This window comes from Aminobacter sp. Piv2-1, from assembly GCF_037625995.1.
Classification (GTDB): domain Bacteria; phylum Pseudomonadota; class Alphaproteobacteria; order Rhizobiales; family Rhizobiaceae; genus Aminobacter.
This window is the reverse complement of the sequence record NZ_JARKMU010000012.1, coordinates 1-57,671: the sequence shown is the minus strand read 5'-3', so window position 1 is coordinate 57,671 and position 57,671 is coordinate 1. Positions and strand designations below refer to the sequence as shown.

General features: G+C 64.4%; 46 protein-coding genes and 4 pseudogenes (1 of these 50 running past the window's edge). 32 read left to right on the top strand and 18 right to left on the bottom strand.

Annotation, left to right across the window (positions count from 1 at the left end):
- The 6 genes from AmiPiv_RS20280 to AmiPiv_RS20255 form a co-directional block, all read right to left on the bottom strand.
- Positions 1-1,675: the 5' end (the start) of a DEAD/DEAH box helicase family protein gene (locus AmiPiv_RS20280; RefSeq protein WP_340040291.1), read on the bottom strand. The gene continues 2,666 nt to the left of window position 1, outside the view; only the first 1,675 of its 4,341 coding nucleotides appear in the window; the start codon lies at positions 1,673-1,675; the stop codon falls past the left edge of the window.
- Positions 1,672-4,047, bottom strand: coding sequence for a hypothetical protein (locus AmiPiv_RS20275; RefSeq protein ID WP_340040289.1), 2,376 nt, complete (start codon positions 4,045-4,047; stop codon positions 1,672-1,674). Before AmiPiv_RS20275 ends, AmiPiv_RS20280 begins: the two co-directional genes overlap by 4 nt.
- A gap of 374 nt (positions 4,048-4,421) precedes the next feature.
- The gene (locus AmiPiv_RS20270) at positions 4,422-6,026 is read right to left on the bottom strand and encodes an N-6 DNA methylase (RefSeq protein WP_340040287.1); all 1,605 of its coding nucleotides are present in this window, start codon (positions 6,024-6,026) and stop codon (positions 4,422-4,424) included.
- A 184-nt stretch (positions 6,027-6,210) separates the two neighbouring features.
- On the bottom strand, positions 6,211-7,653 hold the full coding sequence (locus AmiPiv_RS20265) for an AlbA family DNA-binding domain-containing protein (protein ID WP_340040285.1): 1,443 nt from the start codon (positions 7,651-7,653) through the stop codon (positions 6,211-6,213).
- A 3-nt stretch (positions 7,654-7,656) separates the two neighbouring features.
- Positions 7,657-8,526 (bottom strand): nucleotidyl transferase AbiEii/AbiGii toxin family protein, encoded by an 870-nt coding sequence (locus AmiPiv_RS20260; protein WP_340040283.1) that lies wholly within the window; start codon positions 8,524-8,526, stop codon positions 7,657-7,659.
- On the bottom strand, positions 8,514-9,599 hold the full coding sequence (locus AmiPiv_RS20255; protein ID WP_340040281.1) for a type IV toxin-antitoxin system AbiEi family antitoxin: 1,086 nt from the start codon (positions 9,597-9,599) through the stop codon (positions 8,514-8,516). The genes AmiPiv_RS20260 and AmiPiv_RS20255 overlap by 13 nt, the downstream gene beginning before the upstream one ends.
- Positions 9,600-9,775: 176 nt before the next feature.
- Between AmiPiv_RS20255 and AmiPiv_RS20250 the strand changes: the two genes are divergently transcribed.
- Entirely contained in the window at positions 9,776-10,342 is a 567-nt protein-coding gene (locus AmiPiv_RS20250) for a T4SS efffector SepA family protein (RefSeq protein WP_340040279.1), read from the top strand.
- Between the two features lie 25 nt (positions 10,343-10,367).
- On the opposite strand, the gene AmiPiv_RS20245 is transcribed toward AmiPiv_RS20250, so the two are convergent.
- Positions 10,368-11,411, bottom strand: a complete 1,044-nt coding sequence (locus AmiPiv_RS20245; protein WP_340040277.1) for a nucleotidyl transferase AbiEii/AbiGii toxin family protein — start codon at positions 11,409-11,411, stop codon at positions 10,368-10,370.
- Positions 11,408-12,076: a DUF6088 family protein gene (locus tag AmiPiv_RS20240; protein WP_340040275.1), complete on the bottom strand. Its 669-nt coding sequence runs from the start codon at positions 12,074-12,076 to the stop codon at positions 11,408-11,410. Before AmiPiv_RS20240 ends, AmiPiv_RS20245 begins: the two co-directional genes overlap by 4 nt.
- 159 nt (positions 12,077-12,235) lie before the next feature.
- Here AmiPiv_RS20240 and AmiPiv_RS20235 point away from each other — a divergent pair, with 159 nt between their 5' ends.
- The 7 genes from AmiPiv_RS20235 (at position 12,236) to AmiPiv_RS20205 (ending at position 20,068) form a co-directional block, all read left to right on the top strand.
- A complete protein-coding gene (locus AmiPiv_RS20235; protein ID WP_340040273.1) occupies positions 12,236-12,997 on the top strand; it encodes an ImuA family protein in 762 nt (253 codons plus the stop codon).
- Positions 12,912-14,432 (top strand): DUF6504 family protein, encoded by a 1,521-nt coding sequence (locus AmiPiv_RS20230; RefSeq protein ID WP_340040271.1) that lies wholly within the window; start codon positions 12,912-12,914, stop codon positions 14,430-14,432. Before AmiPiv_RS20235 ends, AmiPiv_RS20230 begins: the two co-directional genes overlap by 86 nt.
- Positions 14,429-17,695, top strand: a complete 3,267-nt coding sequence (locus AmiPiv_RS20225; RefSeq protein ID WP_340040269.1) for an error-prone DNA polymerase — start codon at positions 14,429-14,431, stop codon at positions 17,693-17,695. Before AmiPiv_RS20230 ends, AmiPiv_RS20225 begins: the two co-directional genes overlap by 4 nt.
- A gap of 61 nt (positions 17,696-17,756) precedes the next feature.
- Positions 17,757-18,098 (top strand): hypothetical protein, encoded by a 342-nt coding sequence (locus AmiPiv_RS20220; protein ID WP_340040267.1) that lies wholly within the window; start codon positions 17,757-17,759, stop codon positions 18,096-18,098.
- Positions 18,099-18,100: 2 nt separating this feature from the next.
- Positions 18,101-18,601 (top strand): hypothetical protein, encoded by a 501-nt coding sequence (locus AmiPiv_RS20215; protein ID WP_340040265.1) that lies wholly within the window; start codon positions 18,101-18,103, stop codon positions 18,599-18,601.
- A 19-nt stretch (positions 18,602-18,620) separates the two neighbouring features.
- Positions 18,621-19,316 carry a hypothetical protein gene (locus AmiPiv_RS20210; RefSeq protein WP_340040263.1) on the top strand — a complete coding sequence of 232 codons (696 nt, stop codon included), beginning with the start codon at positions 18,621-18,623 and terminating at the stop codon, positions 19,314-19,316.
- Entirely contained in the window at positions 19,313-20,068 is a 756-nt protein-coding gene (locus AmiPiv_RS20205; RefSeq protein ID WP_340040261.1) for a hypothetical protein, read from the top strand. The genes AmiPiv_RS20210 and AmiPiv_RS20205 overlap by 4 nt, the downstream gene beginning before the upstream one ends.
- On the opposite strand, the pseudogene AmiPiv_RS20200 reads toward AmiPiv_RS20205, so the two are convergent.
- The 3 genes and pseudogenes from AmiPiv_RS20200 to AmiPiv_RS20190 form a co-directional block, all read right to left on the bottom strand.
- Positions 20,065-20,657 (bottom strand): annotated as a pseudogene (locus tag AmiPiv_RS20200) (SOS response-associated peptidase family protein). The gene AmiPiv_RS20205 and the pseudogene AmiPiv_RS20200 overlap by 4 nt on opposite strands.
- 130 nt (positions 20,658-20,787) lie before the next feature.
- A complete protein-coding gene (locus tag AmiPiv_RS20195) occupies positions 20,788-21,285 on the bottom strand; it encodes a MucR family transcriptional regulator (RefSeq protein ID WP_340040260.1) in 498 nt (165 codons plus the stop codon).
- Between the two features lie 139 nt (positions 21,286-21,424).
- On the bottom strand, positions 21,425-21,856 hold the full coding sequence (locus AmiPiv_RS20190; RefSeq protein ID WP_340040258.1) for a DUF5990 family protein: 432 nt from the start codon (positions 21,854-21,856) through the stop codon (positions 21,425-21,427).
- A 220-nt stretch (positions 21,857-22,076) separates the two neighbouring features.
- Here AmiPiv_RS20190 and AmiPiv_RS20185 point away from each other — a divergent pair, with 220 nt between their 5' ends.
- The 10 genes and pseudogenes from AmiPiv_RS20185 to AmiPiv_RS20140 all read left to right on the top strand — a co-directional run bounded on the left by AmiPiv_RS20185 (position 22,077) and on the right by AmiPiv_RS20140 (position 34,743).
- A complete protein-coding gene (locus AmiPiv_RS20185) occupies positions 22,077-22,349 on the top strand; it encodes a hypothetical protein (protein ID WP_340040256.1) in 273 nt (90 codons plus the stop codon).
- Between the two features lie 200 nt (positions 22,350-22,549).
- Positions 22,550-23,458 carry a DUF3991 and toprim domain-containing protein gene (locus AmiPiv_RS20180; protein ID WP_340040254.1) on the top strand — a complete coding sequence of 303 codons (909 nt, stop codon included), beginning with the start codon at positions 22,550-22,552 and terminating at the stop codon, positions 23,456-23,458.
- A gap of 189 nt (positions 23,459-23,647) precedes the next feature.
- Positions 23,648-24,247: a DUF1419 domain-containing protein gene (locus tag AmiPiv_RS20175; protein WP_340040252.1), complete on the top strand. Its 600-nt coding sequence runs from the start codon at positions 23,648-23,650 to the stop codon at positions 24,245-24,247.
- A 12-nt stretch (positions 24,248-24,259) separates the two neighbouring features.
- A complete protein-coding gene (locus AmiPiv_RS20170) occupies positions 24,260-24,658 on the top strand; it encodes a DUF3085 domain-containing protein (RefSeq protein WP_340040250.1) in 399 nt (132 codons plus the stop codon).
- Positions 24,659-24,742: 84 nt separating this feature from the next.
- Positions 24,743-29,857, top strand: coding sequence for an Eco57I restriction-modification methylase domain-containing protein (locus tag AmiPiv_RS20165; RefSeq protein WP_340040248.1), 5,115 nt, complete (start codon positions 24,743-24,745; stop codon positions 29,855-29,857).
- Positions 29,858-30,223: 366 nt separating this feature from the next.
- Positions 30,224-31,930, top strand: a complete 1,707-nt coding sequence (locus tag AmiPiv_RS20160; RefSeq protein ID WP_340040247.1) for a ParB N-terminal domain-containing protein — start codon at positions 30,224-30,226, stop codon at positions 31,928-31,930.
- 80 nt (positions 31,931-32,010) lie between these two features.
- Positions 32,011-32,488 (top strand): annotated as a pseudogene (locus AmiPiv_RS20155) (hypothetical protein).
- The gene (locus AmiPiv_RS20150) at positions 32,485-33,366 is read left to right on the top strand and encodes a DUF7007 domain-containing protein (RefSeq protein ID WP_340040246.1); all 882 of its coding nucleotides are present in this window, start codon (positions 32,485-32,487) and stop codon (positions 33,364-33,366) included. Before AmiPiv_RS20155 ends, AmiPiv_RS20150 begins: the two are co-directional and overlap by 4 nt.
- Positions 33,363-33,695 carry a hypothetical protein gene (locus AmiPiv_RS20145; RefSeq protein ID WP_340040245.1) on the top strand — a complete coding sequence of 111 codons (333 nt, stop codon included), beginning with the start codon at positions 33,363-33,365 and terminating at the stop codon, positions 33,693-33,695. The genes AmiPiv_RS20150 and AmiPiv_RS20145 overlap by 4 nt, the downstream gene beginning before the upstream one ends.
- A gap of 460 nt (positions 33,696-34,155) precedes the next feature.
- A complete protein-coding gene (locus AmiPiv_RS20140; protein WP_340040243.1) occupies positions 34,156-34,743 on the top strand; it encodes a hypothetical protein in 588 nt (195 codons plus the stop codon).
- Between the two features lie 33 nt (positions 34,744-34,776).
- Here the strand turns inward: AmiPiv_RS20140 and AmiPiv_RS20135 are convergent, their stop codons facing one another.
- Positions 34,777-35,466, bottom strand: coding sequence for a type 1 glutamine amidotransferase domain-containing protein (locus tag AmiPiv_RS20135; RefSeq protein WP_340040241.1), 690 nt, complete (start codon positions 35,464-35,466; stop codon positions 34,777-34,779).
- Between the two features lie 297 nt (positions 35,467-35,763).
- Here AmiPiv_RS20135 and AmiPiv_RS20130 point away from each other — a divergent pair, with 297 nt between their 5' ends.
- Positions 35,764-35,904, top strand: a complete 141-nt coding sequence (locus AmiPiv_RS20130) for a hypothetical protein (protein WP_340040473.1) — start codon at positions 35,764-35,766, stop codon at positions 35,902-35,904.
- Here AmiPiv_RS20130 and AmiPiv_RS20125 read toward each other — a convergent pair.
- Entirely contained in the window at positions 35,887-36,327 is a 441-nt protein-coding gene (locus tag AmiPiv_RS20125) for a MerR family transcriptional regulator (RefSeq protein ID WP_012092599.1), read from the bottom strand. The genes AmiPiv_RS20130 and AmiPiv_RS20125 overlap by 18 nt on opposite strands.
- A gap of 85 nt (positions 36,328-36,412) precedes the next feature.
- On the opposite strand from AmiPiv_RS20125, the gene AmiPiv_RS20120 reads away from it, so the two are divergent.
- Genes AmiPiv_RS20120 through merBA form a run of 4 tightly spaced genes read left to right on the top strand, consistent with a single transcriptional unit; the run spans position 36,413 to position 39,635 of the window.
- Positions 36,413-36,838 carry a mercuric transporter MerT family protein gene (locus AmiPiv_RS20120; protein WP_012092600.1) on the top strand — a complete coding sequence of 142 codons (426 nt, stop codon included), beginning with the start codon at positions 36,413-36,415 and terminating at the stop codon, positions 36,836-36,838.
- Positions 36,839-36,858: 20 nt separating this feature from the next.
- Positions 36,859-37,152 carry a heavy-metal-associated domain-containing protein gene (locus AmiPiv_RS20115; protein ID WP_012092601.1) on the top strand — a complete coding sequence of 98 codons (294 nt, stop codon included), beginning with the start codon at positions 36,859-36,861 and terminating at the stop codon, positions 37,150-37,152.
- Positions 37,153-37,401, top strand: coding sequence for a hypothetical protein (locus AmiPiv_RS20110; RefSeq protein ID WP_012092602.1), 249 nt, complete (start codon positions 37,153-37,155; stop codon positions 37,399-37,401).
- Entirely contained in the window at positions 37,398-39,635 is a 2,238-nt protein-coding gene (merBA, locus tag AmiPiv_RS20105; protein WP_012092603.1) for a bifunctional organomercurial lyase/mercury(II) reductase MerBA, read from the top strand. Before AmiPiv_RS20110 ends, merBA begins: the two co-directional genes overlap by 4 nt.
- Before the next feature lie 12 nt (positions 39,636-39,647).
- Here merBA and AmiPiv_RS20100 read toward each other — a convergent pair whose 3' ends face one another.
- From AmiPiv_RS20100 to AmiPiv_RS20085, 4 genes are read right to left on the bottom strand one after another with little or no spacing between them, the layout of a single operon-like run.
- The gene (locus AmiPiv_RS20100; RefSeq protein ID WP_012092604.1) at positions 39,648-40,022 is read right to left on the bottom strand and encodes a hypothetical protein; all 375 of its coding nucleotides are present in this window, start codon (positions 40,020-40,022) and stop codon (positions 39,648-39,650) included.
- Positions 40,019-42,163 carry a hypothetical protein gene (locus AmiPiv_RS20095; RefSeq protein WP_015647726.1) on the bottom strand — a complete coding sequence of 715 codons (2,145 nt, stop codon included), beginning with the start codon at positions 42,161-42,163 and terminating at the stop codon, positions 40,019-40,021. The genes AmiPiv_RS20100 and AmiPiv_RS20095 overlap by 4 nt, the downstream gene beginning before the upstream one ends.
- Positions 42,160-43,968 (bottom strand): hypothetical protein, encoded by a 1,809-nt coding sequence (locus AmiPiv_RS20090; RefSeq protein ID WP_012092606.1) that lies wholly within the window; start codon positions 43,966-43,968, stop codon positions 42,160-42,162. The genes AmiPiv_RS20095 and AmiPiv_RS20090 overlap by 4 nt, the downstream gene beginning before the upstream one ends.
- The gene (locus AmiPiv_RS20085; RefSeq protein ID WP_012092607.1) at positions 43,968-45,407 is read right to left on the bottom strand and encodes a tyrosine-type recombinase/integrase; all 1,440 of its coding nucleotides are present in this window, start codon (positions 45,405-45,407) and stop codon (positions 43,968-43,970) included. The genes AmiPiv_RS20090 and AmiPiv_RS20085 overlap by 1 nt, the downstream gene beginning before the upstream one ends.
- Positions 45,408-45,896: 489 nt before the next feature.
- Between AmiPiv_RS20085 and AmiPiv_RS20080 the strand changes: the two are divergent.
- The 6 genes and pseudogenes from AmiPiv_RS20080 to nadE form a co-directional block, all read left to right on the top strand.
- Positions 45,897-46,619: pseudogene (locus AmiPiv_RS20080) on the top strand (ArdC family protein); the annotation flags it as partial.
- Positions 46,620-46,784: 165 nt separating this feature from the next.
- Positions 46,785-48,209, top strand: coding sequence for a tyrosine-type recombinase/integrase (locus AmiPiv_RS20075; protein WP_340040457.1), 1,425 nt, complete (start codon positions 46,785-46,787; stop codon positions 48,207-48,209).
- On the top strand, positions 48,206-49,993 hold the full coding sequence (locus tag AmiPiv_RS20070; protein ID WP_340040232.1) for a hypothetical protein: 1,788 nt from the start codon (positions 48,206-48,208) through the stop codon (positions 49,991-49,993). The genes AmiPiv_RS20075 and AmiPiv_RS20070 overlap by 4 nt, the downstream gene beginning before the upstream one ends.
- Complete coding sequence (locus AmiPiv_RS20065) at positions 49,990-52,164, top strand: integrase (protein ID WP_340040230.1); 2,175 nt, start codon at positions 49,990-49,992, stop codon at positions 52,162-52,164. The genes AmiPiv_RS20070 and AmiPiv_RS20065 overlap by 4 nt, the downstream gene beginning before the upstream one ends.
- 320 nt (positions 52,165-52,484) lie before the next feature.
- Positions 52,485-53,384: an ArdC family protein gene (locus AmiPiv_RS20060; RefSeq protein ID WP_340040228.1), complete on the top strand. Its 900-nt coding sequence runs from the start codon at positions 52,485-52,487 to the stop codon at positions 53,382-53,384.
- A 98-nt stretch (positions 53,385-53,482) separates the two neighbouring features.
- On the top strand, positions 53,483-54,322 hold the full coding sequence (gene nadE, locus AmiPiv_RS20055) for an ammonia-dependent NAD(+) synthetase (protein ID WP_340040455.1): 840 nt from the start codon (positions 53,483-53,485) through the stop codon (positions 54,320-54,322).
- Here nadE and AmiPiv_RS20050 read toward each other — a convergent pair.
- On the bottom strand, positions 54,291-54,698 hold the full coding sequence (locus tag AmiPiv_RS20050) for a MerR family transcriptional regulator (RefSeq protein ID WP_340040226.1): 408 nt from the start codon (positions 54,696-54,698) through the stop codon (positions 54,291-54,293). The two genes, nadE and AmiPiv_RS20050, sit on opposite strands and share 32 nt — an antisense overlap.
- A gap of 68 nt (positions 54,699-54,766) precedes the next feature.
- Here AmiPiv_RS20050 and AmiPiv_RS20045 point away from each other — a divergent pair, with 68 nt between their 5' ends.
- From AmiPiv_RS20045 to AmiPiv_RS20035, 3 genes and pseudogenes are all read left to right on the top strand, one after another.
- A complete protein-coding gene (locus AmiPiv_RS20045) occupies positions 54,767-55,621 on the top strand; it encodes a cation diffusion facilitator family transporter (protein ID WP_340040224.1) in 855 nt (284 codons plus the stop codon).
- Positions 55,622-55,761: 140 nt separating this feature from the next.
- Positions 55,762-55,983: pseudogene (locus AmiPiv_RS20040) on the top strand (zincin-like metallopeptidase domain-containing protein); the annotation flags it as partial.
- Positions 55,983-56,924, top strand: a complete 942-nt coding sequence (locus tag AmiPiv_RS20035; RefSeq protein WP_252928195.1) for a hypothetical protein — start codon at positions 55,983-55,985, stop codon at positions 56,922-56,924. The pseudogene AmiPiv_RS20040 and the gene AmiPiv_RS20035, both read left to right, overlap by 1 nt.
- Positions 56,925-57,671 lie beyond the last annotated feature (747 nt).

Sequence of the window (57,671 nt, the reverse complement as noted above, 5' to 3'; positions counted from 1 at the left end):
CGCGCCATGGCGCCGCGCGACGCTCTAGTTCGGCACGGCTGCCCCCCTCGTGACCCGGGAGCGTGTCGAACGCCTGCTTGGAGGCTATCAACAGCTCCACGCCGCGCTCAATGTACCGTGCTTCCGCCCGCTGCGCCGCGAGGTCTTTTCGCAGCCGGGCGGTTTCAATTTCCGCATCGGCGCGGTCGAGCCCTGCTCCTACTGTCGTCTTGAGCCGGACCTCCTGTTCATCGATCCACTTCGCATAGGCGCGGGGCAGTTCGAGGAGCCTCCGCGCGTCGAAGCCCTTATCCTTTAGAACCGCAAACTGAAAGGGCAGATCGATCTGGCGAGCGACGATACGCGGCTGCGTAAAGCGTGGCGCAATCGTGGTGGCGAGCGTCAGTTCGCCGCTTTCCCGGTCAGCGCGAATCCCGCAATTGAGGCCGATCGCCGGATAGTCGAGATGGTCGCGGAACCGATAGGATGGTTCCACACGGTCCAGCCGCAGCGGCCTGTGCGCCGCCCGAGGCAACGTCACCGAAAGCCCCGCCCCGAATACCGTGTTGCATCGTCCCTGCGCGTCTCTGGGCGTCAACTCGGCAGACTGGTTGTCGAGCATCACCCGCAACGACAGGCGCGTGGGGTCGAGGAAGTCCGCTTGGCGCTCGACCTTCAGCACGACCCGCGAAAGGTCCGGCACGACCCGTGCGCGGTCGACTGGACGGGCGGCAAGTGCCGCCATGGCCGCCGTCCACCGCGCTTCGTCCAGTGTATCGTCGGGCTGTATCGTTGCATCGCGCCACGCTTCGCTGACGCCAAGACCGGTCACCCAAGCCTCAAGCTGATCGGCGACTGCTTGCGTCAGGCGGCTGTTATAGCCGCTGATGGTCGTGCTCAACGATTCCTGATCGGCATCGGTCGCAAAGTCCAGGACCGGCAGGTCAAGCTCGATCCGACGCCATTTGCCTGGCACCGGCGCCGGGTCTACCAGGTTTAGCGGGATTGCTCGCCCCTCGCGGATCAAGCGGGCAATTGGTGCGGGCTGCGCCGCGTTGTCCTCAGGTGTGTTGGGATCGGCAATCGCCGCGTCAAGTGCCGCCGGCGAAACCTGTGGCTCCACTTCACCGGACAACAGCTTGATGCCGTGCGCGGCGTAGGCTTTCGTCCGGATCTCGGCGAGGATCTGCGCGCGCTGCGCCCGCACCTTGGAGCGCTTCGCCTCATCCAGGTTTTTCCAGTCCGGCCGGTCAACGCCGGACGCCTGCAGCGCGGGCACGCGCTGTGCGCGTATTGTGTCATCGATTTGCTGCTGGGTGCTCTTGCGCAGCTTGAAGTCGAAGTCGAGTTCGCCTCCCCCCGCGACGAGGTCCGACCACAACGGGATCACGCGCACGTAAATCGAAAAGCGCGGCGCTACCCGGATCGTTGCGCCGCTGCCGGCGCCCACCACCAGATCGATGCCGACAGACGCGATCCGGATGTCGGAGGTTTCGTCTACGACGCCGCCGACGTCAAAACGGGGCAGCAGCTGGCCCGCGAAAAGGCCACGACGAGGTGAGCTGCCCAACATTGCACGTCCGCGCTCGTCGCTGCCGCTGACCCGTCCGACAAGCGCGTTGACCAGAGCATCGCAGACCGCTTCCTTGAGCTCGACGTCGATCTCGCCTAGCTGCTTGTCCGATAGTCCCTTCATTGCGCCTCCAAGCTGCGCGTCTTCGCGACAGTTGCCACGTGCTCCTCGGCCATCAGCCGCAGGGCGCGAATGTCATCACCACGCTCGCGATTCGTGGCGAGCGCAGCGTGCGGGTCGGTCAGAATTCCCCGGAAGGCGTCGTGAAAGACGTTCCCCGAGCGTATCCGGTGCGAGCGCTGCGCCAACACGGCCCAGAGCCAGAAGCTCTCGGCGAGTTTTGTGCCGATGCCGAGCGCGGCGGTGAAGCGCATGAACGTCTCTCGATCGTGCGGCGCATGCGGCACGACGTCGTGAAGCGGTTTGTCGAGTTCTTCCTCGAGGTCGACCCAATAGCGGGCCGTCTCGATCGACGTGCGGGGTTCACCCATCTGAGATACGATAGACCGCAAGCGCTCGTTGACAGAATCGCCCGGCACTTGAGCGAAGCGGCGGGCGACCTGAAGATGGTACTCCCGAATCTCTGCCGCCGCCGTCGCGCGGACATTTACGAGCGTGCGCGCCCGTTCGACGAAACCTGGCCCGATGACGCAGACCTCCTCGCCTTCGCGGACCTGCGCGGCCGGCCGTTCGATGAAGGAAGTCGTCGCGGCCTTGTCGTTGCGCAGGACGATGCCTGTCGACTGGCGTGCGATAATACGCTGGCCGTTATGCATCGAAAGCTCGACCAGGCGCCGCTCGCCTCGACCCCCTCCACTCAGGTCGACAACAGAGCCAGCGGGGAATTCGATGTCATCCGGGGGCATCTCAGTGTCGAGCTTCACTGCGTGACGTCCGATCTCGGCAACGCGGGCGCCAGCGCGCTTCGCAAACACCCGCAGTCGGGCGGCGAGCGGAGCGACATCTATTGCCTCTGCCAAACGCTCGGCGTCCTTGGCTGCGAAGGCCAGCGTGTCGGCATCGGCTAGAATAACGATCTGCTCGGGCAGCCATTGCTCGCTCAGGGTCGCGAGAATTGCCGACCGAGTTGGCGCGACGATGATGGCCCGCTTGAACTGGTTGCGCAGCGCGCTGGGCATTGCCGCGATAATGTTCAGTACGCGCGCACCTCCGAACCGAATGAGGCCGAGGTCCAGCCGTTCCGCGAGCTTCGGATAAGACGGCGCCAGGCGGTCCGCGGCGAATTCCGCAATCATATCCGAACGAAACACGAAGGCTGACCTCGAGCTGGATCGAAGCGCAGGCTGGACGAACTCCTCGAGTAGCGACGACATCGGCGTGGCCCGCTCGAGTAGACGCATGACGCTGGTCGTTTCGGCGGCAACATGCGTATCAGCGTCTGCTTGGCTGGCGAGACTGCGGGGATCGGACAGGGCCGCCACGTCAGCCGCCACGCGGTAGGTCGCCAGCTGGTCGTTTGCCGTCGCGGTCGACGTCTCGTGTTCGAGGAACCTGCTGAGTTCGGTGATAGATCCTGGCAGGCACGCCGACCGCCGCACCGTACCGATCATGTTTCTTACGGTCTCCGCACCGGCGGGGTCGCCCATCTCGGATAGTCTGTGCGCCAGTCCGCGGAGCCGCTCGATATTGCGGTCAACGTCACCAAAAAAGCCATCGACGTCGATACGTTCGGCACCCTCGAAACCGGGCTCTTGCCGCCCGCTGTTTTGGATGATGCCGGCGGTTGGCGAGTAGACAACGTGCCCCAAGGCGGGGATCAGCTTACCTTTGCGTCCGGCCTGCTTGGCTCCCAACAGCTGGAAGCGCGCTGTCTGGTAGGTCCATGGATCATCGGCGAGCACGAGAATGCCTGCCTGCGGATGAACCTCGCGCATGCAGTCGATCATCTCGGTGGTCCGCTTCAGCCAGTTCCAGCCCAACCGGTCCCGCGCGTTGCGCGAGAGGTCAAGGATCAGGAGGTCCGGCGCGGACTTGATGCTTCGCAACTCGACCCCAAGCTGGTCCGCCGCTCGGATCGTAAAGAGATAATACGGGGCGATCGCTGGGTCGTCCGCGGCGCCCGACCGCTTGTGCGTTGCAATGTCGGTCTTGCTTCGCGTGCGCCACAGCAACGCGCTGTTGGAGGGTCTGTCGCCACGAGGCGGACCGTGAGGCACGATCTCATCGAGGATTGGATGCTCGAATTCTGGATAGTCGCGGCCATCCGAGGCTCGCCCTGTCAGCTTGCGGACACGGGCGAGGACCTGATGATAATCCTTGGCCGGATCGTTCTCCCCGCTCAGGTAGCGCTTCAGATGGTCGAAATGCACTTCACCCATACCATGCCGGTCGACCTGCACCGACCGCGCCTGCGCATGGGTGCTTCGCGCATATGGGAAGACGATCGCATGCACCTCGTCGGCCCGCTTGCGGCTAGCGGTGCGTTCACTCGCAATCACCACCTCGTCCTGATCGGCACTGGCGACGGCGCCCATCGCCAGCAAAGCCACGATCGCAGACGGTGACATCCGCATCGGAGGCCATGGCATTACGACCTGTGCGGACCCATCGCTTGCCACCTCGGCAGCAGACCGCACCAACCTCAGATAGGCAGGCGTGAGCGCTGCCGGCTCGCTCGACCCCAACCGATGTAGAGGCTGTGTTGCAAGCGCATCCATGTATCGCTGGACGTTGCGCGTGGGGCGCTTAGCGGGGGCAGCAGCCTCCACGGCCTCGGCGACCCGACGCGAAGCGCGATCCGCTAATTTCGAGGTTAGTCCGGCGCGCTTTTCGAGCTGGATTTGCCGTTGTCGCGTCCGATCCTGCAGCTCAGTTCCTGGCGCGCGATCGAAGGGCCGATGACGCGCCATCAGGCTTCCACCATCTTGGAGTGGACACGATAGGCCGCAAGCGCTGCGGCCTCCGCGTCGCCATCCGCGTCACGAATCGCCTCCCGAAAAACCGTCGGCAACGGCAGGTCGAGTTTGCGCAGCAGCGTGACCGAAACGGCGGCGGTTCCGGACACCCGTCGGTATCGTTGATCAACCGCACTTGTGTTCAGCAGAGCGACGGCGAGGGCAAGCTGCTCGGGGTTCTCGCAGGTGAGAACGATCGTATGGTTCTCGGTGACAAACCCGCCCCAGCGGACAACCACAGCAGGATCGACCATCGCCGCAACCAGCCGCCGCGGCTGCTTGTCGTTGGTGGTGCGCTGCATTACGGCCGCCGACGAGCGGACCACAGCTGCGCTGTCCTCGGCGAACGTCACGAAGTCGGTTTGAATGCCCTTCTTGCCGGACGGCCTGCAGAGTTCTCCCGCACGAACATTCTTCGCCCATATCAACGGATAACCCCGCCGCCGTCCGAGCTTCGGAACGAGCCGGGTTTGCTCGCGATTCCAGACAAAATATCCCGCCTTGGCGGTGACGCCGTAGTCGGCGAGGGTTGCACCGCCGACGGTCTGGGGATCGATCGCTGGAAGTGGCCAAGCGTCGCCCGACTTGCACGGCAGGACCTGCTCGACGATCGGCGTCGCCGAGCATGTCACTCCGACGATCGGAAAGCGCACCTTGGCATCGGCGCGATGCGCCTTTCCCTTGCGCACGATCAACACACTAATGTCCTGAGCGACGTCCAGGAAAACACCATCCCGACCGGCAATCGAACCGATCGTGAGAACTTCGCCACGGGACCGGATGAAACTTCGCATGCGGTCGTAGAGAGGACCGGCGCGAAAGCTCGAGGGAATGACAAGCGCAACGACACCGCCAGGCTTCGCATGCCGAAAGCAAAGCTCTGCAAAGAGCGCGTACTTATTGATGTGACCGCTGTGGGCCACGCGTCGCCACGCTTTCCCGCTTACCTCCTCGATCGACATGCGCCCATAGGGCGGGTTGGCGATCACCAGGCCATAGGCGGCCGGAATCTTTACATTGAGCGCATCGCCTACGAGGATGACGTCACGGGGCAGGGAAGCGCCAAGGCGATCCGCGATCAGCCGGCGCGAAAGCGTTGCCAGGCCCGCGTCGATCTCGATGCCGTTCAGTCGATACGCAACGTCCTTGGCGGCGAGCCCCGCGGTCGCCATTCGGCCCGCTATGGTCGAGAGGAAGGCCGCCCCGCCCGCAGCCGGATCGAGAACGTCGTCGCGCTCCAAATTGAAGCCGGCCTCGATGGCCAAATCCACGACCGCGTCGGCAACTGCCGGTGGCGTAAAGTATGTTGCCTGCGACCGCCGCACCTTGTTCGGCAACATGAGGGTATAGAGCGTGCCGATCCAGTAATGCCGCTCGTCGACTGGCAACGCGTGGAGCGCGCGACGGAAGCCCTCGACCCGGCGATCCGCTCCGAGCTCATCCAGCAAATCGAGGCAAGCGTCGGCCCGCGCCTGTGGCGTGGCTGCGGAAATCGCCAGATCTCTCGCGACAATGCGAGCGCGGGCGAGCAACGTCGTTTTGCTCCCGTTCAGCTCCACGCAGCCCCCGTTTCCACCAGCCGCGGCTCGCCAGCGCACGGATCATCTTGCGGTTTTGCATCGAATAAGACTATGCCCGCGAGCAAACGTCTAGATCGCAAGTGCTTGTTCGCATCTTCTTGCCCGCGGCGAACCGGCGAAAGTCTCCCTCCGAGCGACGAAAACAAATTAAGTCCATCGACGATCAGTCGTCGAACAGTCTCATCGAACGCATCTCCAGCCTCTTGAACTCGTTCTGCACGGCGTCCGACGTGAGCCAGTTCTCGGGTTGAAACCAGCCCTGTGTCGCGAACACGTTCATGAACGGAAGAGCCACCCGACGAAGCGCTCCGAAGTAATCGTCGCGGAGCTCGGCCCATTGCAGCGGTATCGTTCGCGCGAAGCGATCATCGCGATATGGGGTCGAAGCGACGGCGCGGAAATTGTCCCACATCAACATGCGATCGCTGAGCCCGCGCCAATCCATCCGGACGATTACTTGGGCCACTCCTGGCAGTTCCTGACTCATGAGACGGGCATGGGCCAGCAGCGAATGAATGGCGACGAGTATCCACAACGGGGTCAGATGCTTGGGCGGAGGCGGCTGGCCTTCTCTTGACCAGTTGTCGCGCAAGGATTCCACGCTCACCGCGATGCCGCACTCATAAATCCGCCAGTAGTCGAAGGCACTCGAGATCAAGCCCGTGTTTTCCACGCGCATGCCTTCAAGGTACGTGGTTTCCCTCCCGCCCAACGTCGACATGCGGACCTGAGGCGCGCGTTCCGGCACCGAAAGAGGAAGAAACGAACCCCAGCCGTAGTATGCATATTGGTGCATCGCCACCGAGACGCGATCATTCACCGTTCGTGGGTTCTCGATGCTGATTGGATCGCCATCCGCATCGACCAGGGCATACCCCATGGCTGAATAGTTTTCGCCCGCCTGCAATATCTGCGCATGGTATTTTGCGTCTGTCCGCTCCGTCAGGCTGCGAGTCTGTGCGGTGAAATCGGCGGCCGTCTCGGTGACCGCCGCGACTAGCAGTTCGAGAACTCGCGAATCGGGCTGCGACCGCCCGCCGATCGACTGACGGAGGATGCTTCCCAAGAGATCGGCGCGATGCGACAAGCAACGCTCCAGAAGCGTGTTCCAATCATCGGAGCTACGGATCGGCACGCTCTCGGGGCCGGCCGCCCTCACGTAGACCGTGCCCTGCGAGATGCCGACAGGTCTGCCATTGGCGCCCTGTGGCCCATCCGCGATCGCCACGACGGGCCGCGCGCCATGGGAGGGGACAACGACGACCGGATAGGTCACGCCGTCAAACTCGGCGCCCTGCAGGAGAACTTGCAGACGCGGTTCGAGGTACCTCTTCACGATCGCCGCAATCGCATCCTGGCCGAACGAGGAAGGGGGCAGATCGGTGGCGCCGAGGGGTTTGCGCGTCTTGTCGTCGATGCCGAAGACGAGATAACCCCCGCCGTGATTGGCAAGCGCCGCAATATGGCGCGCGAGCTTCGCTCTGTGCTCTGGATCTGTCGTGTCCATCCAGGCCTTGAACTCGACACCGAGATTTTCGTTGGCCCCGGCGATGAGGTCGGACAAATCTGAAACGGTCACCGTGTCGCGCTCACGTGCAGCCGACATTCCTTAGCCCCGAAGCCCGAGTGCGCGCAGCCAGGCGTCGATTTGTCCGAAAGCATCCTGCTGCCATTGGTCGGGCGTGCGATCGCCTAGAATATCGGTCTGTTCGACGAATTGCCTGACGCAAGTCGGCCCATAGCCGTCGGTGGTGTCGAATTTCTCTGCAATGAAGCCGTAGCCTCGCGCGCCGCTGGCGTGTTCCAACAGTGGCCGACAGGCCAGAGCGAGCGCCTCACTGCCCTCGGGATAGTTCCGAACGCAGTAGTAGATGTCGTATGCGTCCTTCTGCTTGTGCCGACCGTTAAGGGCATGCCCTTTCATGGCGAGCAAGGCTGGGATCGAGCAGACGGCGATCTCCACGCGGTTTGTGCCGCCCCCTGGCATCGGACCGGCAATCGCGACCATCTGGTAGAAGCGCAATGCTAGATCGGCGCCGTCGGCCCGCTGCACGGCGAAGTCGCTAATCAGGGGCGGCACGTTCTTGACGATTTCCGCGTCTCGCGGCATCAGAAAATCGACGATGATGTCGATCGGACCGCTGTCATCGGCCGCTGGAACCTGCCGCACAAGCTGAAATCGCCTGAGTTCGGCGCGCTGCTCGTATCCGTGTTCCCTAAGCGCTTCGATCAGCGTCGTGTATTCACCGTCTCCCAGCGCTTCGGCGTCGAGACTGAGATCGACATCGAGCGTCCCGACATGCGGCATATCCTCGCTGCCGAGCAGGAGCCATGGCACGGCGCCCCCAACGACCGCAAACTTGCCGCGGAAGCTGCCCAGTATCTGGCCAACTTCAATCAGCACAGCCTTGACGGCCGCGGTAGTGCGATCATCGTAGTCAGCCGCCGATTGCGGCTCTGCGGGAATTACGGGCGCCATGCGAGCTTCTCCCGCCGTAGGTGCTCAGCAGCTTCGCGTCCCCGTTCGCCGGCGGCTGCCAGATCGAGATAGGTTTGCACCGGACTCGTGCAGACAACTCCCGGCACAGGCTCGACCGCATCGCGGAAGATGCCTGCATCCTTCGGTAAAGTGACAACGACATTTTCCCCCTTTGACGCCGACGACAGCTTTATCGCCTCCTGAAGTCGCACAAGGCCATCATCGTCGGCATAGAGGAATTGCGTGCTGATTCGCCCGTAAGGTGACAACCACTGGGCGGCCGAGAAAGACCCGAGTACGGCCCATCCACCTTCCGGCTGCGCACCAAGGACTCCGCGCACCGCGTTGTCGAAGCCGCTCCCGTGAAGCGCTGAATAGAATCGCAACCGCCGACCGACGGGCGGCTCATAGGCGTCGCGCCACGCGTCCAGCAACGCGTCGGGGTCGGTCAGCATCACTCCCTCGGACGACGTTCTTGCCCATTCCCGGTCGATCAGTGCGCTTCGCACATTGCTGACGTGGCCAAGGCTTACCGCTGACGCCTCGGCAAGGTCCGCTACGCGCCATGGACTGTCAGGATCTCGCAGCAGCACCCGCAGCACTTGCGCAGACTTGGGCTTGAAGAGGGATTTGAGTTCGCGCCGCTCCGCGCTCGGTTTGTCGTCGACCTGCCGCTCGATAAAGACACTGTCGAAAATGATGCGGGCGTTGCCGACAAGGTCCAGGAAACCAACATTGTAGTCGTTGCAAAGCGCCTGAGCCTCCGGAGAGAGGTATGGAGCGACGAAGATCGGCACCGCTTCTCTATCGAAATGTGCAGTGTAGTTGCGCAGTTGAAGCAAGCCTAAGCGAACGTGCCGGGGCTGACCGTTCGACTTAACCTGGCAGACCAACGTGTGCCGGCGGCCGCCGACGGCGACGTGGGCCAAGAAATCGGCCCCGCGATCGGGGCCGTCAGCACGCTCGACTTCGACATCCTCGATCACAAGAGCCGGGACCCTTTGCAGGAGTCTAGTCAGGGCCTCCGCAGCGTCTTTCTCCGTGGCTTTCAGTTGTTCGGTCGTGTTCAGCATTTGCTGAAATTACGTTGCCCACTGAAATTTGTCCACCCCTTTCACTCTTCAGCGCCTTTTCAACAATTGCTGAAACGACCCTTCCTAGTGAAAGGTATGAATATGTTACATATCCCCTTGTCTCTTCCGCCAAAATATGTAACATATCGTCTATTGGAGGAAGACGGGAGACTCTCATGATGCCGGTTGTGCGAATAAGCGATGCTACATTTTCCGATCTCAAGCTCATGGCGAGCTGGTTCGGCACCAAGACACCCGCTGAGACGCTTGATCGCGTCATAAGGGAGACGATGGATCAGCTCGGGCTCGAGCGTGACGACGAGCCTGCCGAGGCGGTGGTCACCAGCGGCGGCGCAATGCAGTTCGATGTCGCGCCCGGTCTGGCGTTCACCAAGCCGTTGTCGGCGACCATCAACGGGAAGGCTGTGCCAAGCCCACGGTGGTCATCCGTCCTTCTGACAACGATCGCCCAACTGAAGGCCAAGGGATTGGACGGCGAGAAGCTCGTTCGCGAGTTGGGGATACCAGCCAAGGCCGTTCAGTTCGAGGATGAGGGATTCAAGTATCATCCGCACCTGGGCATTTCGGTGCAGGGTCAGTCGGCCTCCGACGCGTGGAAGGAGGTGGAACGCCTTGCCAAGAAGTGGCACATTCCGGTGACAGTCGAATTTTGGTGGCGCCAGAATCCGAAGGCCCAGCATCCCGGCCGAACGGGCCTCCTCAAAGCAGGCAGTCAGCCCTGATCACAGCGAGCGGCTGGCCGGTCCACTAATGGCCGGCATTGAGGGCCTGCTCGATCTGCTGGGCTGAAGCGATGACTTCGTCAAAACTCGGTGGCGCGCCGAAGATCATCGCGGTGGTATTGGCGTAGTCGCGCGCGAGCGCATCGACCATCTTGGGCGCCGGCTCGATCGCGAAGCTCCCTGGCACTGCCGAAGCCAAGTCATAGTCGGGGCGGTCGAAAAACATGCGCGCGTGACGCACGCAGTCCGCCCCGAGCTCCAGGTCGGCGAGCGCGGCCTTGCCGGTTTCCGACTGCATGAGACAATGCAGGTCGTAATAGTGCCGTGACACGCGTTGACCTTCCTGCCGCAGTTCGCCGCGGCGCTCATACCAGCGGCGCAATCCATGGGCGATCACCACCTTGTCCCAGAAGGTTCGTGTCGCCTCGATCGTGGTCACCTCCGGCACGGCGAGGTCGATGCCCGGTGCTTCCTCGGCCACATAGGGTGTAATCGTCAGCGGTCCGTGCGGATCGAGCGCCGATTTCGCGCCGGATTCGAGACGTATCGCCGGTCGAACATAGGCTCCGTCACGTGGTTCCACCTCCGGGTACCAGAGCAGCAGCGTTTGCCCGTCGTGATCGGCTTCATCGATTTCGACGCGACCAGTCCCGTTGGTCGCGTCCGCTAGTTGAGCCGTGAGGAATTCTCGCAGCGGGCCGGTGATGTAGGCCCGGCACGCATCCCGGATGGCGTCGAGTTTGGCGCGGCGCTTCTTATTCGACAGCGCTTCGAGCTCCTCGACCGAGGCTGGCTCTTCGAGGTCATCGCGGAATACGGTGACGTCGATGTCCTCGGAAAATCGCTTGATGAGGTCATAGCCTTTCGACAGCGACGTGCCGCCCTTGAACAACAGCCGCGGCTCTCCCGCAGGCCGCTCGTGATAGAGCGAGTTGAGCGTCCAGCAGACCCAGAAGTCCTTTTCGACATTGCCCACTGGAGCACCGATGCGGTTGGCCGTGGCGAGGAAGAGATCAAGCCGGTCGCGTGGCGGTGCTCCAATGATTTGGCGATAGGCTTCGGTGCTCATGGCTCGCCCTCGAGTCCAGCGCTCTGGCTGAGGAGTTGGCGCAGGAATTCCTGCATCCAGATCGGCACGGCGGAGAGCCCGGCGCGCAGATCCTCGCGGATCGCCTCGCCGTGCTTGGGGTCGGAAAGCAGGCGGCGCAACGTCGTTTGTATTCGCTTCCGTTCGCTATTTTGGCTCAGCATGTCCTGCATCCAGTGCAGGGCCTGTACGACCCGCATCCCCGGCCGATCCGCCCAATAGAGGCGGCTCGGGGCAGCGTACTTGAAGTGGATCTCCTGGCTGCCGAGCTTTATTGGCTTCAGCCGCGCATCGACCAAGACCTCGATCCGCGCCGGCACCGCCGTCGTGAGCCCAAGATCGTTGGCGGCGGTCATGCCGTCGATGACGACGCGCGCGTTGTCGCGGCGGGTTACGGCGCGGATCACTGCCCGATAGTCTGGCACGGTGGCGCGGCCAGTGAGGCTATTGGCCCGAGGCCGGTCATAGAGGCCACGGTCGATCCGACGCAGTTCTTGGGTGGCGGCCAAGCGCTGAAGAGTTTTATCCACCGCCGCGCGCCCGCCGAGGTCGGCAAAGTCGCCAGGGGTCCAGACCTCCTCGGGCTTGGACTCGATCCGTGCAAGCACGCGCGAGCGAATATCGGTATCGGGTGCGACTGTCGTCATGTCCGAAATATGCGACAAGTTTCGGACATCGGCAAGGTCTGAAGTCCGAAAAAAGTTACAAGTTTCGGACAGATGGGGAGTGTCACGAGTCGGATTGACTCTTCTGTTGATGAGAACAAAAATAGAACATACCAAAATTGGAGCCTGCTGCGACGGACAATGGCCGCGTCCTCGACCCATTTCGTATTGTCCGAACTCCGGGAGCGCGTGGCGCGCCTGGAAGGCGGCGCAACGCGTCGGCGCGAGGTGCTGCCGTTCGGCGTCCCTGAGATCGACAGGGTACTGCCGGGAGGAGGGCTGGCGCTCGGCGCGCTGCATGAGGTTGCCGGCGGCGCCAATGGCGCGGTTGATGGCGCCGCGGCCGCCCTGTGGGCGGCCGGCGTCGCCGCCCGGACCCGCGGGCGCGTGCTGTGGTGCGTTACGCGCCAGGATCTCTTTGCGCCCTCGCTCGCCCAGGCCGGGCTGCCGCCCGGCCGCGTCATCTATGTCGAGGCCGGCGACGAGGCGGCGGTCCTCGCCTGCTTTGAGGAAGGTCTTCGGCATGGTGGCCTCAGCGCCGTCGTCGCCGAACTCGCACGCCTGCCGATGACCAGCTCGCGCCGCCTGCAGCTTGCCGCCGAGGCCTCCGGCACGCTCGGCATCGCTATTCGCCGGTGGCGGCGGCCGACCGAAGCCACCGATTTTGGACAACCGACCGCCGCGGTCAGCCGCTGGCGCGTCTCCGCACTCTCCTCCCGACCGCTGCCGGTCCCAGGTGTCGGCCGCCCTCGCTGGCGGCTCGAACTGCTCCGCGTCAGGGCCGGGGAGAGCGCCGACTTTGAAGTGGATTCCTGTGATGCGAAGGGTCGTCTCGCTCTATCTGCCGACATGGCCGACCGATCGGCTACGCCGCAAACTCGGCGCATCGGCGCCGACGGCTGACACGCCGATCGTCCTGTTCGGCCGGCAGAGCCGCCGCCGCGAGGTGCTGGCGCTCGACGCGGCCGCGCGAAACGCGGGCCTACGGATCGGCATGCCGGCGAGCAAGGCGCAGGTCCTCGTTCCCGGTCTCGTCAACCTCGAGCTCGATCCGGCCGACGACGCGGCCGCACTCGACCGCCTCGCTCTCTGGGCGCTACGTTACGCGCCGATCGTCGCGCCCGATCCGCCGGATGGGCTCATCATCGACACCAGTGGCGCCGATCATCTGCATGGCGGCGAGACGGCGATGCTCACGAGCCTGGTCGATCGGATGGAAGCGTCCGGCATGGCCGCCCGGGCGGCGGTTGCCGATGCCTGGGGCACCGCCCATGCCGCGGCGCGGTTCCTGGCGCGACCGACCGCCATCATCCCGCCCGGGCAGGCTGCGGCCGCCATGCGGGATCTATCGATCCGCGCGCTGCGCCTGCCTGCGTCGGTCGTCGAGGGCCTTCACGTCCTCGGCTTCGAGAGCATCGGCGACATCGAGGACACGCCGAAAGCGCCGCTCACCCATCGCTTCGGACCGGAGCTCATGCGCCGTCTCGACCAGGTCATGGGACGCGGCGCTGAGCCCTTCGAGCCGGTGCGCTCGCCGGAGCTGGTCGAGGTCCGGCGCGCTTTCGGCGAGCCGATCGGCGCCGCCGAGACCATCGCGCGCTATACGGGCAAGCTCGTCGACCAGCTTTGCACGGCCCTCGAGCAGCAGGGGCTCGGCGCGCGCCGGCTCGATCTCCTCTTTCATCGCGTCGACAACCGCATCGAGGCGCTCCGCGTCGGCATGGCCGCGCCGGTGCGTGATGCCCGCCGCCTGACGCGGCTCCTCACCGACCGTATCGAAACCGTCGATCCCGGTTTCGGCATCGAGCTGATGACGCTGACCGCGACTTTGGCCGAACCGCTCCCTGACCGGCAGACCATCTCCTCGCTGGTCGAACCAGAGGAGCCGGACATCTCCGATCTCATCGACGTCATCGCCAATCGCCTGGGATCAAGCCGGCTCTATCGCTTCGCCCCGGTGGAGAGCGACGTCCCGGAACGCTCCGTCAGACGCGTGGCGCCGACCGCGCCCGATGATGGCGCAAGCTGGCCGGGTGAATGGCCACGGCCCTCGCGCCTATTCTCGCCACCCGAGCCGATCGACACCATGGCGCTGCTGCCGGACAACCCGCCCGTGTGGTTCACCTGGCGCGGCATCCGGCGCCGCGTCGCCCGCGCCGACGGTCCCGAACGGATCTTCGGCGAATGGTGGCAGCGCGAGGCCGAGACGACATCGGTGCGGGATTATTTCCGGGTAGAGGACGAAGGCGGTGAACGGTTCTGGATCTATCGCGCTGGCGACGGCGAAGATCCGGCGACCGGCTCGCACAAATGGTTCCTGCACGGGATCTTCGCATGAGCGGACCGCGCTATGCCGAGCTGCAGGTGACCTCGCATTTCTCGTTTCTGCGGGGTGCAAGCTCCTGCGACGAGCTGTTCGCGCAGGCGGCGCTGCTCGGCATCGAGGCGCTCGCCGTGGTCGACCGCAATAGTCTCGCCGGCGTGGTGCGCGCCCACGAGGCGGCGAAGGCGACCGGCGTCCGGCTCGTCGTCGGCTCCCGCCTCGACCTCGACGACGGTCTGTCGCTGCTCGTCTATCCCAAGGACCGGCCGGCCTATGGTCGCCTGTGTCGCCTTTTGTCACTGGGCAAATCGCGCGGCGGCAAGGGTCTCTGCCATCTCGAATGGGCCGATGTCGTCGCCTATGGCGAAGGGCTGATCGCGGTCCTCCTGCCCAACACCGCCGACGATACCTGCGCCATGCAGCTGCGCCGCTTGCGTGACGCATTCGGCACGAACGCCTATGTCGCGCTCACGCTGCGCCGACGCCCAAACGACCAGCTGCGCATCCATGAGCTCGCCAATCTTGCGACGCAGATGCGCGTGCCCAGCGTGGTGACGAACGACGTTCTATTCCATCATTCCGAGCGTCGGGTGCTGCAGGACGTCGTCACCTGCATCCGGCACAACATCACCATCGACGATGCCGGCTTTCGCCGCGAGCGCCATGCCGATCGGCACCTCAAGCCGCCCGAAGAAATGCACCGGCTGTTCAACCGCTATCCCGAGGCACTGGCGCGGACGGTCGCGATCGCCGAGCAATGTCGCTTCTCGCTTGAAGAGCTCGCCTACCAATATCCCGAAGAAAAGACCATGCCGGGCCTCACCGCCCAGCAGGCGCTCGAAAAGCTCACCTGGGAAGGGGCGGCGCGCCGCTATCCCGAAGGCGTGCCAGACAAGGTGGTGGGCCTCCTCAAGCACGAGCTCGGCCTTATCGAGACGCTGCGCTACGCGCCCTATTTCCTCACGGTGAACGCGATCGTGGCCTTCGCGCGGTCGAAGGACATCCTGTGTCAGGGCCGGGGATCAGCAGCCAACTCGGCGGTCTGCTATGTACTCGGCATCACCAGCATCGATCCCGACCGCAACAATCTGCTGTTCGAGCGCTTCGTCAGCCAGGAGCGCAAGGAGCCGCCCGACATCGATGTCGATTTCGAGCATGAACGGCGCGAGATCGTCATGCAGTGGGTCTACGAGACCTATGGCCGCGATCACAGCGCGCTGTGCTCGACCGTAGTGCGCTATCACACCAAGGGCGCCGTCAGGGACATCGGCAAGGCGCTCGGCCTGCCCGAAGACGTCACCAAGCTGCTCTCCTCGCAGGTCTGGGGTCACGGCGAGGGTATCGATGAGACCCGCGCCCGCGAGCTCAATCTCAACCTCGCCGACCGCCGGCTCACACTCACCCTCGAGCTGGCGCGGCAACTCGAAGGCACGCCGCGGCACCTGTCGCAGCATCCGGGCGGCTTTGTTTTGACCCACGATCGCCTGGACGAGCTGGTGCCAATCGAGCCAGCTCGCATGCAAGATCGCCAAGTCATCGAATGGGACAAGGACGATATCGACATCCTCAAATTCATGAAGGTCGACGTCCTCGCCCTCGGAATGCTCACCTGCATGAAGCGCAGCTTCGATCTCCTGGCCGAGCACAAGGGCGTCACCCTCGACCTCGCCACCATCCCGGCCGAGGATCCCGCGACCTATGCGATGATCCGCAAGGCGGACACCATCGGGGTCTTCCAGATCGAGAGCCGGGCGCAGATGTCGATGCTGCCGCGCATCAAGCCGCGAACCTTCTACGATCTGGTCGTCGAGGTGGCGATCGTCCGGCCCGGGCCGATCCAAGGCGACATGGTACATCCCTATCTTCGCCGACGGGAGGGCAGGGAGCCGGTCGACTTCCCGACGCCCGAGCTCGAGCGCGTGCTGGGCAAAACGCTGGGTGTACCGCTGTTCCAGGAGCAGGCGATGCAGGTGGCCATGGTCTGCGCCGGCTTTTCCGCGGGTGAGGCCGACCAGCTCCGCCGCGCCATGGCGACGTTCAAGCACACCGGAGGCGTTTCGAAGTTCCGCGACAAGCTGATCGGCGGCATGATCGCCAACGGCTACACGCCGGACTTCGCCGCTACCACATTCAAGCAACTTGAGGGGTTCGGCTCGTACGGCTTTCCCGAGAGCCATGCCGCCAGCTTTGCCCTGATCGCCTACGCCTCGTCCTGGATGAAATGTCATCATCCCGATGTGTTCTGTGCAGCGCTGCTCAACTCGCAGCCGATGGGTTTCTACCTGCCGGCGCAGATCGTGCGCGACGCGATCAGCCACGGCGTCGAAATCCGTCCGGTCTGCATCAATACGAGCCGCTGGGACTGCACGCTCGAGTCCGTCGGCGAGGACGGCCGTTTCGCGGTGCGCCTCGGCATGCGCCTGGTGAAGGGCCTCGCCAATGACGACGCGGCAGCGATCATCGCCGCACGCGGCGGAGAGCCGTTCACATCAGCCGACGATCTCTGGCATCGCGCCGGTGTGCCGGCCGCCTCGCTGGTGCAGCTCGCCGAGGCCGACGCTTTCCGTCCGTCACTCGGCTTGGCGCGCCGGGAGGCGCTCTGGTCGCTCAAGGGGCTGCATGACGACCCGCTGCCACTGTTTGCCGCCGCATCGGAGCGCGAACGGCGGACCATCGTCGAACGGATCGAGCCTTCCGTTTCGTTGCGACCCATGGTGGAAGGCCGCGAAGTGGTCGAGGACTATGGTCATGTCGGCTTGACCCTGCGCGAGCACCCGGTGAGCTTCCTGCGCGCCGGCCTTGCCCGGCGACGCATCGTCACCTGTGCCGAGGCCATGGCCGCGCCGGACGGTCGCTGGCTCGAGGCCGCCGGCCTGGTACTGGTGCGGCAGCGACCCGGTTCGGCCAAGGGCGTGATGTTCGTCACCATGGAAGACGAGACCGGCGCCGCCAACATCGTGGTGTGGGTCAAGGTCTTCGAAAAATTCCGCCGCACAATGCTGTCGGCCTCGATGCTCGCGGTACGGGGGCGAATCCAGCGTGAGGGCGACGTCGTCCACCTCGTGGCCAACACCGTCACCGACCTCTCCGCCGAGCTCGCCGGCGTCGGCAACCGCGACACGGTTTTTCCGCTGCCGCATGGCCGCGGCGACGAAGCCCATCATGGCGGGTCCGGCGTCGACCCGCGCGGCCTGCCGAAAGGGTTTCGGCCGCGCGACATGGTCGATCCCACGTTGAAGATCGAACCGATCAGGGTAAAGACGCGCGACTTCAGATGAACTAGACAGGCGCTCGCGAAGAGTCGGCGGCGGTGCCGCCACAGTATTGCTGGAGGTTAGCGTGGCCATCACAGCCAAGGACGTTGAGGAACTACATGCCTACGCCGAGGGTGTCATGGGCCGGGCCGAGCACCATGCCGGCCAGGTAAAGGGCATCGCGCTCGCCATCCTTGGCGGCATCATCTGGCGCGGCGAACCCGATTCCATAAGAATCCGCAGCTTCGCCGGCAGCCCGGCCAACATGCTGTGGGCCAGGATCGGCGCCAATACCTATGTGTTCGCCTACAACCACGACACCGAGAAGATCGAGATCAGGGACCGCACGCAGACCGGCGCCGTGCTGCACAGTTTCGACAACAGCACGCCCGTCGCCGACATCGAGTCCGCCTTCAGGGCATTGTGACGATGCTGGCCGCGCGCGCACAACTCGACTTCATCAACAGTCTCGTCGCCCGGTTTCAGCGGCGGGACAGCATGATGCAACCGCTCATCGTGTTCCAATCGCAGTACATCGCCATCATCGCGCTGCTCAGGTCGGTCGGCCATGTCTTCGAAAAGGTCGACTGCGACACTTCAGAGCGCGAGGTATGGGGCAATAGAAAGTGGGCAGAATGGAAACGCGTGCCGATCTTTCGGAGCTTCATCGAGCCCAGACGCAACGACCTGCTCAAGGAGTTCAAGGGCGGTCTTGAGCTCCGCGACATCGGCTTCAGCTCGCCGGCAATTGTCGCCGACCCTTCGATGCCTGGTATGACGTCAATCGTGACGACCCTGGAAGCGGCAGACCTCCGCGACGCGGATGGCCGGCTCATTCTGCCGCAGATACACGAAGCGGTCGCGTTCTGGGATCGCTGTCTGGCGGAGGCCGAGGCTGCTTTCGGCGAAGACCGTCGTTCGGCGAGCTAGAGCGGGAGAGCAGTGAGCCATGCCACAGAAGCAGACTGATCAGCCGCCATCGTTGCAGCAGCGGCTCGGCGCCATCGAGAAGCTCGAGGCCGAGCTCGTCGAGAAGGCCCACGCCATCCTGCCCAAGGGCGCCATCGACATCGTCGACTTCTTCATCCTGGGCGCCACACAGCGCACGCTCTCCCAGTCGACTGCCTTCCGCACCCTCATCGCAGCACGGAACTTCCCGTCGGCGACGGTCCTCCTTCGCACTCAGATCGACACCGCGATGCGCATCAATGGCCTGAGGATGATGGCCAATCTCGAAACGGATGTGCAGCGCATCTTCAAGGGCGAGCGTACCTTCGATCGGCTGATGTCCAGTCCCGCCGCCGGCGGCGGCAAGCCTGAGCGTCTCACCGACGCCTTTCTGAAGAAGAAGCTCGCCGAGGATCATCCCTGGATCGAGCCGCTTTACGAGCAGACCTCCGACTTCGTCCATCTCAGCTTCCGCCACCTCTTTACGGCCATCACGGAAACCGACGCGGCAACGCAGATAGCGACCATGGCGATCAGTGACACCGACCCCAAGCAGGACGAGAGCGTCTACTACGAGGTCTGCGATGCCTTCTTCCGTGTCTCGCGCCTGACCTCGATGACGATCCTCGGCGTGTTGATGGCGAGGCATCAGCCCGACAAGGTCAAGGCGGCCGCAGCGAGCGGCGCGGCGGAATGACCGGTTCGCAGCACATCCTCATCGACCTCGATCATCCGGAGTCCTGGCCGGCCGATCTCGCTGACGTGCTCGAGACCCACTATGACGCGCTGCGCTCCCGCGAGGTCGGACCGCTGAGCGATCGTTTCGATGCTGCGATCTACGCTATCGTCGATGCCCTGGAGCCCTACAGCATTGTGGGCTGGCACTGCACGCGACTGGCCGAACACGAAATCGAGGACATCCGGAGCCGAGGCATGGCTCTCCTCGATGTGGATCTCGTTTCCCGGCGCGTCGATGCCGCGATCCACCATGGCCTCATCTCGGTCGAACACGGTGAACGTCTTAAGACCGCCAATCAGGCTGGCGAATGCTATCGCGCCGGCATGCTCTGGTTTTGCTTTTTTTCGCCGGCGATAGCCGGCGAGGGCGGCATCGGTGACCTCCTTCGCTACTGGGGCGGCGAGGCCGTCTACAATTCCCATGACCGGCACCCCGAGATGGGCAAGGTGATTTCCGGCATCGGCCGCCCGGCCATCGTAGAAGCGGAAATCCCCCTCGCTTGGTGTGGCGGCGATCGCGGCCTCCGCCTGGCCATGAATATCGGTCAGCGTTTCGTCGTCGCGCGCGGAATTCGCAGTCGGAATACGTTGTATGTCGAGGACAACATCAAGCGACCGCTCCCACCCGAGCTGATCCGCCAAGTGCATGTCTTCCCGGCAGCGGAATTCCTGAGGCTCTCAGGCTGCGCGAGTTGGTCGTCGCCGCTTTAGTCGGAGCCTGGCCGCACCGTTTCAGCCGTCAGCGATCCGGCCGGCAATGGTCGCAGCAGCTCCGTCTGCGGCTTGGTGAGATAGAGCCAAGCCGCCCAATCCCGTGGCTGCACCACGACCACCTGCCGGTTGTGGTACGGCTCGATGTCGGGACCCGGAGACGTCGTCAGCATGGTAAAGCTCATCGGGTGATTGCCCTGCGCTTCGCGCCAGAGCCCCGCGATTGCGAGAAAGGGCGATCCGGCCAGCGTGAAGCGGTGCTTGGTCTTGGGATATTTGGTGCCCGTGAACTCGAAGAATCCCGACGCCGGGATCAGGCACCGTCCACTCTTTGAGAAATCCCGGCCTTCCGACCGGAAATTAAACACGGGCCCACCCTTTGGACGACCGGGCGCGAACTGAAATTCATCTGCGCCAGCTCGATGCCATTGCCGGCGGCCCGCATCACCGGCGCCATGTCGTTGATCCGCACCATGTCCGACTGCGGCAGGTCGAGCTCAGTCTGCTGGGTCGGGATGCCGAGCTCGAGATCCTGCATCATCTGGGTGTATTCGACCCAGCGGACATGTTGTTCATAGGCATTGCACATGCCCAGCATCGTGCCACGAAAGGCCGATCAATTCGAGCGTCGCACTCCCTCTTCAGGTCGCCATGCTTGACCAGTCACCCGCGCCCGGCCTCGAAGCGCCTCACTATCGTCCTCAGGACTGCCTCGCCGGCTATGCCGCTGGGGCCTTTCGCGAAGCAGCGCGCTTCGGTGCCGTCGAGTTCTTCGCCGCGGCGCCCGCGCGCCGCGCCGGAGCGTTGACGCTGTCCCCCTTCTTTCGGCCGAGCCCGAGTTCCTTGGCCACGCGGCTGCGCTGCTCCGAATAGCCCGGCGCGACCATTGGGTAATCGGACGGCAGGTTGTAGCGTGCCCGGTACTCCTCGGGCGTCAGGCCATGCCCGAACAGGTGTCGCTTCAGCGTCTTGTACGGCTTGCCATCGATGAGGCTGATTATGTGATCCCTCGAGGCGAGGCTCGCCTTCGCCGTCACCGCCGGAACCGGCGCCGGCGCCGATGACGCCTCCGCTGTCTTTTCGCTTTCGGCCAGAGCGGCTTTGGTCGTGCGGATCAAATCGGCGAGCGCATCGCTCGGCACCGCGTTGTTCGAGACATAGGCGCTCAGCAATTGCACGGTCAGCGTGGTGAGTTCCGGCTTGTCAGCCTCGGGCATTGGGCTTTCCTCGTTCATTGTCGACATCGACTGCTACGCTCTGCCTCCCGGCACGTCCGAAAACAGAAACGAGATCATCCGGAAAGTCAAAGCCTCGGCACGAAGAGTGTCGCCCTGTTCTCACTCACGGCCGGCGGCCTCACTGCTTGACGATGCGCCGTGCCGTTGGCAGCACCGTGGCGCAGGCGGGCGTCCCATCCTTGCCGGTGCCGATGACCGTTGTTTCGATGACGGCTCCCTCACTGGCTGCGCGATCCAAGAGGTCCTGTCCGATGTCGTGGATGTCGATCTTCATCCGGCGAGACCAGGGCGAGGAAACGTCGCCGGCCAACTGGCCGATACGAATATAGACAAATCTCCGCAGTGGGCCCTCGGGGCGCACCTGGTCGCCGAAGAACTTGGGGCCAGGACCGACGCGAATCTGGAAATCGAATGAAAGGACCTCGCCCTCGCCCGAGCGCTTCGGATCGAGCGGCGTCCCGTCGCTGGCCTGAAGACTATGCAGCACGCCAATGACCGGCTGTTCGATGACGATCCGCAGATTGACGACGCTCAGATCTGTTTTTGCCACGCGAGTTTCCGCTTCCCGATCGAGACGCCCACATACCATTCGTACGTCGAGATCCATACTGTGGCTGCGCCTGTCACTTTGAGGTATTGCCGAAGTTGGGCGTCCTCCTGGCGGAGCCGGGCTGTCGGCACTGCCGAAGCCCCGCAAGCGGGTCTTCGCCCTGGCGGGCGTCCATCCCTGACGCGGAAGGTGGGGCAACCGGCGAGGGAGGGGAGCGATCATGCTAGGGGCGATCGCCACATGGCTGGCGCGAAAGCGGGCGATCCGCCGGCGCTGGCAGGCTGACGCGCGTGCCCTCGCCGCCGCCGACGCGCACAACGCGTACTACGAAGCGCAACGACGTGCCGCGCGAGCCCGGGTTCGCAACGATAGAGCCGCATTCTACCACTGGGCCAAGGTGGCCGCCGAGGTCGCCCGGATCGCGCCGCGTGCCGGAATGGACATCGACGTCGTGCGCGCCGTGGTCGCGGAGGAGGAGCGCCGGCGAACCTGACGGGGCTCGCGATGCCGCTTGCGCGCTGCGCCCGGCAAGGGAAGCTCTCGCCGCGGCCTGCCGTGATGCGAAACCCGGCACAAATGACGGGTTGCCGGCCGCGCCCTTGCCGGCCTTGCTCTTCGCGGCTTTCGGGTCCTGCCCTGCGTGTGTGGGCGGGAATCGAATAGAAGGGAGCGCGTCCGGGCGCGCGAGGAAGAATGGAAAAAGCCGAGCTGGAAGAGCTGAAGGATAAGGTCCCCTGCGCCGCGGTGCTGGAACGTGCCGGGTTCGCGCTCGACCTCAAGGAGAGTACCAGCAAGGCGATCAAATATCGCCGTGACGCGCAGATCATCATCGTTATTCATGACGGCAAGGGCTGGTTCGATCCGCTCTCTGATGGCAAGGGCGATGTATTCCGCCTGGTCGAGCATCTCGAGGGCGTGCCCTTCGTCGACGCCATGAACGATGTCGCGGGCCTCGTTGGCTTCGTACCGTCCAAGCCGGTCTGGCAGCGGGAGTCCCGCGAGCGCGAACCGGATCTGTCCATATCGGAGCGCTGGCAGGTCCGTCGCAAGCCGTGGCGCGGATCGGCGACCTGGCGCTATCTCAGCGAGCTGCGTCATCTTCCCGACCGTGTCGTCCGGGCCGCCATCGGCGCCAATGTTCTGCGCGAAGGCCCTCACGGCTCGATGTGGGCGGCGCATCTCGATGAGGGTGGCGCCGTCACGGGCTGGGAAGAGCGCGGCCAGGACTGGCGCGGCTTCGCCACCGGCGGCACCAAGGTGCTGTTCCGGCTCGGCCGGCCCGATGCGGTGCGCCTCTGCGTCACGGAGGCGGCGATCGACGCGATGAGCCTGGCCGCACTCGAAGGTCTGCGCGCCGACACGCTCTATCTCAGCACCGGCGGCGGCTGGTCGCCGGCCACCGACGCGGCGATCCGCGTCCTCGTGGCGCGGACCGAAGTCCAGCTTGTCGCCGCCACCGACAATAACAAGCAAGGCGACATCTATGCCGACCGGCTCCTGGCGCTCGCGGCCGAGTCCGGCTGCAGCGCCGAGCGGCTGCGTCCTGTGGGCGATGACTGGAACGTCGATCTGAAAATGAGGATGGAGGGAGGAGAGGACTAGGAGGAGGCAAACCGAGTGCCGCATGCCCGCCGGTCGCCTCAAGGGTGACGCTTCGCCCGGCTGCGCCGGCCCTTGACCCGCCCGGACGGAGAGGCGGCCGCGGGGGAGGGGTTCGGAAGGGCTGAAGCGGATGGTGATCCATAGGGGATGAACCGCGCTCCGGCCCGCGACATGGCCAGGAGCCTCCCCATGACCCAGTCTTCCATCCGCAAAATCTACTTCGGCGTCGCCGATCGGCGCCAGATGTTCCGCCTCTTCGACCGCCACGCCCAGCGGCCCAATCGCTGGGAGCAAGACGACAGCGCGCTGTTCGCCGGCGAGTGGTTCGAGATTGCCCGGGCCGAGCACGACTACATGCTCGACCTGCTGCCACCGCTCTGGATGCGCGGCGAGATGTTCGCGATGCGCGAGTTCCTCACCGAGAGCGTCACCAGCGTGTTCTACACGCTGCGCATCGACGGCAGGACGCGCTACTTCCACGCCTATTGCGACCTCGTGCAGTCGCGCTCGCCGGTCGAGATGCGCGACGCCATCGTCGAGCGCGAATCCTGGCCGGTGAAGGCGATGACGCGCGCCGAGCGCCTCGAGCATGTCTGGAGTGCCACCCACGATGAATATCGTGGCTATGCCGGTGAGCGCTTCGGAGCCCAGCATCGCGGCAAGCGCACCATCCTCGTTTATGGCCGCGGCACGACCGAGCTGAAGCTGCTGGACGACCTGAGCGATGACGAGATCGCGGCCAAGCTGCCGGTGCATCTCCGGCACCTGCCCATCCGCGCTGCAGCGTGAGGGGAGGCGGCCATGTTCACCTTTCCGATCGTAGCCGTGCGCAAGGTCGTCGAGCGCGGCATCGCCGATGCCGCGGCCAATGGCGGCTTCCGCAATCCCTATTACGGCACCCGGCCCGGCGAGGGCGAGAAGCCCGGCATCTGGCTCGTCGGCGACGAAGGCGTCTACATCATGTCCAACGGCAAGCTCGCCGAAGGGACACGCGCTCTGGTCATCTATGCCGAGCAGTGCCACCCGAAGGGCGATTTCGACTGGTGGGACTACAAGCGTCGGCACTTCGGCGCCGATGACGGCATCGAGTTCATCGAGGCCGAGCGGCTGCTGCCGCTGTTCGACCGCAACCTGCGGCCGACACACCTCAACATCGTGCTCACCGAGACCGAAATCGCGCTCTCGCTGATCACCCGCTGACTTCCCCAACCCCGCGACGCCGATCGCCTGGCCGACCCGCTCGGCCAGGAGGATCGCGCTCGCCTTCACGATGAGGATTCTCCCATGTCCAACGACGACCCCTTCACCCTCGATCTCTTCAACACCACAACGCTCTCGTCCGGTCTCGGTCTCGGCGTCACCGCCTTTGGCGGCGACTTCGGTGCCGGCGACACCGAGGCCGCGGAGGCTTCGTCTTCGTCGCCTGCCGCGCCGAAATCACAGCCGGCATCCCAGCCCGTCCAGTCAGCATCCCGCGCCACCACGGCCGGGCAGGGCGGCAACAATTTCGTCCTCGACACCGATCGCGATCTTGCCCGGGGGTGGAAGAGCCGGGCCCGCGACAATCTCGAAGCCATCCGGCTCGCGGCCGACATCGAGAGCGCCGATCGGCCCGCGACGCGCGACGAACAGGCGCGGCTGATCCGCTTCACGGGCTTCGGTGCTTCCGAGCTCGCCAATGCTGTGTTCCGCCGCCCGGGCGAAGATGGCTTTCGCGCCGGCTGGAACGAGATGGGCGTCGAGCTCGAGGAGGCGGTGTCGGGCGCCGACTACGCCTCGCTCGCCCGTTGCACGCAATATGCGCACTTCACGCCGGAATTTATCGTGCGCGCGATGTGGGCAGGGTTGCAGCGTCTCGGCTGGCGCGGCGGCAGGGTGCTGGAACCCGGCATCGGCACGGGGCTCTTCCCCGCGCTGATCCCGGCCGAGCTGTGCGACCAGGTGCACGTCACCGGCATCGAGCTCGACCCGGTCACCGCGCGCATTGCCCGCCTGCTGCAGCCGCGGGCCCGTATCCTCAATGCCGACTTCGCCCGCACCGAGCTCCGGGCACATTTCGATCTCGTTGTCGGCAATCCGCCGTTCTCGGATCGGACCGTGCGCTCCGATCGCGCCTATCGGTCGATGGGGCTACGCCTCCATGATTACTTCATCGCCCGCTCGATCGACCTGTTGAAGCCGGGCGGTCTTGCTGCTTTCGTCACCAGCTCGGGGACGATGGACAAGGCAGACTATACGGCCCGCGAGCATATCGCCAGGTCCGCCGATCTGATCGCGGCGATCCGCCTGCCGGAGGGCAGCTTCAGCGACGATGCCGGCACCGATGTCGTGGTCGACATCCTGTTCCTCCGCAAGCGTCAGCCCGGCGAGCCAGAGGGCGACGTCACCTGGCTCGAGCTCGACGACGTTCGCCAAGCCGATGGCGACGATGGCGCGATCCGTATCAATCGCTGGTTCGCCCGGCATCCGGATTTCGTGCTTGGAACCCACGCCACGACGTCGGGACCGTTCGGCGAGACCTATACCTGCCTGCCGCATCCGGACGTCAATCTCGAGCGGGCGCTGTCGCAAGCCATCTCCCTTCTTCCGGAAGCCCTCTATGACGGCGGGCCGGAACTCATCGAGGTCGACGACGACGCTGTCGCCGATGTCGGTGGTGATCGTCCTGACGACGTCGCCATACGCGAGGGCGGCTTCTTTATCGGCCAAAACACCGCGCTGATGCAGATGGTCGACGGCGCGCCCGTCACCATCACCGTGCGCAAAGGCCGTAGCGCCGACGGCGTGCCGGAAAAGCACGCGCACATCATCCGCAAGCTGATCCCGATCCGCGCCGCAGTGCGCGAGGTGCTGAAGGCGCAGGAACTCGACCGGCCGTGGAAGCCGGCGCAGGTCAAGCTCCGCATCGCTTGGTCGAACTTCGTCCGCGCCTATGGCCCGATCAACACCACTGTGGTGTCAACCAGCGAGGATCCGGAGACCGGCGAGGTCCGCGAGACGCATCGCCGGCCGAACCTCGCCCCCTTCCTCGACGATCCCGACTGCTGGCTGGTCGCCTCGATCGAGGACTATGACCTTGAGACGGACACGGCACGTCCGGGTCCCATCTTCACCGAACGGGTGATCGCACCGCCCTCGGCGCCGATCATCACTTCGGCCGCCGATGCGCTGGCCGTGGTGCTCAACGAGCGTGGCCATGTCGATGTCGACCACATCGCCGAGCTGCTGCATGTCGACCCCGAGATCGTCATCGCTGACCTCGGCGATGCCATCTTCCGCGATCCCGAGACCGGCGCCTGGCAGACCGACGACGCCTATCTCTCCGGTCAGGTCCGCGACAAGCTCAAGGCCGCCGAAGCCGCTGCAGCGCTCGATGCCGCCTTCGAGCGCAATGTGCGCGCGCTTGTCGCGGTCCAGCCCGCCGATCTCGGCCCCTCCGACATCACGGCGCGGCTCGGCGCGCCCTGGATACCCGCGGCCGACGTCGTCGCCTTCGTCAAGGAGAGCATGGGCGCCGACATCCGCATCCATCACATGCCGGAACTGGCGTCATGGACGGTCGACGCTCGGCAGCTCGGCTACGTGGCGGCCGGCACCTCCGAATGGGGCACCGATCGCCGCCATGCCGGCGAGCTGATCGCCGATGCGCTCAACAGCCGCGTGCCGCAGATCTTCGACATCATCAAAGACGGCGACAGCGAGCGGCGCGTCCTCAATGTCGTCGATACCGAGGCAGCCAAGGAGAAGCTGACCAAGATCAAAACGGCATTCCAGAGCTGGATCTGGTCCGAGCCCGATCGCACCGACCGCCTAGCGCGGGTCTATAACAACCGCTTCAACAACATCGCCCCGCGAAAGTTCAAGGGGGACCATCTGCAACTTCCGGGTGCCTCTGGCGCCTTTTCTCTTTATGGGCACCAGAAGCGCGGCATCTGGCGCATCATCTCCGCGGGCTCCACCTACCTCGCGCACGCCGTCGGCGCCGGCAAGACCATGACCATGGCGGCCGCCGTCATGGAGCAGAAGCGGCTGGGCCTCATCGCCAAGGCCATGTTGGTTGTTCCCGGCCATTGCCTGGCGCAGGCCGCCCGCGAGTTCCTGGCGCTATATCCGACCGCCCGCATCCTCGTTGCCGACGAGACGAATTTCACCAAGGACAAGCGGCATCGTTTCCTGTCGCGGACGGCGACCGCGACCTGGGACGCGATCATCATCACCCACTCCGCGTTTCGCTTCATCGGCGTGCCTTCCGCGTTCGAGCAGCAGATGATCCAGGACGAGCTCGAGCTCTACGAGGTCCTGCTGACCAAGGTCGAGAGCGGCGACCGCGTCTCGCGCAAGCGCCTCGAGCGGCTGAAGGAGGGCCTCAAGGAACGGCTGGAGGCACTCGCCACCCGCAAGGATGACCTGCTCACCATCTCCGAGATCGGCGTCGACCAGATCATCGTGGATGAGGCGCAAGAGTTCAGGAAACTCTCATTCGCCACCAACATGTCGACGCTGAAGGGCATCGATCCGGCCGGCTCGCAGCGGGCGTGGGATCTCTATGTGAAGTCGCGCTTCATCGAGACCAGGAATCCCGGGCGGGCGCTCGTGCTGGCCTCCGGCACGCCGATCACCAACACGCTGGGCGAGATGTTCTCGGTGCAGCGCTATCTCGGCTACGACGCCTTACTGCAGCGCGGCCTGCACGAGTTCGACGCCTGGGCCTCGACCTTCGGCGACGTCACCACCGAGCTCGAGCTGCAGCCCAACGGCAAGTACAAGCCGGTCACGCGTTTCGCCACCTTCGTCAATGTCCCCGAGCTCATCGCCATGTTCCGCTCATTCGCGGATGTGGTCATGCCCGAGGATCTGCGCGCCTATGTGAAGGTGCCGGCGCTCTCGACCGGCGCGCGTCAGATCAGGACCTCGAAGCCTTCGGCGGCGTTCAAGCGCTACCAGGTCTTGCTCGATCAGCGCATCAAGGCCATAGAGCAGCGCGAAGGTCCGCCCGAGCCCGGCGACGACATCCTGCTCTCTGTCATCACCGATGGGCGGCATGCCGCGATCGACCTACGCCTTGTCGATCCCGACAATGACAATGAGCCGGACAACAAGCTCAACGACCTCGTCGCCAATGCTCTGCGCATCTGGCGGGAGACAGCCGGCTGCGCCTATGTCCGCCCGGACGGCAAGCCGTTCGAGTTGGCCGGCGCCGCGCAGATGATCTTCTCAGATCTTGGTACGATCAGCGTCGAGAAGACGCGCGGTTTCTCGGCCTATCGCTGGATTCGCGACGAGCTCGTCCGCATGGGCGTGCCTGCCTCCGAAATCGCCTTCATGCAGGATTTCAAGAAATCGGAGGCAAAGCAGCGGCTGTTTGGCGACGTGCGGGCCGGCAAGGTCCGTTTCCTCATCGGTTCGTCAGACACGATGGGCACCGGCGTCAATGCGCAGCTCCGGCTCAGGGCCCTTCACCATCTCGACGTGCCGTGGCTGCCCTCGCAGATCGAACAGCGCGAGGGTCGCATTCTTCGCCAGGGCAACCAGCACGATGTGGTCGACATCTTCGCCTATGCCACCGAAAGTTCAATGGACGCGCAGATGTGGCAGAACAACGAGCGCAAGGCCCGCTTCATTGCTGCCGCGCTCGCCGGCGACACGTCGGTGCGCCGCCTTGAAGACCTTGGTGAGGGGCAGGCCAACCAGTTCGCCATGGCCAAGGCGATCGCTTCGGGCGATCCGCGCCTCATGCAGAAGGCCGGACTCGAAGCCGACATCGCGCGCCTCGAGCGGCTCCGGTCCGCGCATCAGGACGACCAGTTCGCCATCCGCCGGCAGATCCGCGATGCCGAGCGCGACATCGAGCATTCGACGCGCCGGATCGGCGAGATCGGCGAGGATCTCGTGCGTCTGGTTCCCACCACCGGTGACGCGTTCTGCATGCAGGTCGGCAAGCAGACCTTCGTCGAGCGCAAGCTCGCCGGCCGGGCGCTGCTCACGGAAATCCTGACGCTGGTGCAGCTCCAGCAGGCGGGCCACTCCGTCATCGCCGCGATCGGCGGCTTCGACCTCGACTATTCCGGCGAGCGCTTCGGCAAGGATGGCTATCGCTACGCTACCATGCTCCTGCGCACTGGCGCCGAGACCGAGATCGAGCTGCCGGTCACCACCACGCCGCTCGGCGCGATCGCCAAGCTCGAGCACGTGTTCGCCAACCTCAACGAAGAGCAGGAGCGCGCTCGGCACCGTCTCGCTGAGGCCGAGCGGCGGCTTGCCGCCTACCGCTCGCGCGAGGGTGGGGTTTTCGCCTTTTCGGATGAGCTCGCCGGCAAGCGCCGGCAACTTGCCGAGATCGAACAGTCGCTCGCCAAAGATATCGACGGCATCCAGCCCGACGATGTACGCGCCGCCTGAGTATCTCCGGCACTAGACCGCCCGAACCGTGCGGCCTTCATTGAATCCAGGTTGGAGCCGCGTCGTCCGCGACCTGCCATCCGGGTGAAGCGGCGTTCCAGAAGAAACGAAAGACAAACCTGAAAGAGGAAAGGACCGCTCGCAGACCGGGTGGTCCGCCGACGCTGGCGCTCAATCGCGCCCGTCGCAGTCCCGGCCCGTCATCCTGCGCAGGGCTGAAGAAGCCCCGCTTGGCCAGCCGGGCAGGGATGCTCGGCCGCAATTGCACCGGTCCGCCCGCTCCGCGGGTCCGGAGGGGTCTTCGGCAAGAAGACAGAAAAGGACCGGGCGAGGGCCCGCGTCCACAACCCTCCAAGGAGCATTCCCATGGAACTGAAGTTTGTCGATCCGCGCTCGCTCAAGGATAATCCCGACAAGGCGCGCCGCTCCAAGTCGAGCCCGCAGGCCGACGCCCTGCTGCTCGCGACGATCAAGGCCATCGGCGTTGTCGAACCGCTGATTGTCTTCACCGAGGTCGATGGCGGCAATGGCTTCGTCATCGATCAGGGTCATCGCCGCGCCAGGCAGGCGATCGCCGCCGGTCTCGACGAGGTCGCCGTCCTGGTCGTGCCGCGTGCGGAGGATGGCGGCGCCATGCGCTCGTTGGCCACCTCGATCACCCACGAGCAGCTCAACCCGGTCGATCTGTGGCGCGCCATCGAGCGCCTCATCGCGCTGAACTGGACCGAAGAGTCCATTGCGATCGCGCTGGCGCAGTCGGTGCGGCAGATCAAGAAGCTGCGCCTGCTGGCCAATGTGCTGCCGGCCATGCTCGACGCCATGGCCAAGGGCGACATGCCGAACGAGCAGCAGCTCCGCACGATCGCGGCCGCCTCGCTCGATGAGCAGAAGGAGGTCTGGAAGGCCAACAAGCCAAGCAAGGGCGATCCGCAGGTCTCGTGGTGGAGTGTCGCCAACGCCCTGACCAAGAAGCGCATGTATGCGCGTGATGCGAGCTTCGGCGACGAGCTCGCCCAGGCTTACGGCATCAACTGGGTCGAAGACCTGTTCGCCCCGGCCGATCAGGACAGCCGCTACACCACCGACGTCGACGCCTTCCTCGGCGCCCAGCAGGAGTGGATGACGCAGAACCTGCCCAAGAAGGGCGTCATCGCCGAGGTCAGTAGCTATGGCGAGGTGAAGCTGCCGGCCAAGGCCGAGCGCGTCTATGGCACGCCCAAGAAGTCGGACCATACCGCGATGTATCTCGATCGCGAGGGCAAGGTGAAGACGGTCCACTTCCGCATGCCCGAGGCCAAGAAGAAGGGCAAGGCGGCTGATGCCGGTGGCGACGACGAGGCAATCGTCATGCCGAAGACGCGTCCCGATGTGACCCGCATGGGCGTCGAGATGATCGGCGACCTGCGCACCGACGCGCTGCACGAGGCGCTCTCGCGGGCGCCGATAGAGGACGACACGCTGCTCGCGCTCCTGGTCCTCGCCTTCGCCGGACAGAACGTGCGCGTCGACTCCGGGGCGGATGGCGAGTACGGCTATGGCGGTCGGTTCCCCCGCCATGCTGCGACCCTGTTCGACGCCGAGGGCAAGTTCGTCGTCGACACCGACACGCTGCGCATCGCGGCGCGTGGCGTGCTGATCGATGCGCTCTCCTGCCGCGAGGGGATGAGCAAGTCGGGCATCGTCGCCCTCGTCGCCGGCGCCGCCATCGGCGCCGACAGCTTTCTCGCCAACATGGGCACGGAGGACTTCCTCTCCTGCCTGTCGCGTCCGGCGCTCGAAGCCTCGTGCAACGGCACCTCGGTCCTGCCTCGGGCTCGCGTGAAGGACACGCGGGCGGCGCTCGTCGAGACCTTCAAGGAGGCGCATTTCGTCCATCCGGCGGCGCTTTTCGCCCCCGATGCCACGAGCCTCACTGCGTGGTTGGCCAAGAGTGCGGTCACCGAAGCCCACGAGGACGAGGAGGGCACGCCGGCCGAGCAGGATGAGCTCGACGGCGATGAGCCGGTGGAGCCGGCTCACGACTTCGTCGACGAAGACGAGCTCTCGGAAGGCTACCGCGACGCCGCCGAGTAGAACCTCGCTCCTTTCCGATCGCTCTGCCGCCGCCGGGTTCCCCCGGCGGCGGTTTCGTTTTCAGCATCATGGAGGACGCCATGTCCGCACACACGATCTTCGAACACGCGCCGCTGGGCGCAATCGTCGCCTGGTCAGACGGCACGCCCCAACCCCCAGTGCGGCACCGCAGGAAGCTCGACGCCTGGAAGTCCAACAACAGTCGCGGAACGCTCGTCCGCAAGCAGGGTCCCCGTGACGTCGGTCTGCCGGACCCGCACGCGAGCTTCACCCTGCACGAGGCCGACTATGGTGCCGGTGGCATCATCGCCATCCGCGTTTTCCGCACGTTCGGGCTCGACTCCGCGCTGCGCTTCACCATTGTCGAGCGCCCTGCCGTTGGATCGGTCCGGGTCTTTGCGCGCCCCGGCGCCGCTGCCGAGCTCGTCCATCTGGCGCCGCACCGCGCTGCCGCCGAGCAGTGGCTCACCGAGCATGGCTATCCCAGTGCCGTGCTCGAGGAGGTGACGGGCCGACGAAGCCGCCGCCGATGCCGTCGAGGGGAGGGCAGCGGCATGACCTCCTCCGACTCAACCCTGCTCGACGCCCCGGACGCGTCCGGCGCCACTTTCGGCCGCAGCGCCGACGGCCTGCTGGTCGCGCTCGTCGGCGACACCGCCTACGCCATGGCGCCCGGCCGGGATGGCACTTTCTATCTCGTCTCCGGCTGGCGCATCTCCCGCCCGATGGCGGACTGGACCCGCGCCGATTTCTACGGCCATGATGGCGACCTCGCTGACGAGGCTGCTTTCCGCGCCAAAGTGCTGGAGCGCGCCCAGCACTATCGCGAGAGGCAGGGGCTCGGCCGCCGCGACATCCCCGGCGGCGCACATACGCCCTGGGGCACCTCGCAGGGCGCCACCGTCTATGCCGAAGGTGTCGTCTCGCACGCGACCGCGGGGCATGGCGGGTTCAAGCTCTCGGCCGAGCGCAACCGCCAAGTGCATCCGGTCCTGCGCGCGGCCGGCGGATGGTACGAAGAGGACGAGGGCTGGGCAATCGTCGCGCTCACCTTCCCGGAGCTCTTCACTGCGCTCGAGCGGCGCCACGCCGAGCGGACCATCAAGGACTCCTGGCCCGATGCCTGGGAGACGATCTCCGGCACGATCCTCGTACCGGGCGAATCCCGCACCAAAGACCAGCGGGCGTTCGAGGCGGAGCACGCGGCTGACTGGATCGTCGTTTCAGCGATCACCTCGGACCAGCAGAAAGGGTTCGTCGAGTGCGTCGCGACACCGGGCGGGAAGCGCGGCGCCGGCACCGAGGAACGGCGCTTCCTCGTTCCGGCCGCTGAATACGAGATCGGCAGGTTCGGCTTCGTCATCGATCCCGACCGTCATCCCGTCTATGCCGGACCCTCCAGCTTCATCGGCTGGCAGGGCAGGGGGTCGCCATGACCCTCGCACCCGAGCTTCGCCGAGAGTTGTCGCGCATGGAGGAGGCGCGCCGGCAAACGCAGCGGCAACTGGACATGCTCGACCGGCAGATCACCCGGCGCATGACCGCGTTGATCCCCGGCCTCCTGCCTCGGCGGTCCCACTATCGCCGCGGCAAGGCGCCCGATCCGGGGGCGTCTCTCGCGAGCTATCGCGCCCAGCTTGCCGCCCTGACCGCCGAGCGGCAGCCCGAGATCGATGCCCTGTCGCGCAAGCTGGCGCGGCAGGACCAGGCGATCGCCAGCTTTCTCGTCTCCTACGGCGAAGCCGGGATGAGCGAGCGGGTCTAGCGATGCGGTTGTTCGGTCCAGCACGGCCGACCCTGCCGATGATCGCTCCCCGGTCGAGCGCAAAGGCCAGCCATCGGGCTGATCGTGGTGGCGAGGCAACGAACTAGGACGAGATTTTGGCCCTGGTCATCATCATCTGTCCTTGTCGTTCCATGTCGAAAGCGAGGCCCGTGCCAGGTTCTGCCTCGGGCTTCAGGCGGTCCTGAACCGGCGGCCGGTTGCTTCAAGGCCGCGTGCCGCGCCGCGGGGCGGCCGGGGTGCACCGCGCTCGACAGGGCAGGCCACGCGTCCGGCGCGAGGGCTGAAGGACGCCCTGCTTGGCCGCAAACCTGCCCCGCTCGCCTCGGTCCGCCCGGGCCCTGAAGCACCCGTCATTCCGCCGGTTCTGTCGGTCCGCGCCCGAGGCAGAGCCGGCACGGGGCCGGTCCGACCGTCGGGAACCTCAAAGAAAGGACATTCCATGACCAAGAAAGCCGCCAATTCCCGCCCCGGCGCCCGAGTCGTTCCGCTCCGCAAGGGGACCACCCTCCAGATGGTACGGCTCGCCTGCCCCGATACCGGACAGTGCTCGCTCATCTCCGAAAGCTTCGGCCTTCCCGTCCTCGACAGCGACGGCATCCGCGACCTGCACGAAAAACTCATCGTCGACACCGCCGCGGCGCTCGGGGACGGACTTGGCGAGCGCGCCATGCAGATCCACATGCAGCGCATCGTCGGGTCCTTTGTCGGTTCCGCCTACGGTGCCGGCCAGTTCTACAGCCGGGCCGTCTCGGAAGCCCGCGACGCCACCGCCAAGTCGGCCTGCGACGACCGGGACGAGGACGTCGGAGGTCCGGTCGGGTTCGACAGCGCCGCCCAGCGCAAGCGCGAATTCGCCGCCGATATGGCGCTTCAGGCGCACGCCCTGCGCATGGCCGCCGAGGGCGCCGTTGCCGCCTATGAGCACGTCATCGGCGAGGCCTGGAAACCCTTCGAGCGCGCCGTCGAGAACCCCGGCCAGACCGTCGATCGCAAGGCGGCCGAACTGCAGATGGCGGCTCTCGGATGAGAGCGTCGGGCGGGGCTACGGCCCCGCCCGATGTCATGCCGTCAGCAGCTCCGTCACATTCTCGGCTGCGGCTCTGGCCGAGAACGGGTTCTGCCCGGTTACCAGCCGGCCATCGGCTAGGCTGTGGGAGAGAAATGGCAGCACGGCCTTCTCGTAGCGCGCGCCCCGCCGCTTCATTTCCGCCTCGGCATTGTAGGGCATCTTCTTCGCGACCCCCGCGAGGATTTCTTCTGTCCACGAGAAGCCGGTGATCCGCTTGCCGGCGACGAGCAAGGTTCCGTCCGACAGCCTCACATTCAGCAGGCCGCAATAGCCGTGGCATACGGCGGAGACGATGCCGCCGCGCTCCCAGATCGCGCGGGTGATCCCCTGGAGGCGCTCATCGTCAGGAAAGTCCCACATCACGGCGTGCCCGCCAGTGAAATAGATTACGTCGTAGTCGGCCGGATCGATTTCGTCGGGCCGGGCAGTCGACGACAGCAACGCCATGCGCTCCGGGTCGGCGAGCCAAGCCTTGGCCGAGGCGTCCAGCAGCGGCCACTTGAGCGCCCGCGGCTCCAGTGGCGAGAGCCCGCCCTTCGGGCTCACCATCCGCTGCTCGAATCCCTTGGCGCCGAACACGTCCCAGGCATGCGTCAGCTCCGACAGCCACAAGCCGGTCGGCTCGGACGGATCGGCGTAGTGAGACACGTTGCTGACGACGTGAAGAACGCGCTTGCTCATCGTTCGTAGCCTCCACGGGAACAGGCTACAAGCGCGGCACCAGGTTCGGCAACAGGTCCCTGCCCAAGGGCGCAGCGCTCATCGTGGATCAGCGAAGACGACTCCTGGAGCTGCCCAATCCCGCTCTTCAGAGATGGCATTCCTGGTGCGGCGGCGGATCTTCCACGATCAACCCGCGAGGGGTCCGCTAGCAAGCTGCGGCCGCTCGGCTGACGCCTTCGCGGTGATCGCGCCCGCCGCCGCACACTGACGGAGCCATCGAGCGGGAATTGGCCCGCTCCAAGATGGAGCCCTCAGATGTCCAACGATCTCATCCTCGCCCAGAAGGCCGCCTGGCACCTCGCCCGCACCCTCATGGCCCCGGTCATCCTCTTCCAGGTCGACGACGAATTCTCGGTTTATCTGAACAGTCAAGCTGTCTCACTGGCATTTCGCTGAGCTCGCCGGCTCCCGGAACAGCGTCTCGATCAGCGGACATTCCCGCCGATTGCCTTCTGTGCATTGGGCCACCACGTCCTTCAGCACTCGCTCCATGCGTTTCAGGTCGGCGATCTTTTCACGCACGTCGTCGAGATGCGCGGCGGCAACGGCGCTTGCCTCGGCGCAGGGCTGGTCGCGCTCGTCGACGAGGCGCAGCAGTTCACGGACTTCATCGAGGGAGAAGCCGAGCTCGCGCGCCCGCAAGACGAAGCGAAGCCGTCGCTCGTGGGTGCTGTCGTAGCTGCGATAGCCGCTCGCCGTGCGCGGCGGCTCCGGCAGGAGGCCGACCTTCTCGTAATAGCGGACCGTCTCCAGATTGCACCCTGTGCGCTGTGCGAGTTCGGCGCGCTTGAGGCCTTTCACGCCAGCGTGATCGCGCATCCAAAAATACCCCTTGACCCTGTAGTTGCTACAGACCGCACATTAGCGCCTGGATAGGTTTTCGACAAGAAGAGCGAGGTCGAACATGAATGCATCCCGACACGGACCAGCAGACGTTGCACCGACTGCGGCAAACCTGACGACGCCAGAGCGAAGCGAGGCCGGGCGACAGCGCCTGGTCGCCGTCGGCGGCATACTCGGCGCCATCGCCGCCTCGTCCTGTTGCATCATTCCGCTCGTCCTGTTCAGCCTCGGCATCGGCGGCGCCTGGATCGGCAATCTGACGGCGCTTGCGCCCTACAAGCCACTGTTTGTCGCCGCAACGGCGGGCATGCTCGGCTACGGCTTCTACCTTGTCTACTGGAAGCCGCGACAGGCCTGTGCCGATGGGGCTGCCTGCACGCGCGCCGTCCCCAGCCGCCTCGTTCAGATCGCGCTCTGGTTCGCGACCGTACTCGTCGCCGCTGCTTTCGCCTTCGACTACGTCGCGCCGCTGCTGCTTTCCGCCTGACACCAAGAGGAGACTACCCCATGAGGAAGAGTTTGAGCGCTTTCACTTTGATCGCGTCGGTGATGACTGCGCCTGCCGCCTTCGCCGCCGAACGCACTGTGACGTTTGCCGTCGACAACATGACCTGCGCCTCGTGCCCCTACATCGTGAAGACCACGATGGCGGCAATCCCCGGTGTCGCGAAGGTGACCGTCTCCTTCGAGGCGAAGTCCGCGACCGTGACCTTCGACGACGCTAAGACGAGCACCGATGCCATCGCAGCCGCCAGCATGAATGCTGGTTATCCGGCCCACCCGACGCAGCAAGGCAGCTAGATGACTGATCGCGCCGTAATCCGCGCAGGTGCCGTTGGCGCCGTCCTCGCCGCGATCTGCTGCGCGGCGCCGCTCCTCGCCGTCGGCCTGTCTCTGGCGGGTCTTGGCACGTGGCTGACAGGTGTGGGTGCAGTGGTGCTTCCCCTGATCGTCGCGGGCTTCGGCTTCGGCGCGTGGGGGCCCCATCATCGCCGGGCAAGAGCCACGGCCTATGAGACGAAGATTCGCAAGGAAGGCGTGAAGCCATGAACGATTGCTGTGCAACCTCCTCCCGGGACAACCCGGCCGTTTCTCAGCCCGCGACACTGGCGAGCTTTGCCGTTCGACCGGGCGTAACGTTTCCGGATTGGTCGGCGGTCACGTCGCCTGTGGTCAAGAACGCTCTGCAGGCGATGGTCGGGTCCGACCACGTGCTCAATCGCTGGAGCGGTTACGATCCCGCCACCGACAGGGTGCGTGTTGCGTTGCTCCGACTCTACGCCGACCACGGGGGTGCCCCGACCATAAGCGCGCTTGCGGAGCGTACAAAACTCAGTGAGATGGTCATCCGGCCACTGCTCGACGAGCTCCGCCGGCGCGACCTCGTCGTTCTCGATGGCGAGCTGATCGTCGGCGCCTATCCGTTCAGCGATCATAACACCGGCCATCGGGTCACTCTGGACGGACGCACGCTGAATGCAATGTGCGCGGTCGACGCGCTGGGCATCGGTGCCATGACCGATCGCGACACCGCGATCGCCTCGCCCTGCGGCCATTGCGGCGCACTGATCCGGATCACCACGCAGGACCGAGGGCGGGCACTCGCCGACGTCGAGCCACAGTCGGCCGTCATGTGGCAGAGCGTCCGTTATGAAGGCGGCTGCGCCGCGAGCTCGCTCTGCGCGACGACCGCTTTTTTCTGCTCGGACGAGCATCTTTCCGCCTGGCGCGACGAACGTTCCACCGACGAGCCAGGTTTCCGGCTGTCGATCGAGGAAGGACTGGAAGCCGGCCGTGCTCTGTTCGGGCCGAGCCTCGCTGGTCTCGATGTGGCGTCGAAGAGCCTGGTGGTCGCCAACCGACCCTTGCGCACAAACGGTCGCAATGGAGGCGCTTACGATCTCGTCGTCATCGGCGCCGGCTCGGCCGGCTTCTCGGCCTCGATCACGGCCGCCGATCAGGGCGCACAGGTGGCGCTCATCGGCAGTGGCACCATCGGCGGCACCTGCGTCAATGTCGGCTGCGTGCCGTCGAAGACCCTGATCCGCGCGGCCGAGACGCTTCATAACGCTCGCGTGGCGGCACGTTTTGCCGGCATTACTGCTGAAGCCGAACTGACAGACTGGCGCGGAACCGTTCGTCAGAAGGACACGCTCGTGTCTGGGCTGCGCCAGGCCAAATACGCGGACCTGCTCCCCGCGTACAATGGTATCGCCTATCGCGACGGGCCGGCTCGCCTCCTCGACGGCGGTGTCGAAGTTGACGGCGCGCGTATTGCCGCTGGCAAGATCATTATCGCAACCGGCGCGCGGCCGGCAGTTCCTGCTATTCCTGGCCTCGAGACCGTACCGTATCTCACCAGTACGACGGCGCTCGACCTCGAGGAACTGCCGCGATCGCTGCTGGTGATCGGCGGCGGTTATATCGGCGCGGAGCTCGCCCAGATGTTCGCCCGTGCCGGCGTCAAGGTGACCCTCGTCTGCCGGTCCCGACTGCTCCCCGAGGCCGAGCCCGAGATCGGCGCGGCGCTCACGGGGTATTTCGAGGATGAAGGCATCACCGTTATCTCCGGCATCGCTTACCGCGCGATCCGCAAAACCGAGGGCCGAGCGTCACTGACCGTCACGCGTGACGGTCACGATGTCCAGATCGACGCCGATCAGGTGCTGATCACCACGGGCCGCACGCCCAACATCGAAGGCCTTGGGCTGGCCGAGCACGGGATCACCGTCTCGGCGAAGGGCGGCATCGTGGTCGACGACCGCATGCGCACGACCAAGGCTGGCGTCTATGCCGCCGGCGACGTCACCGGCCGCGACCAGTTCGTCTACATGGCCGCCTATGGCGCCAAGCTCGCCGCCAAGAACGCCCTCAATGGCGACAGCCTGCGCTACGATAACAGCGCCATGCCCGCTATCGTCTTCACCGATCCGCAGGTCGCAAGCGTAGGTCTCACCGAGGCGGCGGCGCGTGCGGCCGGGCATGAGATCCGCGTTTCGACGATCGGTCTCGATCAGGTGCCGCGCGCACTCGCCGCCCGCGACACTCGTGGGCTTATCAAGCTCGTGGCCGATGCTGCTGGCGGTCGTTTGCTCGGCGCCCACATCCTCGCGCCGGAAGGTGCCGACAGCATTCAGACCGCGGCTCTCGCGATCCGCCAGGGTCTCACCGTCGATGACCTCGCGGACACGATCTTTCCTTACCTCACCACGGTCGAGGGGCTGAAGCTCGCAGCACTTTCGTTCGGCAAGGACATCGCCAAACTCTCCTGCTGCGCCGGGTGAGCACAATCGGCGTCAAGGGCGTTTCCTGCCGATGATCGGTATGACGTCGGCGGTGCGGTTATCGCGCCGCCGTTCCATAAGCTGGCACAGCGCGCGGACTTGACGATGCTGGGCGAGCACGGTTTCGACGGCGCGCCGCTCCTGTTCGGCCCGGGCCGTCCCCGCCGGCCGATCCGTCGCGTTGCGCCGGGCTCTCGACTCGGCAACTGCATGGCGGAAGGCTTCCAGCACCTCGGAAGCGCGGTTCGCGGTCGCGCGACTGACACCTGCCTCGATGGCCAGATTCACAACCGTCAGCCTGCCATCAGCCACGCGGGGGCACCCATAAAGGAGGCGCGCCATCGCCTCACGAAGCGCCTGTTCCGTGGCTGCACTGACCGGCTTCATGATGTGCGTTCCTTCAACGGCGCGATGAGCCTGCGTTTTCTGTCGTTGTCCAGGCGCAGCGCTTCGCGTTGCAGCGGGGAGAGACGCTTGTCGGCGAGAAGATCCTCCGCCTGTGCAATGGAGGCTTCCCATGGCGGGAGATGTCGCTCGACGAGGCAGGCGTTGGGACATCGGTCGGGCGCGCATCGCGACAGGACCGGCACCGAGGCTGAAGGTTTCTCAGACTCCCGCAGGCAGAGCGCCGTCAATGGGTCGAAGAAGCAGTCGTTCAGATATCCGACATGCAGCGTGCGCGCCAGATGCGCCAGCATCGCCTTCAGGCGCTTGCGATCGGCCAGTTGCCCCGGAAGCGGGCCGAGTTCGCGGCCGACCCGCTCCAGTTCCACGCCGACGCGCTTACCGGCGGGTCCGCCTGGACCGTGACCGCGTCGATGGTTTTCGAAGTAGTCGATGATGTCGTCGAGTTGTCCGAGCGCCAGTTCCTGTTCGACCTCCTGCCTGAAGCCGGATGCGGACGAGCCGGCATAGCCGTTGAACATGGCCACGGAGGCGTGCTTGTACTGGATTTTGCCGGCGACAACCCCGAAGGGCCGGTTCGCGATGTACCAGGCCAGCGTTCGCCTGAACTGACGGGTGTTGAAGCGCCAGACGTCTTCTCCCACTCGGGGGATCACAGGACTATCGTCCGCGCCATATCGCTCATCGAGATGTTCTCGGAATTGGTTGATCTTCTTGGCGATGAGTATCGGCGTCTCGGCATTGTTCGTCTCGCGGTCGTCAAGGGCAAGCCATAGCCGCTCTGTCCCCGCATTCCGGCGGAATCGTTCCGAAAGACGCTCGGCAACCCGGATCGCCTGGACGGCGGCCTCGATGGTGATCCATTCGACCTGTTCGCCGCGAGCGCCGCGATCCTTCCAGGTCACGCCCTCGATCGCCAGCCTTTCTGTTCGCCCGTCCCGGTCGAGATTCCGTTTCAGGCAGCCGGATCGCAGCGACTGCACCTCACCGTCGCGCATGCCCGTCAGATAGCAACACACGATATAGGCGGCCGTCTGCAGGTGCCGTTCTTCCCGCGCCAGGCTGATGGCATCGAAGCGCTCCCGCCACGGTCGCCCCGTGTCGGGATCCGGGGAGATCGGCGTGTCCATCCCGCCCACCTCGAACCCAAGCTCGTCGACAGCATCATGAACCATCGACAACAGGGCCGGATCTTTGTGGACGGTGGTGAGATGCAGCCCGCATTGCATCGTCAGGAGCTTCAGATTGATGACCTCGCCATCAAACCTGCCGCCCCGCGACAATCTGCCGGTCAGCCCCCCGATCGAAAGAGGTCTTTCCCAGACAGGAATGCCTCTTCCTTCCTCGCGACGCTTGTCGATCCAGGAGGCCAGCATTACCGCGGGCCGCGTGTGGCGGGCGCGCGAGCGTGCTGCGAACCGGCTGTTCAGTGCATCGGCTTCAGCCCGGGCAGTGAAGATGTCGTCGCAGAGGTGCTCGACATATTTCAAGGCCCATCGCAGCATTGCGCCGATGACCGGCTCCGGGATGCGCGCGGTCCGGTTTTCCGAACAGCGCGTTCCCTGGCCGGTTGCCCGATAGACCGGTCGGCCGCGCCACGGGGTGAAGGTGATGCCACCGCACGTCAGATAGGGCGCCAGGCGATGAAGCTGGACGATGGGCCTGAGGCACACACCCACGCGCCCCGGCGTGATCGGCCGCGCCCGGTGATGGGTCGCGTATGCATCGATCAAATCCTGATCGACGTTTGCCAGATCGAGCTTGCCGATCCGCGAGCGCACGAAGTCCAGGAACCGGCGCAGCGTCGCAAGCGCAGTATGGCCGGAGACTGGCCGCAACCGCGGCTCACCGTCGGCGCGCCGTTCATTCATCCAGGCATAGATGTATTCCTTCGCAAGCAACCGCTCTGCCGCGCAGGGGATCACGCCGAAGTCGACCGTTCGAAAGGCCTTTCTGGCCATGTTGAACATCGCCGGCGCCATATCCCAGACATCATCGCCGAACCGCGAGAGCGCCGCTCGGTCGGTACCATCCCTGAGAGGCATCGAAGCCAAAACGATGTCGTCATCGACCCTGAGGCGTGAGACGGCACGCTCATCGTTCAAAGGAGAGGTAGTGGTCATGAGCCGTAAGCCTCCGGCGGAAGATAGAGCAACCGCGCCGAGGATTCTGCCGCCTCAACCCGTGCGCCTCCGACGACGGAGGACGGGAACATCGGCAGAATTTGCTCCGTGATCCTGCGGTATGGCCGATCGAATTTCTCGTTCCAGTCGCCAGAAGGCAACGCCTCCCGCAGCTCGTCCATGAACGCCTGGAACGCGATCAGCGCCGGTAGTTTCCGTGCGGTAATGACCGCGTTGGAGCATTCCAGGCACCCCCAGAACGGCGTCGGACAGGCTTCGCCTTCCCGACCGAAAGGGCTGACGCGGAAGTTGCTGCACGCCGCCAGCCAAAGATCCTGCTCTCCGTCCAGGAGCGGGCCGATCTTTTCCGACGGCACCGGCAGCCCGGTCGCGTCGGCTGAGGTTCGCAGCCGGGCTTCATCCGCGGGCACAACGATCCAAGGTCGCAGAGCCGGCGCCATCGCGTCGGTCAGTGCCTCGACTATCGTCTGCTCATGCAGATGCCGAAGGGCGGGGATGTCGGCATAATGGTTGGCCGCCACCGCTACCGTGTGGCCGACGGCAAAGTTCTCCAACTGCCCTCCGGTCCGCTTATACCAGTCAGCCTTCTGGGTCTTGCGCAGCCTGGAGAGATTGAGCGCCAGCGATTTTCCGGCGTCATCGACGATTCCGTACTTCTCGACAAACGCGGCCACGCAGGTCCCCAGCTTTTTCGGCGACGACAGGCGCCCCGGCTTCCAGGTGATCCAGAGCTTGCTCGATCCAGTGTGCTGCCGAGCCTTTTCCGTCAGCTTGATCGCCAGCCGCAGGACGGCTCCGGGCGTCTCCCGTCCGCCATCGCGGACACGCAAGCGCTTCCACTGGGCATGATGCGCGCGCCGCTTTCGATACTCGATCTCGACATAACCCCGGTTGGGATTGCGCAAGCAGTCAGCCTCAAGCCCACGCAGCGCTTCGATCTCCATGCCGGTCGTCAAGGACAGCCAGACGAGGAAGCCGACGACATCGTACCGGGTCAGATGGAAGCCGGCATGCAGTTCCTCGACCGGAGGCGGCTCGAGCCCGCATCTATGAGCGTGGTAGCGCAGATTGTCGAACAGCGCGCCTTCCCCGGCGACTACTCCCGCCGTCACAATCTGTTCGACCACTAGGTCATAGCGACGGCGCAATTCTGGATCACGGCCTACATCCAGAAGTGGGGGAGGCAGAGCCTCGCCCGTCGCTATCCGGTCGCGAGCCTCGATGATCTGGCGCATCGCTGCCTGCAGCAACGTCGAGGCAATCCTCCCACTGTAGGCATCGCGCGGCTTTGAGACGCCGTGCTCGCCGTGACCGATGTATTTCAGGCGCAACAGTGTTTCGGGCGGAAGCCTTTCAGGATTGAGCTCGGCGGCGACGCGCAGCACCCCGATCAGAGCACCGAGCACATTGCGCTGATTGGGTCGCTCGCCGCCGTTCTGCTCCAGCCAGTCCTCATAGGCATTGATTACCGCCGGAGTTAAGTCGTCGAGACGACGAGGTTTTACCGACGCCCCTTCCAGGAACAGCCAGAACCGCCGCAGACGGCGGATAAAGGTGCCTGCGGTTTTCCAGAGTGGTGCCGGCCCCATCCGGTGGAGATACTCCTGCAGGAATGGCGCAACCTCATGGGTCAGCGCCGTCAGCGGCCAGGAAGACAGATTGACGTCGATCCTCCCGGCATCTTCCGTCCGAAGGACGAAGACGAGCGGATTTTGCGGATTTTCCTCTTGAGTGTCGAACAATTCGATTCCAACTGGGAAGGTGGCACGACGACCGCGTTTCATCACAGGGGTCCACCAGCATTAACGCGCAGTTCCCAGGCCTCGACCGCAGCGTCGATCATTTCCTGGCTTTCTTCCATGCAATCCAGGTAGATGTGAGTGCTTTCGATGCGGCTATGGCCCAGCAAACGCTGCAACTTCAGAAGAGGATCGCCAATCAAGCGGCGGTACGCCGCGCCGATATGGGATCGGCGTTCGTCGAGTACCCATCCGATCTGTTCACGCACGAGCAGCGACAGCATATGAACCGCAAAGGTGTGGCGCATCATGTGCGGAGTGACGTCGAGGTCGATCCCGAACCGCCTGCACCGTACGCTTGCCCTCCGGAAGACCACCTCCCAAGCGGCCGGGGGCATGGGCCGCGCCCCTTCCGCCAGCCAAAGACACAATGGTTCGGATGTTTCCGCCCATACCAAGCGGCTGCGTTCGCGCGGCGCCAGCACGTCGACACTGGCTCGAACTGTGTCCTTTTCCAGAAGGAGCCTTCCCCGATCGTGGCTGACGACACGGATCGGATGTTCGATTGACCTATTGCGCGGTTGCGAAAGGCGCATGAGGACATTGGTCCGTTCCAACGCCGCGTATTCATGCAGACGCTTCAGCACGCGCTCGGGCAAGCGGATCTCGCGCCCCTTGCTACCCTTGGCAATGGCCGGCGCCAGTCGGAAAGATCGGCTCCTCAATGCACCGACCGGCTCCGTCCTCGGGAACTCGATCCAGAGCAGACTTGCCGCTTCCTGGAGCCGCAGGCCCGTCGTGACGAGCAATTCGGCGAACAACGCATTGCGCTCGCTGTTGCGGCCCTGCCAGGTGGGATCCTCGCTCCCGTCTGGAAGACGACCACGCAAGCCGATCTCGCGAAACAGGAGATACCGATCCAGGGAAAGGAACCGGATATCGCGTGTCCGTGCGCCGCGCTCGGTGGCAACATTGGCAGCGACCGCTATGGCCCCGCCGCCGTTCGTCCGTCGCCATGATTGCCGATAGGTGAAAGGCGATTTGGCGATCATTCCCTCTTCAAGAGCCCATCGGTAAAGCTTGTCGAGCGCTGCTACCGACCGGTTCCAGCTCGCGGCCGAGATGCGCGCCGGAGGAAGCGCCAGACGTCGCGCCGCATGGAAGGCTGCGACATCGTGCCGATCAGCCGCCCAGAGGGCTCTGTTGTCTCGGCGCTCGGCAAGAAAGCGCATCCAGATCAGGATATCCCAACCATAGGCGCGCAAGCTGTTGGGCGAACGAACCCCCAACGTGGGGCAAGCTCGAAAGAACCGGTTCAGGTCGTGATCGTAGCTGTCGTCATCGCCAAGAATGAACGGCATGCCGTCCACGAGGTTCAGCTTCTCGGCGGCTGCGACTTCATCCACCGACAGCCTGTGGACGACGCCATCAACCGTAACAGACTGCCGCAGCGTCGAAAGATCCGTGAAGAAGAGCTGGGGCATCCTGTTCTCCTCGGCCGCGATTTTCCCGCCGGGACGGGCTCGAGCCCGTCCCGGCGGGAAAATCGCATCGCCTCACCTCAAGCGAAGGGGAATGTCGTCAACGTTGATCGTGTGCTGCGAACGTCACAGCGGTAAGACAGAACACAGAGTCAGGATAACGGGATCCTGCCGGCCGACGAACTCGATGACGCCGACGTCGAGATTCTCTTTGAGTACGACCCATACAGCGGCGGCCGGTCGGTGCACTGAACCGACCTTCCTCCCGACCGCAGTCAGGCGGCGCAGTGCGCCGCCTTCCTCTTCTTCTCGCCCGATCGCGGCCCCGTCCTCCCCGCGGTCCTGGCGGAGCCAGCCGGTCAGCGCAACGGCGTTGCCGTCCTCCGCTTTGCTGCGGCCCTTCGGGTGCGCGGCCCACCTTCCTGCTCCGCCCGTGCGGACCTCGTGACGGGGCCGCGATCGGCGCGGCCTCCCGAATGGAGGTTGATGGAAATGAGCAGGAAAGAAGGAAACGGACCGCGCATCGATATCTATGCGCGCATCACCGAGCGCATCGTCGCGGATCTGGAGAAGGGGGTGCGCCCCTGGATGCAGCCCTGGCGGGCCGGCAACGCCATCGGCCGCGTTACGCGTCCGTTACGGCATAACGGCCTGCCTTATAGCGGCATGAACGTGCTGCTGTTGTGGTCGGAGGCGATCACGCGCGGCTACGCCGCGCCGATCTGGATGACCTTCAAGCAGGCGCTCGAGCTCGGCGGCGCCGTGCGCAAGGGCGAAACCGGCTCGCTCGTCGTCTTCGCCAGCCGCTTCACCAAGACCGAGACCGACGCCACCGGCGAGGAGTTCGACCGAGAGATTCCGTTTCTCAAGGGCTACAGCGTCTTCAACATCGCCCAGATCGACGGTCTGCCGGATCACTACTATGGCCACGTAGCCGAGCCGGCCCGCGATCCAATCGCGCGCATCGATCACGCCGACCGCTTCTTCGCCAACACCGGTGCGGTGATCCGCCATGGCGGCAATCACGCATTCTATGCGCCCGCCACCGACTACATCCAGATGCCGCCGTTCGAGATGTTCCGCGATGCGGCCGCCTATGCGGCGACGCTCAGTCACGAGGCCACCCACTGGACGGCAGCGCGACATCGGGTGAACCGCGATCTTAGCCGCTACAGCAAGGACCGCAGCGAGCGGGCGCGCGAAGAGCTCATCGCCTTATCTTGACAGTCTGCACCGACTCCCAGTCTCCTGCTGACGTCGATGCAACAGGACTGTCGGAGGCGTTATCCAGGCCGGCCGCAGCGCTCCCACATAGCTGGCGGAGGCCGGCCTGGATAGCGCCGGGCAAGTTGAACTCCTTCGTTGAAGCTGGCTCCCCGGATGGGGGTCCGGGGGAAGGTTGAACAACTCGTGGACAATGTGATCGCAGTTTCAAGCATTACCATTCAGGAGCGCAGATCAGCGGAGGGCCTTGACGCCCATGTCCCAATGATCCTCCGGGACGGGGCGCTATATGATCCTGATCTGGATCGCTTTTTCCGTGACCTTCCTTTCAACGGCGTTCGCTCCCGCCATTCCCTTCGTGCCTATGGCTACGACGTTCTTGTCTGGGCTCGCTTTCTTTCGGAAGCCTGCGCGAAGACGATATGGCAAGCCGACCGGCATGATGTCCTTGCCTATCACCGCATTCGCCGCCGCGCCGACGCCGGACAACGCATCTCCGCTGCTTCCTGGAATCGCGCCGTCGCCTGCCTCGATCGGCTATATCGCTGGGGCGTGCAGGAAGGACTAATTGCGGAAGCACCTTTCACGCATCGCTCGGTCTGGAGGCAGGGATACGCTGGGCGGCGGGCGCAGATTGCGGCACGGAACGATGCTTATGAACCCGCCGTGCGTCGAGCGGACGTCAGTTTCGTCACGCTCGACGACTATCGGCGGTTTCGGGATGTCGGCCTCAGAGCGCTTTTGCCTGACGGCCGCACACGCCCCGGTGCCCGAGATCGCAACGGCGTTCGCAATGCGCTGTTTTCCGATCTCGTGGTGACCACAGGGCTCAGGCTAGAAGAAGCGTCGTCTCTCTTCGCTTCCGATCTTGTTTTGCCTGATGAGCGCCCGGGCCGTCAGATTTGGGTCGACCTGCCGGATGCCCAAACCAAGGGCGATCGTGGCCGTCAGATTCTCGTTCCCGCTCGTCTGCTCGAACAGGTGCGCGCCTATGTCGATGTCGAACGTGCTCTTGCCGTCGCGAAGTTTCAGCGGCGCTCAGGGTGGCAATCGATCGACCGACCGATCTTCGTTCACCGGGAGCAGCACGCTGCCCGACTGCGATTGTTTGACGGCGGCGATATTACACTCGACCTGCTCGGCCCCGAGGAGCGCTGCCGGGTCATTATCTGCGACAGCGACGGCACAAGGAGCGAACCGGCGGTATTGTGGCTTTCGGAGATCGGCATGCCGGTGCAGCCGAACTCCTGGGAAGTCATTTTCGCCCGCGCTTCCAGCCGGTGCAGATCTTTCGGTTTCGATATCAGCATCAGTCCGCACCAGCTCCGCCACACCTTTGCTGTTCACATGCTGGCGATGCTCATTCAGCACCGCCTCCGCGATGCTACGCTACCTGCGGGACCGATGGAGGGATACCGGCAGGTGCTCGGTGATCCTCTCCAGCAGGTGCAACGGCTTCTCGGCCATGCCAGCTTGACGACGACCTACATCTACCTCGACCACATCGCGGCGCGCGCCGATACAGTCGATGCGGCCGTCGAGGAACTCCTGGGACTGCTCCCCTCGGAGACTACGCTGTGACGGGGCGCCCACGCAAGGGAACCGCGGTGCGTTTTGCGCCAACCGATGGCGTTGTTCCCCCGCAGGTCAGCGATCAGGTACTCGGTCTGCGCTTCAACATCGAGGCGCGCTACGGCGGGGCGCTTGAGGTTGACCTCACCGGCGTGCATCCGCGACCCTTCGCCATCGCTTTTGCAGGAGCTCTGCGCCGGCAGTCCGAGCTTGGTGGCTCGCTGGGCGCGCGGAGCACGATCAAACAGCACTTGCAGGCTTACCTCCGGTTTTTCACATATCTGCGCGAGCATTCCACGGCAAAGACGCCCGCCGATCTGCGCGCTGACGATATCGATGGATATGAGCAATTCCTCGAAGCCGGTGGAATGAAGCCGATCCACCGGCACACCGTTCTCGCCAAGGCCATCCTCGCCCTCCGCTCGATCGACGCCGACCAACCTGGTCTTCTCGATGAAGGGGTCCGCCGACGCCTGAGCTATACCAGCGCACTATCGGCCGGCCGATCTCAACCGCGTGACGCTTACAGCCCGTTTGTCGCAAGGCAGCTTCGCGACGCGGCACGCGCTGACATCGCCAAGATTTTCAGACGGATCGGAAAGCCGCTCGATGAAGACGATGACTATCCCAACCTTCGCAGAGTGACCGACGAAGCCAACGCCCGGATCGTTGTCTCGGGCAGGCTCAGCAGTGGCGACCCCGCCTTCAAAAGCCTCTATTTCATGAGGCTACGTCGCGATCTGCCGGTATCGAGCTTGGCCGAAGATCTCCATGCACGTTTCCATCTGCGTGCCTTCGACATTCCGCCCCTCCTGACCTTCCTTTCCCTGGAGACCGGACTGGAGATCGAATGCTGCAAGACATTGACGATCGACTGTCTCCAGAACCCTGGGCCTGGGACCATCGAGATCTCCTATACCAAGCGACGCGCCCGCGGCGCCGAGCATAAACATATTCGTGTTCGTGATGGGGGGATTGGGACGCCGGGTGGTCTGGTCCGCAAGCTGATCGAAGTGACTGCGTTCACAAGGCAGTTTGTGTCGAGCGATTGCCTTTGGCTCTATTACTATACTGGGCGGAAGCAGCTCCGGGCGGGTATCGCGCATCCACATGAACTCGTTGATCGATGGACCGGCGGACACGGGATTGTTGATGACGATGGTGAGCCTCTTCGCCTTGTGCTTTCTCGGCTGCGCAAGACCCACAAAGCGCTCTGGTATCTGAAGACCGAGGGCCATATGGCGCGCTTCGCGATCGGGCATACACCCGAGATCGCCGCTCGCCACTATGCGGACATTCCCTCGCTGCGGCCGCTTCACGAAGCCACTGTAGCAGAGGCTTTTTCCGAGGTCACCGCAGCCGCCGGTCCGGTGATCCTGGCGCCTGCGGATGAGGATACCTGGCGTCTAAGCGACGACGCTTCCCAAGAGCGTGATGACCGCGATGGTATCCTGCGTGGTGAACAGGACGTTTGGCTGGCGGCATGTTCTGGTTTTGACCGCAGCCCGTTCGGTGAGCCAGGAGCGCCTTGCCCGCAACCTTTCTGGGGCTGTCTCGAATGCCGCAATGCGGTCATCACCGCGCGCAAACTGCCGGCGATCATCGCGTTCCAGCATTTCATCGAGGAGCAGCGGGCCAGTCTCTCCGCCTCAGACTGGGCGATGAAGTTTGGCCGCGCCCATGCTCGCATCGCCGAACAGATTCTCCCTGCATTTTCCGAGAACATGGTTGCCGCAGCCCGCCGTGAGGCGGAAGTACACACCCTTTATCTCCCGCCGGAGGCCCGGCAATGAGGGGATTGTCGCCAGCAGCTTCCTCCCAACAACTCGATCTGCGCCCAGTTCTTGCGTCCGCCCCATTAAAGCCGGGGTTCGCGCGGGAAGCGCTTTCGCGATATGGCGATCCGAGCTGGGATCTCGGACCAGCCGTGTTTCGCGAGAACGCCCGCCGCTGTCACGTCACCGTGCATTTCGGGTCGGTCGAGGATCTGAGTGTCCGCGAGGCGCTGCGTGAACTCCTCTATGCCCGGCTCAACGTCGACATGCCGGGTCACCGCAAGATACTTCCTCCCGGCAGTGTCCGGCAGGTCTTCAACCGCGCACGACGCTTCTTCGAGTTCGTGCGTGATGAACTCGGTGTGGTCGAACTTCGGCGGGTTGGCCAGCCGCTTCTGGATCGCTATGCCCGCCATCTCGAGGCTGATCGCAGCCGTCGGCCCATCATTGTCGCTCACTTGCTGGAGGTCCCGGCCGATCTCTATACCTTTCGGGACCATCTTCCCTCCGGTGGCTTGTCATTTCAGCCGTGGACCGGAAGTGCACCAGCTCGCGTCGCGGGCTATCGTCACGTCCGCGAGAACCGGACGCCGCGCATTCCCGAAGCGATCATATCGCCGCTGCTGGCCTGGTCGATCCGGTATGTCACTGAGTTTGCTTCCGATATCTTCGGTGCGCGCGAGGAGATGGACCGCCTCGAAGCACGTTGCGCGGCCCTCATAGAGGCCGATCGCGGTCTCGAGCGCAAACATCGTCGAGAACAACACCGCAAGCGCCTCGCGGATTACTTCGATCGCCTTCGCAGCGAGGGTCGCGGGGTTCCAATCTGGGCGACCGCGCACAACGGCACGTTCCTGCGGCATCCAAAGACCGGAGTTGTATTGCCACCGGTCAACTCGCATCTGCTTCACCTGCATATCGGCATCGATGCCCAGGCTGAGCCAAGCATGCACATTCAACTGACCACCAATGGTGCGCCTCGCCAGATCAGGGCTGCGGTGCGCGAACTGGGTGTGGAGGCCGGCGGAATGGATACGCCAATCTCGATCCTGTCGGATACCGGCAAGCCATGGCGACCTCGCTTCGACGTCAAGGCTCTCGCCAAGGAGGAGAGGATGCTGCAATCGGCGGCCTATATCCTGTGCGCCTATCTGACTGGCATGCGGGACTGCGAGGTCCAGGCGATGCAGCGCGGATGTCTTTCCCTGACGCGCAGCGAAGACGGCATGATCATGCGCCATCGCATCCGATCCGTCGCCTACAAGGGCAAGTCAAGTCAGGGTGAGCCGGCCGATTGGACCACCATCGAGCCTGTAGCGAAAGCTGTCGAGGCTCTGGAACGCTTATCCCTCCGAGCCGCATCCGCGCGCGGACTTTCAACCCTCTGGCCAGTGCTCGCCGCCAAATCGGTCTGCAAGGATCACCTATCGGCCGAGATCGTCCGTCAGCTCAATCATTTCCGTGACCATCTCAATGACCTTTTCGGCACGCCTGACCAACCCGCGATTCCAAATGGTCCCGAGGGCAAGCCTTGGCGCATCACAACACGACAGTTCAGACGAACGATCGCATGGCACATTGCTAACCGCCCCTTCGGCACCATCGCTGGAATGATCCAGTATAAGCATGCCTCCGTCGCCGCTTTCGAAGGCTATGCCGGCTCCAGCCGATCTGGCTTTCGTGCGGAAGTGGAGACCCAGCGCACCCTCGGCCAACTCGACGATCTGCTGACCTATTTCGATGAGCGTCAGACCGGAGCCACGCTGTCCGGACCCGCAGCAGCACGTATAGCGAAGACGCTCGACAACATATCGGACGACCTCGGTCCGCTTCCGGCAATGGTCGCTGACCGAGCCCGGCTCCGGACCATGCTCGCGAGCCTTGCGCGGACATTGCATGTCGGTGTGCTGGCCGATTGCTTCTTCGATCCAGGCACGGCCGCCTGCCTGAAGCAGGCCACTGGGGCCAAAGGCCCACTGACCGCGCTTTGCCAGCCGACCCTTTGTCCAAATGCCTGCATCACTGCCAGACACCGGCCCGCATGGGCTCGTTCGGCAGAGGAAGCCGCAAGCCTGTTGAAGGAGAAGCGGCTCTCCCAGCTTCAACGAAGTATCCTTCAGCAGGACCTTGAGCGAGCAAAGACGGTTCTCAACAACATCGACAAGGATCAATCCGCGCCCGGCTCCTGAGCGGAGCCTGGTGTGCTCCTGCGTCCGTGGCCCGCCCGGCGTGGTCGGAGCGCGCGATGCCCGGCGCATCCGCGCAACGGCTGATCGCCGTCCTTCGCTTACGCTTCGGCTCTCTGAGTGCGCGGCCGCACCTGAGCATCGCAGTCCGCTGCTCCGACGCCGGGACTGACCCCGGCGGAGAAGGAGCAATGATCATGACAAGGCAAAAAATCAGGAACAGCCGCCCGAGCGGGCGGCGGGAGAGGAAGAGGACAGCTGGAGTTGGGCGGTCGGTTGAAGGGGCGAGAGAGGCTCGCGCCGCCGGCCGAGGAGTTTCCCAAATGTCCAGCACATCTACCTCTGTCCAGCGCGCCGACGTCTATTCCCGCGTCACGGCCGAGATCATTTCCGCCATCGAGCAAGGCGCCGGCGAATGGCGTGCGCCCTGGTTCCACAACGGGACCAGCATTGCGCGTCCGACCAACGTCTCATCTGGCAAGCGCTATCGCGGCATAAACACGCTGGCACTCTGGGCCGCGGGCTTTGCCGCCGGATATGGCGACGGCCTGTGGGGCACCTATAAGCAATGGCAGGATGCCGGCGCGCAGGTGCGTGAAGGAGAACGCTCCACCACAGTGGTGTTGTGGAGGGAGATCCAGGTTTCCCGGCAGACCGATAATGAGGACGACGATGACGGACGGCGGCGGATGTTCGCCCGTGCATTCTCCGTCTTCAATGTCGCGCAGGTCGACGGTTACGCGCGTCCGGCAACACCCATGCTGGCCGAGGCCGAACGTCTCGCCCATGCGGAAGCGTTCATCGCCAACCTGGGCATCAAGACTGAATTCGGCAGGTCGGAAGCCTATTACCGCCCGTCGGTCGATACCGTATTCATGCCGCCGTTCACTTCGTTCCGCGACGCCGCGTCATACTATGGAGTCTGGCTGCACGAGAACGGTCACGCTAGTGGTGCCAAGCACAGGCTCGGCCGTGATCTTTCCGCGCGCTTTGGATCGGCTGCTTATGCCGCTGAGGAATGCTGCGTGGAGATTCTCAGCGGGCTCGTTCTGGCGGATCTGGGCATCGCCCACCATCCACGTCCCGATCATGCCGCATACATAAGCTCGTGGCTCAAGGTTCTAAAGGATGACCCCAAGGCCATCTTCACCGCCGCCAGCAAGGCGCAGCAGGCGGCCGACTGGATGCATGCACAGCAGAGTCGCCTCAAGGGCGCAGCGTGATGCATCTGGAATAACTGGGACTAAAAAGCAAGTGTAGACCGCTAGTGGGGAACTATCCCATAAAGTTGACATTCCCGTGCTAAGAACTGGAGCAATTCATCGTGCTGAATCCACAAGCTGATATCATACGAACACTCGGCGTATCCCCCGTCTTCGACGTTCGTGCGGAGACGGAGCGGAGAATAATTTTTTTGGCCGACTATTTGCGGGCGTCAGCAATGCGCGCCTATGTCCTCGGGATCAGCGGGGGTGTGGACAGCCTCACTGCGGGCCTGCTTGCCCAAGCGGCCGTACGGCGCCTGCGCGATCACGGACACGAGGCCACATTTATCGCCGTGCGACTGCCCTACGGCACCCAGGCTGACGAAGCCGACGCCCAAAAAGCTATTTCCGTCATCCGTCCAGATCGCACCGTAACTGTTAACGTCAAACCAGCCGCCGATGCAATGCTCGCTGAAGTGCGCCGCGAGGCAGCAGATTTGTTTGACGCTGCGCGGCAGGACTTCCACCACGGCAACATCAAAGCCCGTGAGCGGATGATCGCGCAGTACGCCTTGGCCGGCGCCGTTGGTGGTCTGGTGATTGGCACCGACCATGCGGCGGAGGCTCTGATGGGGTTTTTCACTAAATTCGGCGATGGGGCAGCTGACATCCTGCCGCTCGCCGGCCTCACCAAGCGCCGGGTGCGGGCGATTGCCAGCCAGCTCGGCGCCCCGCACGAACTGGTGTTCAAGGTGCCTACAGCCGACCTCGAATCCAACGCCCCCTTGCGCCCAGATGAGGACGCCTACGGCGTCACATACGACGAGATCGACGACTTTCTAGAAGGCAAACCAATCTCCGAGCCGTCACGCCAACGCATACTCACTACTCATCACGCGACAGCGCACAAAAGAGCCCTGCCGGTTACGCCGGAAGGACAGGTGCCGGCTCGGTGAGCGCTTCGATAACGCGACACTCGGCCACGGCTCCATCGCGGCATTCAGCGATCATGCGACGCAGTTCCTCGCGAAGCACCATCAGACGGGCTATGCGGCTCTCGACGGAATCAAGTTGGGTCTGGGCCATGCGACTAGCCTCGGTGCATGACGCCTCTGGCTCCTCCTGTAAGGCCAGCAGCGCGCGGACTTGGGTGAGATCAAAACCGAGCTCGCGGGCATGACGGATGAATCCCAGTCGGCGGGTATCGGCGCTGCTGTAGACGCGCCGGCCGTTGGCAAGACGCGCTGGGCGCGGCAGGACGCCTTCGCGTTCATAGTAACGGATGGTTTCGAGATGGACGCCGGAAACGCGGGCCAGTTCACCGATCTGCATTTTTTTCTTGCTCCTGTAGTGCCTACGGGTTGTAGCACGCACTCAATGACTAATCGAGGAAGTATCTCATGACCGCCGCCAACACTGTTCGCTACTTCGTCACCGGCATGGACTGCGCCAAGTGTGCCGCCAAAGTGGAAGGCGCGGCGCGTAAGGTGGAAGGCGTCGCCGACGTCAAGGTGTCGATTGCCTCGCAGATCATGACCCTCGACGTGGACGACCCGGCACGACGCCTGCCGGCGGTGGAAACAGCGGTTACCAGTCTTGGCTATCAGCTCGACCGCCTGGGCCCGGAAGGCGACGCCGCCGAGGGAGACGACGATGACCGAATTCCCGATCTGTCGCATGTCACCCCGGCTTACAAGCGCGCGCTGTGGATCGTGGTTCTGCTCAACGTCGGTTATGGCGTGGTGGAGATTGTCGGTAGCTTCCTCGCCGGTTCACAGGCGCTCCAGGCCGATGCTCTGGACTTCGTCGGCGACGGCATGATTTCCTTCCTTGGCCTCATTGCGGTGGGCTGGGGCCTCGCCGCTCGCGCCAAGGCGGCATTGTTGCAGGGCATATTCCTCGCGCTGCTCGGCGTCGGCGTAATAGGCTCGACCTTCTACCGGATATTCATCGAGCATGAGCCGCAGACCACGCTTATGGCGGGGTTCGCGATAGTCGCCTGCATCGTCAACATTCTCGCGGCGGTGGTGCTGATCCCGCATCGCAAAGGCGACGCCAATGTGCGCGCAGTCTGGCTGTTCTCGCGCAACGATGCGATCGGCAATCTTGCAGTTGTCGCGGCGGCTGGTCTGGTTTGGTGGCTGAATTCGCCCTGGCCGGACCTGGTGGTGGCCTTTGCTGTGGCAGGACTGTTCCTCCAGTCTGCTTGGTCGATCATTCGCGACGCTCGCAATGACCTCGCCTCCACGCGCTAACACCAATGTCCCTGCCGGGTTCTCTTCAGAAAACCTCTCATTCAGCAACTGTTCGCTGAACATTGCAGCTCTTTGAGTACCCCCTAGATATCCGCTCCCGGGATATCTGAAGAGCGCGACCGGGTTGACTGTCAGGATATGTAGCCGAGATCGGCTCGGCACTGCTTTGCGCGGACCTCGGTATCGTCCCCGAGCTCGAACCGCGGCCGGACCATGCGTCCTACTTGGCGAGCTGGTTGCGAGTCCTATCCGACGACCGAAGGGCAATCTTTCAGGCCGCCGCCCATGCGCAACGGGCCGTGACCTATCTGCACGGTCTGCAGCCCTCCGCCGCCGGCACGGGACGGTTGGAGGCGGCCTGATGCTTTCCTTTTCGAATGCTGCTGCGGAGGGCATTGAGCCCTCCGCCATCCGGCTGCGCGTGCTATCGCTCGGCGCCGGCGTCCAATCGACCACGATGGCACTGATGGCCGCCCATGGGGAGATCGGTCCGATGCCCGATTGCGCCATATTCGCCGATACTGGCTGGGAACCGAATTCGGTCTATGACCATCTCGACTGGCTGCGATCGCCCAACGTCCTGCCGTTTCCCGTCCATGTCGTTTCGGCGGGCAACATACGTGATCAGCTCATGGGAGCGGCAAAGGGTAAACGCTGGGCATCGATTCCGGCGTTCGCGAAAACCGTCACCCCGATGGGATCCGCCGTGCCCGTATTAGACGAGGATGCGGCCGGCGAACTCGTCGAGGTCTCCACACGGCGCACAACACGCGACACGGTTTCCATCGGCATGATCCGGCGTCAATGCACCACGGATTTCAAGATCGTGCCGATCCGGCGGAAAGTCAGGGAGCTTGCGGGGCTCGCCCGGAAGCGCTCGCCCGACCATGCCGTTGTCGAGCAATGGATTGGAATCTCGTGCGATGAGATCATGCGCGTGAAGCCGAGCCGCGAAACCTGGCAGGTCAACCGCTGGCCGTTGATCGAGATGCGGATGAGCCGGCGGGACTGCCTCGCCTGGCTGCGCCGCCACGATTACCCCGAACCGCCGAAATCGGCCTGCATCGGCTGTCCGTTTCACGACAATGCGCGCTGGCGTACCATGCGCGATCATAATGCCGATGCCTGGTCCGATGCGGTCGAGGTCGATCGAGCCATCAGGACGGGTTTGCGTGGAATTCGGGGAGAGGTCTTTCTCCATCGGTCCGCCGTCCCTCTTGACGAAGCCGATCTGTCGACGCTGTCCGACCACGGGCAACTCGACCTATGGCCGAACGAATGCGAGGGCATGTGCGGAGTCTAGGCAGTCTTCGATCTTTCCGAATGCCGTCAGGTCGCGGGATATCGTGGGCCTCGGGCTGCGGACCTCCAACGGATGCCGAAGACGGGATTTTGCCGAGGCTGGCTGACCAGCGGAGGACGGTAGCGGCGATGGTTATGTGCTTCGGCCGACTGCTCACGGCACTGCTCGTCGCGCGCGAGAACGAGCGAATAGAGCCCGGTTGGAGGCGTGGCGGCCTGCCGTGAACGTCCCCAGCGTCGAGCGTGCGATTGATCCCCCCGACGGATGTCGCGGAATAGCAATGGCTCCGGGGCCGGCGCCATGGTCATGTTCCCTTCATCTCGATGTCTTGGAGCCTCGCCTGGCGCGGCCTCGATGGGGCATGTCTGACCGGGAATCAGCTCTGCCTCGCCCGGCATTTCGCAACGCCCGTCCAGAACTTTCTTCCCCTGCGAACTGACGTTCGCATTCCTCACGAACCAAGAAAGTTCCTCCCGGCCGTCCTCCATTTCATTGCGGCCTTCCAGGTGCGTGCCGGTCGTTCCCGATCTTTTCGACAGCCATCGAGACCGCGACGGGCGCGGCTCGGAACTTCGAAAGGAACACGACAATGGCAAATATCGGCACCTTCACCACCACCCGCAACGGCTTAGGTTACGTGCTCGGAAGTGTCCTTTAGCGGGGGCGTTTGTAAGCTTGGCACACAGACGTCCGGGTCAAGCGTTCCCGCAGCGTAGCGAGGACAACGCTTGACGCGGCGGCGGCACC

Coding starts and splice junctions, on each gene's coding strand:
- AmiPiv_RS20275 (WP_340040289.1), bottom strand. CDS start 4,047: ATGGGCGCCGTCGCCAGTGCCGATCAGGACGAGGTGGTGATTGCGAGT.
- AmiPiv_RS20265 (WP_340040285.1), bottom strand. CDS start 7,653: ATGTCGGCTGCACGTGAGCGCGACACGGTGACCGTTTCAGATTTGTCC.
- AmiPiv_RS20260 (WP_340040283.1), bottom strand. CDS start 8,526: ATGGCGCCCGTAATTCCCGCAGAGCCGCAATCGGCGGCTGACTACGAT.
- AmiPiv_RS20255 (WP_340040281.1), bottom strand. CDS start 9,599: ATGCTGAACACGACCGAACAACTGAAAGCCACGGAGAAAGACGCTGCG.
- AmiPiv_RS20250 (WP_340040279.1), top strand. CDS start 9,776: ATGATGCCGGTTGTGCGAATAAGCGATGCTACATTTTCCGATCTCAAG.
- AmiPiv_RS20245 (WP_340040277.1), bottom strand. CDS start 11,411: ATGAGCACCGAAGCCTATCGCCAAATCATTGGAGCACCGCCACGCGAC.
- AmiPiv_RS20240 (WP_340040275.1), bottom strand. CDS start 12,076: ATGACGACAGTCGCACCCGATACCGATATTCGCTCGCGCGTGCTTGCA.
- AmiPiv_RS20235 (WP_340040273.1), top strand. CDS start 12,236: ATGGCCGCGTCCTCGACCCATTTCGTATTGTCCGAACTCCGGGAGCGC.
- AmiPiv_RS20230 (WP_340040271.1), top strand. CDS start 12,912: ATGCGAAGGGTCGTCTCGCTCTATCTGCCGACATGGCCGACCGATCGG.
- AmiPiv_RS20225 (WP_340040269.1), top strand. CDS start 14,429: ATGAGCGGACCGCGCTATGCCGAGCTGCAGGTGACCTCGCATTTCTCG.
- AmiPiv_RS20215 (WP_340040265.1), top strand. CDS start 18,101: ATGCTGGCCGCGCGCGCACAACTCGACTTCATCAACAGTCTCGTCGCC.
- AmiPiv_RS20210 (WP_340040263.1), top strand. CDS start 18,621: ATGCCACAGAAGCAGACTGATCAGCCGCCATCGTTGCAGCAGCGGCTC.
- AmiPiv_RS20205 (WP_340040261.1), top strand. CDS start 19,313: ATGACCGGTTCGCAGCACATCCTCATCGACCTCGATCATCCGGAGTCC.
- AmiPiv_RS20195 (WP_340040260.1), bottom strand. CDS start 21,285: ATGCCCGAGGCTGACAAGCCGGAACTCACCACGCTGACCGTGCAATTG.
- AmiPiv_RS20185 (WP_340040256.1), top strand. CDS start 22,077: ATGCTAGGGGCGATCGCCACATGGCTGGCGCGAAAGCGGGCGATCCGC.
- AmiPiv_RS20180 (WP_340040254.1), top strand. CDS start 22,550: ATGGAAAAAGCCGAGCTGGAAGAGCTGAAGGATAAGGTCCCCTGCGCC.
- AmiPiv_RS20175 (WP_340040252.1), top strand. CDS start 23,648: ATGACCCAGTCTTCCATCCGCAAAATCTACTTCGGCGTCGCCGATCGG.
- AmiPiv_RS20170 (WP_340040250.1), top strand. CDS start 24,260: ATGTTCACCTTTCCGATCGTAGCCGTGCGCAAGGTCGTCGAGCGCGGC.
- AmiPiv_RS20165 (WP_340040248.1), top strand. CDS start 24,743: ATGTCCAACGACGACCCCTTCACCCTCGATCTCTTCAACACCACAACG.
- AmiPiv_RS20160 (WP_340040247.1), top strand. CDS start 30,224: ATGGAACTGAAGTTTGTCGATCCGCGCTCGCTCAAGGATAATCCCGAC.
- AmiPiv_RS20150 (WP_340040246.1), top strand. CDS start 32,485: ATGACCTCCTCCGACTCAACCCTGCTCGACGCCCCGGACGCGTCCGGC.
- AmiPiv_RS20145 (WP_340040245.1), top strand. CDS start 33,363: ATGACCCTCGCACCCGAGCTTCGCCGAGAGTTGTCGCGCATGGAGGAG.
- AmiPiv_RS20140 (WP_340040243.1), top strand. CDS start 34,156: ATGACCAAGAAAGCCGCCAATTCCCGCCCCGGCGCCCGAGTCGTTCCG.
- AmiPiv_RS20135 (WP_340040241.1), bottom strand. CDS start 35,466: ATGAGCAAGCGCGTTCTTCACGTCGTCAGCAACGTGTCTCACTACGCC.
- AmiPiv_RS20130 (WP_340040473.1), top strand. CDS start 35,764: ATGTCCAACGATCTCATCCTCGCCCAGAAGGCCGCCTGGCACCTCGCC.
- AmiPiv_RS20125 (WP_012092599.1), bottom strand. CDS start 36,327: ATGCGCGATCACGCTGGCGTGAAAGGCCTCAAGCGCGCCGAACTCGCA.
- AmiPiv_RS20120 (WP_012092600.1), top strand. CDS start 36,413: ATGAATGCATCCCGACACGGACCAGCAGACGTTGCACCGACTGCGGCA.
- AmiPiv_RS20115 (WP_012092601.1), top strand. CDS start 36,859: ATGAGGAAGAGTTTGAGCGCTTTCACTTTGATCGCGTCGGTGATGACT.
- AmiPiv_RS20110 (WP_012092602.1), top strand. CDS start 37,153: ATGACTGATCGCGCCGTAATCCGCGCAGGTGCCGTTGGCGCCGTCCTC.
- merBA (WP_012092603.1), top strand. CDS start 37,398: ATGAACGATTGCTGTGCAACCTCCTCCCGGGACAACCCGGCCGTTTCT.
- AmiPiv_RS20100 (WP_012092604.1), bottom strand. CDS start 40,022: ATGAAGCCGGTCAGTGCAGCCACGGAACAGGCGCTTCGTGAGGCGATG.
- AmiPiv_RS20095 (WP_015647726.1), bottom strand. CDS start 42,163: ATGACCACTACCTCTCCTTTGAACGATGAGCGTGCCGTCTCACGCCTC.
- AmiPiv_RS20090 (WP_012092606.1), bottom strand. CDS start 43,968: ATGAAACGCGGTCGTCGTGCCACCTTCCCAGTTGGAATCGAATTGTTC.
- AmiPiv_RS20085 (WP_012092607.1), bottom strand. CDS start 45,407: ATGCCCCAGCTCTTCTTCACGGATCTTTCGACGCTGCGGCAGTCTGTT.
- AmiPiv_RS20075 (WP_340040457.1), top strand. CDS start 46,785: ATGGGGGTCCGGGGGAAGGTTGAACAACTCGTGGACAATGTGATCGCA.
- AmiPiv_RS20065 (WP_340040230.1), top strand. CDS start 49,990: ATGAGGGGATTGTCGCCAGCAGCTTCCTCCCAACAACTCGATCTGCGC.
- AmiPiv_RS20060 (WP_340040228.1), top strand. CDS start 52,485: ATGTCCAGCACATCTACCTCTGTCCAGCGCGCCGACGTCTATTCCCGC.
- AmiPiv_RS20050 (WP_340040226.1), bottom strand. CDS start 54,698: ATGCAGATCGGTGAACTGGCCCGCGTTTCCGGCGTCCATCTCGAAACC.
- AmiPiv_RS20045 (WP_340040224.1), top strand. CDS start 54,767: ATGACCGCCGCCAACACTGTTCGCTACTTCGTCACCGGCATGGACTGC.
- AmiPiv_RS20035 (WP_252928195.1), top strand. CDS start 55,983: ATGCTTTCCTTTTCGAATGCTGCTGCGGAGGGCATTGAGCCCTCCGCC.